The 53,771-nt window shown below is 39.2% G+C and carries 45 protein-coding genes and 3 pseudogenes; 22 read left to right on the top strand and 26 right to left on the bottom strand.

Translation table 11 applies throughout. From position 1 onward, the window contains the following. Positions 1-205 (bottom strand): annotated as a pseudogene (locus C4E06_RS02410) (glycogen debranching enzyme N-terminal domain-containing protein); the annotation flags it as partial. Between the two features lie 631 nt (positions 206-836). Here C4E06_RS02410 and C4E06_RS02405 point away from each other — a divergent pair. The 3 genes from C4E06_RS02405 (at position 837) to hemF (ending at position 4,909) form a co-directional block, all read left to right on the top strand. Beyond that, positions 837-2,390: a pitrilysin family protein gene (locus C4E06_RS02405; RefSeq protein WP_107666634.1), complete on the top strand. Its 1,554-nt coding sequence runs from the start codon at positions 837-839 to the stop codon at positions 2,388-2,390. A 199-nt stretch (positions 2,391-2,589) separates the two neighbouring features. Beyond that, positions 2,590-3,594 carry a DNA cytosine methyltransferase gene (locus C4E06_RS02400; RefSeq protein WP_107666633.1) on the top strand — a complete coding sequence of 335 codons (1,005 nt, stop codon included), beginning with the start codon at positions 2,590-2,592 and terminating at the stop codon, positions 3,592-3,594. 283 nt (positions 3,595-3,877) lie between these two features. Further along, complete coding sequence (gene hemF / locus C4E06_RS02395; RefSeq protein WP_107666632.1) at positions 3,878-4,909, top strand: oxygen-dependent coproporphyrinogen oxidase; 1,032 nt, start codon at positions 3,878-3,880, stop codon at positions 4,907-4,909. Between the two features lie 34 nt (positions 4,910-4,943). Here the strand turns inward: hemF and C4E06_RS02390 are convergent, their stop codons facing one another. The 7 genes from C4E06_RS02390 to C4E06_RS02360 form a co-directional block, all read right to left on the bottom strand. Beyond that, a complete protein-coding gene (locus C4E06_RS02390) occupies positions 4,944-6,062 on the bottom strand; it encodes a hypothetical protein (RefSeq protein ID WP_107666630.1) in 1,119 nt (372 codons plus the stop codon). A gap of 95 nt (positions 6,063-6,157) precedes the next feature. After that, the gene (locus C4E06_RS02385) at positions 6,158-7,093 is read right to left on the bottom strand and encodes an NAD-dependent epimerase/dehydratase family protein (protein ID WP_107666628.1); all 936 of its coding nucleotides are present in this window, start codon (positions 7,091-7,093) and stop codon (positions 6,158-6,160) included. 37 nt (positions 7,094-7,130) lie between these two features. After that, the gene (locus C4E06_RS02380; protein WP_107666627.1) at positions 7,131-7,661 is read right to left on the bottom strand and encodes a phycobiliprotein lyase; all 531 of its coding nucleotides are present in this window, start codon (positions 7,659-7,661) and stop codon (positions 7,131-7,133) included. Between the two features lie 150 nt (positions 7,662-7,811). After that, entirely contained in the window at positions 7,812-8,483 is a 672-nt protein-coding gene (locus C4E06_RS02375) for a HEAT repeat domain-containing protein (protein WP_107666625.1), read from the bottom strand. Between the two features lie 195 nt (positions 8,484-8,678). Continuing rightward, positions 8,679-9,032, bottom strand: coding sequence for a hypothetical protein (locus C4E06_RS02370; RefSeq protein ID WP_107666623.1), 354 nt, complete (start codon positions 9,030-9,032; stop codon positions 8,679-8,681). A 354-nt stretch (positions 9,033-9,386) separates the two neighbouring features. Next, the gene (locus C4E06_RS02365) at positions 9,387-11,471 is read right to left on the bottom strand and encodes a M3 family metallopeptidase (RefSeq protein ID WP_107666620.1); all 2,085 of its coding nucleotides are present in this window, start codon (positions 11,469-11,471) and stop codon (positions 9,387-9,389) included. Between the two features lie 150 nt (positions 11,472-11,621). Next, entirely contained in the window at positions 11,622-11,804 is a 183-nt protein-coding gene (locus C4E06_RS02360) for a hypothetical protein (RefSeq protein WP_107666619.1), read from the bottom strand. Positions 11,805-11,836: 32 nt separating this feature from the next. On the opposite strand from C4E06_RS02360, the gene C4E06_RS02355 reads away from it, so the two are divergent. Further along, on the top strand, positions 11,837-12,139 hold the full coding sequence (locus C4E06_RS02355) for a type II toxin-antitoxin system HigB family toxin (RefSeq protein ID WP_107666617.1): 303 nt from the start codon (positions 11,837-11,839) through the stop codon (positions 12,137-12,139). Further along, positions 12,099-12,335 carry a hypothetical protein gene (locus C4E06_RS02350; protein WP_107666615.1) on the top strand — a complete coding sequence of 79 codons (237 nt, stop codon included), beginning with the start codon at positions 12,099-12,101 and terminating at the stop codon, positions 12,333-12,335. Before C4E06_RS02355 ends, C4E06_RS02350 begins: the two co-directional genes overlap by 41 nt. 27 nt (positions 12,336-12,362) lie before the next feature. On the opposite strand, the gene C4E06_RS02345 is transcribed toward C4E06_RS02350, so the two are convergent. The 6 genes from C4E06_RS02345 to C4E06_RS02320 form a co-directional block, all read right to left on the bottom strand. Further along, the gene (locus tag C4E06_RS02345) at positions 12,363-13,220 is read right to left on the bottom strand and encodes a HEAT repeat domain-containing protein (protein WP_107666614.1); all 858 of its coding nucleotides are present in this window, start codon (positions 13,218-13,220) and stop codon (positions 12,363-12,365) included. Positions 13,221-13,228: 8 nt separating this feature from the next. Then, positions 13,229-13,501 carry a phycobilisome linker polypeptide gene (locus C4E06_RS02340; RefSeq protein WP_107666613.1) on the bottom strand — a complete coding sequence of 91 codons (273 nt, stop codon included), beginning with the start codon at positions 13,499-13,501 and terminating at the stop codon, positions 13,229-13,231. 80 nt (positions 13,502-13,581) lie between these two features. Then, complete coding sequence (locus C4E06_RS02335) at positions 13,582-14,469, bottom strand: phycobilisome linker polypeptide (RefSeq protein WP_107666612.1); 888 nt, start codon at positions 14,467-14,469, stop codon at positions 13,582-13,584. A gap of 102 nt (positions 14,470-14,571) precedes the next feature. Further along, entirely contained in the window at positions 14,572-15,393 is an 822-nt protein-coding gene (locus tag C4E06_RS02330; RefSeq protein ID WP_107666611.1) for a phycobilisome linker polypeptide, read from the bottom strand. A gap of 124 nt (positions 15,394-15,517) precedes the next feature. Next, positions 15,518-16,006, bottom strand: a complete 489-nt coding sequence (cpcA, locus tag C4E06_RS02325) for a phycocyanin subunit alpha (RefSeq protein WP_107666610.1) — start codon at positions 16,004-16,006, stop codon at positions 15,518-15,520. A gap of 96 nt (positions 16,007-16,102) precedes the next feature. Then, positions 16,103-16,621, bottom strand: a complete 519-nt coding sequence (locus tag C4E06_RS02320) for a phycocyanin subunit beta (RefSeq protein WP_107666609.1) — start codon at positions 16,619-16,621, stop codon at positions 16,103-16,105. A gap of 341 nt (positions 16,622-16,962) precedes the next feature. Here C4E06_RS02320 and C4E06_RS27530 point away from each other — a divergent pair, with 341 nt between their 5' ends. Next, on the top strand, positions 16,963-17,127 hold the full coding sequence (locus tag C4E06_RS27530) for a hypothetical protein (protein ID WP_198648235.1): 165 nt from the start codon (positions 16,963-16,965) through the stop codon (positions 17,125-17,127). A 121-nt stretch (positions 17,128-17,248) separates the two neighbouring features. Here C4E06_RS27530 and C4E06_RS02315 read toward each other — a convergent pair whose 3' ends face one another. Continuing rightward, the gene (locus C4E06_RS02315) at positions 17,249-18,208 is read right to left on the bottom strand and encodes a succinylglutamate desuccinylase/aspartoacylase family protein (protein ID WP_107666608.1); all 960 of its coding nucleotides are present in this window, start codon (positions 18,206-18,208) and stop codon (positions 17,249-17,251) included. A 386-nt stretch (positions 18,209-18,594) separates the two neighbouring features. Here C4E06_RS02315 and C4E06_RS27525 point away from each other — a divergent pair, with 386 nt between their 5' ends. After that, positions 18,595-19,164 (top strand): RNA polymerase subunit sigma-24, encoded by a 570-nt coding sequence (locus tag C4E06_RS27525; protein ID WP_198648234.1) that lies wholly within the window; start codon positions 18,595-18,597, stop codon positions 19,162-19,164. A gap of 105 nt (positions 19,165-19,269) precedes the next feature. Here the strand turns inward: C4E06_RS27525 and rimK are convergent, their stop codons facing one another. Then, on the bottom strand, positions 19,270-20,175 hold the full coding sequence (gene rimK, locus C4E06_RS02300) for a 30S ribosomal protein S6--L-glutamate ligase (protein WP_107666607.1): 906 nt from the start codon (positions 20,173-20,175) through the stop codon (positions 19,270-19,272). Between the two features lie 217 nt (positions 20,176-20,392). On the opposite strand from rimK, the gene C4E06_RS02295 reads away from it, so the two are divergent. Together C4E06_RS02295 and C4E06_RS02290 are read left to right on the top strand one after the other, a co-directional pair. Continuing rightward, positions 20,393-20,830, top strand: coding sequence for a hypothetical protein (locus tag C4E06_RS02295; RefSeq protein ID WP_107666606.1), 438 nt, complete (start codon positions 20,393-20,395; stop codon positions 20,828-20,830). 72 nt (positions 20,831-20,902) lie between these two features. Then, the gene (locus C4E06_RS02290; RefSeq protein ID WP_107666605.1) at positions 20,903-21,265 is read left to right on the top strand and encodes a hypothetical protein; all 363 of its coding nucleotides are present in this window, start codon (positions 20,903-20,905) and stop codon (positions 21,263-21,265) included. 133 nt (positions 21,266-21,398) lie between these two features. Here C4E06_RS02290 and C4E06_RS02285 read toward each other — a convergent pair whose 3' ends face one another. Both C4E06_RS02285 and gcvH read right to left on the bottom strand, forming a co-directional pair. Further along, positions 21,399-21,710 (bottom strand): TIGR03792 family protein, encoded by a 312-nt coding sequence (locus C4E06_RS02285; protein WP_107666604.1) that lies wholly within the window; start codon positions 21,708-21,710, stop codon positions 21,399-21,401. A 317-nt stretch (positions 21,711-22,027) separates the two neighbouring features. Then, positions 22,028-22,429, bottom strand: coding sequence for a glycine cleavage system protein GcvH (gene gcvH, locus C4E06_RS02280; protein WP_107666603.1), 402 nt, complete (start codon positions 22,427-22,429; stop codon positions 22,028-22,030). 245 nt (positions 22,430-22,674) lie between these two features. On the opposite strand from gcvH, the gene C4E06_RS02275 reads away from it, so the two are divergent. From C4E06_RS02275 to C4E06_RS02265, 3 genes are all read left to right on the top strand, one after another. Beyond that, positions 22,675-23,625 carry a hypothetical protein gene (locus tag C4E06_RS02275; protein WP_107666602.1) on the top strand — a complete coding sequence of 317 codons (951 nt, stop codon included), beginning with the start codon at positions 22,675-22,677 and terminating at the stop codon, positions 23,623-23,625. 61 nt (positions 23,626-23,686) lie between these two features. Next, positions 23,687-24,889: a reverse transcriptase-like protein gene (locus C4E06_RS02270; RefSeq protein WP_107666601.1), complete on the top strand. Its 1,203-nt coding sequence runs from the start codon at positions 23,687-23,689 to the stop codon at positions 24,887-24,889. A 97-nt stretch (positions 24,890-24,986) separates the two neighbouring features. Further along, the gene (locus C4E06_RS02265; protein WP_107666638.1) at positions 24,987-26,489 is read left to right on the top strand and encodes a UDP-N-acetylmuramoyl-L-alanyl-D-glutamate--2,6-diaminopimelate ligase; all 1,503 of its coding nucleotides are present in this window, start codon (positions 24,987-24,989) and stop codon (positions 26,487-26,489) included. 87 nt (positions 26,490-26,576) lie between these two features. On the opposite strand, the gene C4E06_RS02260 is transcribed toward C4E06_RS02265, so the two are convergent. After that, positions 26,577-27,497: a DUF3365 domain-containing protein gene (locus C4E06_RS02260; RefSeq protein ID WP_107666600.1), complete on the bottom strand. Its 921-nt coding sequence runs from the start codon at positions 27,495-27,497 to the stop codon at positions 26,577-26,579. Positions 27,498-27,778: 281 nt separating this feature from the next. Here C4E06_RS02260 and C4E06_RS02255 point away from each other — a divergent pair, with 281 nt between their 5' ends. Continuing rightward, on the top strand, positions 27,779-28,669 hold the full coding sequence (locus C4E06_RS02255; RefSeq protein WP_198648233.1) for a phosphate/phosphite/phosphonate ABC transporter substrate-binding protein: 891 nt from the start codon (positions 27,779-27,781) through the stop codon (positions 28,667-28,669). A gap of 98 nt (positions 28,670-28,767) precedes the next feature. Here C4E06_RS02255 and psbC read toward each other — a convergent pair whose 3' ends face one another. From psbC to C4E06_RS02225, 6 genes are all read right to left on the bottom strand, one after another. Continuing rightward, complete coding sequence (gene psbC, locus C4E06_RS02250) at positions 28,768-30,144, bottom strand: photosystem II reaction center protein CP43 (RefSeq protein WP_107666599.1); 1,377 nt, start codon at positions 30,142-30,144, stop codon at positions 28,768-28,770. Further along, positions 30,128-31,183, bottom strand: a complete 1,056-nt coding sequence (gene psbD, locus C4E06_RS02245) for a photosystem II D2 protein (photosystem q(a) protein) (RefSeq protein WP_107666598.1) — start codon at positions 31,181-31,183, stop codon at positions 30,128-30,130. Before psbD ends, psbC begins: the two co-directional genes overlap by 17 nt. A 492-nt stretch (positions 31,184-31,675) precedes the next feature. Continuing rightward, positions 31,676-32,149 carry a GatB/YqeY domain-containing protein gene (locus tag C4E06_RS02240; RefSeq protein ID WP_107666597.1) on the bottom strand — a complete coding sequence of 158 codons (474 nt, stop codon included), beginning with the start codon at positions 32,147-32,149 and terminating at the stop codon, positions 31,676-31,678. Between the two features lie 172 nt (positions 32,150-32,321). After that, a complete protein-coding gene (locus C4E06_RS02235) occupies positions 32,322-33,377 on the bottom strand; it encodes a CHAD domain-containing protein (protein WP_107666596.1) in 1,056 nt (351 codons plus the stop codon). Positions 33,378-33,794: 417 nt separating this feature from the next. Then, positions 33,795-35,522, bottom strand: a complete 1,728-nt coding sequence (locus tag C4E06_RS02230; RefSeq protein ID WP_107666595.1) for a succinate dehydrogenase/fumarate reductase flavoprotein subunit — start codon at positions 35,520-35,522, stop codon at positions 33,795-33,797. Between the two features lie 112 nt (positions 35,523-35,634). Next, entirely contained in the window at positions 35,635-36,150 is a 516-nt protein-coding gene (locus C4E06_RS02225) for a hypothetical protein (RefSeq protein WP_198648232.1), read from the bottom strand. A gap of 505 nt (positions 36,151-36,655) precedes the next feature. On the opposite strand from C4E06_RS02225, the pseudogene C4E06_RS02220 reads away from it, so the two are divergent. From C4E06_RS02220 to C4E06_RS02210, 3 genes and pseudogenes are all read left to right on the top strand, one after another. After that, positions 36,656-38,237: pseudogene (locus C4E06_RS02220) on the top strand (glucose-6-phosphate isomerase). Positions 38,238-38,329: 92 nt separating this feature from the next. Continuing rightward, complete coding sequence (locus C4E06_RS02215; RefSeq protein ID WP_107666636.1) at positions 38,330-39,010, top strand: Uma2 family endonuclease; 681 nt, start codon at positions 38,330-38,332, stop codon at positions 39,008-39,010. 35 nt (positions 39,011-39,045) lie between these two features. Then, a complete protein-coding gene (locus tag C4E06_RS02210) occupies positions 39,046-39,630 on the top strand; it encodes a Uma2 family endonuclease (protein ID WP_107666594.1) in 585 nt (194 codons plus the stop codon). Positions 39,631-39,719: 89 nt separating this feature from the next. Here C4E06_RS02210 and C4E06_RS02205 read toward each other — a convergent pair whose 3' ends face one another. Continuing rightward, positions 39,720-42,086: an ATP-dependent Clp protease ATP-binding subunit gene (locus tag C4E06_RS02205; protein ID WP_107666593.1), complete on the bottom strand. Its 2,367-nt coding sequence runs from the start codon at positions 42,084-42,086 to the stop codon at positions 39,720-39,722. A 552-nt stretch (positions 42,087-42,638) separates the two neighbouring features. Here C4E06_RS02205 and C4E06_RS02200 point away from each other — a divergent pair. From C4E06_RS02200 to C4E06_RS02175, 6 genes and pseudogenes are all read left to right on the top strand, one after another. Beyond that, on the top strand, positions 42,639-46,622 hold the full coding sequence (locus C4E06_RS02200) for a hypothetical protein (RefSeq protein WP_107666592.1): 3,984 nt from the start codon (positions 42,639-42,641) through the stop codon (positions 46,620-46,622). Between the two features lie 144 nt (positions 46,623-46,766). Continuing rightward, complete coding sequence (locus tag C4E06_RS02195; RefSeq protein WP_107666591.1) at positions 46,767-47,783, top strand: hypothetical protein; 1,017 nt, start codon at positions 46,767-46,769, stop codon at positions 47,781-47,783. Positions 47,784-47,787: 4 nt separating this feature from the next. Then, the gene (locus C4E06_RS02190) at positions 47,788-49,914 is read left to right on the top strand and encodes a DUF6603 domain-containing protein (RefSeq protein WP_339377141.1); all 2,127 of its coding nucleotides are present in this window, start codon (positions 47,788-47,790) and stop codon (positions 49,912-49,914) included. A 265-nt stretch (positions 49,915-50,179) separates the two neighbouring features. After that, positions 50,180-50,446 carry a phage tail protein gene (locus tag C4E06_RS02185; protein WP_107666589.1) on the top strand — a complete coding sequence of 89 codons (267 nt, stop codon included), beginning with the start codon at positions 50,180-50,182 and terminating at the stop codon, positions 50,444-50,446. 170 nt (positions 50,447-50,616) lie between these two features. Then, a complete protein-coding gene (locus tag C4E06_RS02180; RefSeq protein WP_107666588.1) occupies positions 50,617-52,683 on the top strand; it encodes a hypothetical protein in 2,067 nt (688 codons plus the stop codon). A gap of 238 nt (positions 52,684-52,921) precedes the next feature. Then, a pseudogene (locus C4E06_RS02175) lies at positions 52,922-53,771 on the top strand (hypothetical protein); the annotation flags it as partial.

Raw genomic sequence — 53,771 nt, 5'->3', positions numbered from 1 at the left:
TGGATGGTTTCATCGAGTTTTGACAGTAGTAAGGTTCGTTTTAGAGGAGGGTTCAACGCAGCGATCAATAAGCCATGATAACAACGGGTTATGACCCCTGAAATGGTACCACAACCATAGCCCCAATACCGTTTGTAATTAACCATTCCCTTGATTGGGCTGTGCTTAAATTACCGCAAATTTCCCGTCCATAGTTTAAGGTCATGAATACTCAATGGGTTAACTCTCCTGACTAGGAAGATTGTATAAAGTTTTTTAGGGAATGTTCTATTATTTAATTATGTTTTCTTATTGTGTCAATCTGCCTCTTTAACTACCTGAGAACTCAAAGAGCAAAAGTGCCACGGCACCGGTCTAAGACTATTAAACAGAAATGCTTTTTGTAACCAGGATTTAAGCCGTATTTGAACAACTATTTCCCCTGAAAGGTAAGATTTTAGCCATAATTCTTCTGATCCCCATCCCTGGGTTGTGATTTGATGAAGCTTAACGGTACAATTTTTCTCTAGTCAAAGAATATATAGAAAATATTAATTTTTTAAAAATCTGTTTTTTGTTTTTTATAAGCAATATAATTAATATTTTTCCCTTGAAGTTGAATCATTTTCCTCTTAAACAAAAAAAATATATTGATCTATCAGTAGCTATATGTTTTTTAATTTCTTTTGACTAAAATTTGTTCTCAATAAGCATCAAAAAAGAATAAAAGACAAGGGCAACCCTACCGACTCATCCCAAAAAAAAGACGTGAGAAGGGACAAAAATAATTTATTTAGCTTCTAATTTTGATATGCTATAAAAGAATCTATTAATCTTTCAAGAGTTTTCTTATCTCTATGGTCATTAATGTTTTGAAATTGTCTCGCTTCATGGGTTACACGATTAGCCTTCTCTGTCTTATTTTATTTCTGGGGGGAAAGGCTCTAGCTGTCACACAAACCACCTCTTCTAATGAGTCTTCTTCTATTACTCCTTATTTAAATCGTGCCATTGAACGAGTGACAGAATTTACCTTAGATAATGGCATGAAATTTATTATTATGGAAAATCATGACGCTCCTGTGGTTTCTTTTGTCACTTACGCTGATGTGGGAGGGGCAAATGAACCCGATGGAAAAACAGGAGTTGCTCATTTTTTAGAACATTTAGCCTTTAAAGGAACCACAGAAATTGGTACCACTAACTATGAAAAAGAAAAAGAAACTTTAACTCGTTTAGATCAAGTTTTTGAACAACTCAAAGCTGCTAAAAAAGCAGGGGATGAAGAGAAAGTTAAACAATTAAGAGAAAGCTTTGACAAAGTACAAGCAGAAGCAGCCAGTTATGTCCAACAAAATGCTTTTGGCCGAATTGTAGAAACGGCTGGTGGCGTTAATATTAATGCTACAACCAGTGCAGATGCAACCCGTTACTTTTATAGTTTTCCCTCCAATAAATTAGAATTGTGGATGTCTCTAGAATCAGAACGATTTTTAGATCCTGTGTTTCGGGAATTTTATAAAGAACAAAATATCATCTTAGAAGAACGACGGTTACGGACAGAAAATAACCCCATTGGGACGATGGTAGAAGCGTTTTTAGATACTGCTTTTACAGAACATCCTTATAAGCGTCCTACCATTGGTTATAACGAAGATATTCGCAATTTAACCCGTGAAGATGTTCAAGACTTTTTCAATATTTATTATGGGCCGAGTAACCTAACCATTGCTCTTGTTGGGGATGTTCAACCGGAACAAGTTAAACAATTAGCTCAAGTTTATTTTGGTCGCTATGAGGAAAAACCTGCACCCCCTCAAGTGACAAAAGTCGAACCCAAACAAGAAGAAACCCGTGAAGTTACCTTAAAACTAGCGTCTCAACCTTGGTATTTAGAAGGGTATCATGTTCCTGCTTTAAGTCATCCAGATAGTGCCATTTATCAGGTGATTTCGACTTTATTAAGTTCGGGAAGAACCTCTCGTTTATATAAGTCTTTAGTTGAAGAAAAACAAGTGGCTTTAGTGGCTCAAGGATTTAATGGATTTCCGGCGGATAAATATCCCAATTTGATGTTATTTTATGCTCAAACCTCTCCTAATGCTTCCATAGAAGAGGTGGCGACAGCCTTATCCTTAGAAATTGAAAAATTGAAAACTGAACCGGTTTTTGAACAAGAATTACAACGGGTAAAAAATCAATTACGAGCCGGTTTATTACGTTCTCTAGACTCTAATTTAGGTATGGGTAAAGCGTTAGTTGAATATGAAGTAAAAACGGGAACTTGGCGCAATTTGTTTGACCAAATACAAGCTATTGACGCAGTCACCTCTGCCGATGTTCAACGAGTTGCAAGAGAGACTTTTGTCCCTGAAAATTTGACCATTGGAAAGATTTTACCGAAGTCTTAGAAACTGTTCCTAAAGAAAAAATAAAAACCAATTTTGTAAGGTGGGCAAGATTTTTAGGAATGGGGTTAGTTGAGATAAGTCTTTGACTTGCCCACCCTACCCTCTTAAGATTCTGTTTATAAACAGTCTCTTAGATACTTAACTCTTAGGTGGGTATTCCCCACCTTGATACATCTTAATTCATTATCTCAAACTTTCTATGCTATTTAAAGGTCAATTAACCCCTACAAATTCAACCTTAAAGTTAAAATATATTGATCTCTTTTGTGGAATTGGAGGCTTTCGGATTGCTTTAGAATCAGTTTGTTCTCAGTATAGATTTAAAGATAAAAAAATAGACCCTATTTGTGTTTTTTCTTCGGATATCGATGCCGATGCTCAAAAAAATTATGAAGCGAATTTTAAGGAAAAACCGCAAGGAGATATTACCAAAATTCCTATATCATCAATTCCTAAACATGATCTTTTATTAGCTGGTTTTCCTTGTCAACCTTTTAGTATTTGTGGTCAGCTTAAAGGCTTTGAAGATACAAGAGGCACTCTATTTTTTGAGATAGCTCGAATTCTTAAGTACCATAAACCCTATGCTTTTATCTTAGAAAATGTTAAACAATTAGTCGGACATAATAAAGGTAAAACCTTAAAAACTATTTTAGAAATTTTATCTAATTTAGGTTATTATGCAGACTATAAAGTTTTAAATGCTTTAGACTTTGGCTTACCCCAAAAACGAGAGCGAGTTTTTATTGTTGGTTTTCGAGACCCCCTTGCTTTTATTTGGAAAAAACCAAATATATCAATGAAACCCTTATCAGAAATAATCGAAAAATCTGTATCAGAATTTTACAATGCTTCTGAACAAATACAAAAAAATAGATTAGCTAAATATCAAGGAAATCATCAGCATAAAATTACAATTTGGCATGAAAATAAAGCAGGTCATATTAGTGCTTATCCTTACTCTTGTGCCATGAGAGCCGGAGCATCTTATAATTATCTTTTAGTCAATGGTAAACGTCGTTTAACCGAACGAGAAATGCTCCGTTTACAAGGTTTTCCTGACTGGTTTCAATTGATTGGTTCCTATTCATCAGCTAGAAAATTAGTGGGAAACTCCGTTGCAGTCCCTTGTGTTGTTTCTATTATCAACTCTATATTTGATGCAGTTGATAAAAATAAATTCAAGGTTAATAAAACGAAATAAAAATTGATTAAAACTACTCTATTTGATTGAATTATGAATTTAGATATTGAAAAAGCTAAAATGGGACTAGATAAAACTATTAATAAGTCTCGAATGTCAAGAACGTCAATATAGCGAGATTAAACTTCCTGAAATGTGGCAATAAATCAGACAACCAGAAGACTTTACTAAACTTAATGATACTTTTGACCCATCAAGCCTTAGATTGATCATAAGCGTAATTTTGTCAGTGTAATGGACAAGTTACTGTTGAACTTTTGATCAAAGTCTTAGTTAACGAGATATGACCCCTATAACAACAGACGTTACCAGTCCGCAACAAACTTCTTTACCTCCCGAAGATGCCCAGCAACGGGTCAGTCACTTCATGAAAACCCTTCAAGACGAAATTTGCCAAGGACTTGAAACAGCAGACGGTGGTGGCAAATTTCATGAGGACAGTTGGGAAAGAGAAGAGGGAGGCGGTGGCCGTTCTCGTGTCCTCAGAGACGGTAATCTATTAGAACAGGGTGGGGTAAACTTCTCCGAAGTGTGGGGAAAACAGTTACCCCCTTCCATCTTAAAACAGCGTCCTGAAGCAGAAGGACATGGTTTTTACGCCACGGGAACCTCTATGGTTCTCCACCCCCGTAACCCCTACGTTCCCACGGTTCACCTCAATTATCGCTATTTTGAAGCGGGTCCAGTTTGGTGGTTTGGAGGCGGTATTGACTTAACTCCCTATTACCCCTTTGCTGAAGATGCAGCCCAGTTTCATCGTACTTTAAAGGAAACTTGCGATAAACATCACCCTGAATATTATCCCGTGTTTAAACCGTGGTGTGATGAATATTTCTATCTCAAACACCGTCAAGAAACCCGTGGCGTTGGGGGTATTTTCTTTGATTATCAAGATGGAACTGACCCCTTATATCGCGGTCCCCATGCTGATAAAGCAGCAGCCAACTATAGTAATCAATTATCTCCTCAAAAAAACCGTACTTGGGAAGAGTTGTTTGCTTTTGTTAATGACTGTGGACGGACTTTTTTACCGGCTTATCTTCCCATTGTCGAAAAGCGTCGTAATACCGAATATGGGGACAGAGAAAGACAGTTTCAATTATATCGTCGGGGACGGTATGTGGAGTTTAATCTAGTATATGATCGCGGGACAATTTTTGGTCTACAAACCAATGGTCGTACCGAGTCTATTTTGATGTCTTTACCCCCTTTGGTTCGTTGGGAATACTGTTATGAACCGGAACCCAATACCCCAGAAGCTGAGTTATACAACACTTTCTTAAAGCCTCAAGATTGGGTTAACTGGAAAGCTTAAAAAAGTAGGGTGGGCATTGCCCACCTTATTAATATTACAAAGCCTTCAATATGCCATTTTCAACCTGATAAATGGATGACATAATGCTGTTTTCTAACAATATTTCTTTAACCTCTTGTAGATAAAGTTCAATTGTATTTCGTAATATGGGCTTTTCGACACTAACGGTATGATGATAGTCCCAAAGATCCCACATCATAATACCAAAAACGACAAGAGGATCAATCAACTGCGCCCCTATTTTAGTAGCAGCGATTCCTCCGGTTTTAGCCGCCATTTTTGCCCCAGATTTTCCAGCTAGAGATAACATCGCTATCCCTCCTTTACTAGCAAGAGGAATCATAGCTTTAGCAAATAAATAGGGACTTCCAACCACTAAAAGTTTCATCGATAAATTAGAGACATTACCTTCAGCATCCTTAATAGTTACAGCAAGACCATTAAGATATTTTTCCCATTCAGCTTGGGGAATATTATAATGACTTTGAAGGTTAGCGAGATTATTGGTTAGGGAATCAACATATACATTGGCTGTATTTCGGGTTATATTTTCTAGTTGAAGTTGTGATAATTTTGGCTGTAATACTCGTTTAGCAAACTCCCTTTGCATTTCTTCAGTTAATTGTTTAGCAACTGCTTGATTTGGAGAAGGATTTTTACGATTAACCCAATGAAATACGGCTGATTTTAAGTAAAGAAAAGGAGTACGAAGTTCTTGATATTTTTGATTGAAATAACCAAAATACCAAGGTAAAAAACTATCATCAACACGAGTCATTAATTGATTTACCCATTGATCTAATTCTTCTGAAGCAAAATTTTCTGCGTTTATTTTTGCTTGTTTAAGGGAAATTGCAATACCTTCATCAATATTTTTTTTTTCAGGAACAGTAATTGTAACCTCTGTATTTTCTCTGCTATTTAATTCAGATATCCCTTGAGACATGGAGTAATTCATCACAAATTTTCCAGCCCAACTCAAGACAATAAGGCAAAAAATAACCAAAAGAAAGGGCTTAATAGCATTTAAAACTGTAGCAATTCCAGTTAAAATCGTATTAAGTCTTTCAGTTTTTTCTGTATAACTTGGTTGTACTTCTACTGTTATAGATTCTTTGGGTACTAAGTTATTATCAATTGATTCTTGATTCATCAATATACCTTCAAAATATTTTTAAATGTAACTATTATTTTTATTCTAAATTTCAAAAAGTAGGGTGGGCAATGCCCACCTTAAAAATATAACAATTAGGAAGCTGATAAAATTTGTTCATCTAAAGTAAAATCAATGTCAGCTTGATCCCGTTTCGATGCTAAATAATCATTTTCAAATGAGTCTTTCAAACCGTTAATTAAATCATATTCGGGTTTCCAATCTAATTCTTGTAATGCTTTATGAATATCAGCAAAAAAGTGCTGCATTCTCAAAGGAAATGCTTTCTTTTTACCGAAGTCGAATTGTTTAGGATCATAATGAACAATATTAATGTCATCGGCAGATTTACCCGCAGCAACGGCGCAAGCTTTAGCTAACCCATCAAAGGTAACATAACGTTCCCCCGAAATGTTATAAATTTGTCCGATCGCTTGTTCATTTCCTAATACTGCAGCCATCCCTTTAGCTAAGTCTTCAATATGACCAAACTGGGTAAAATGTAAGCCATTACCAGGAATAGGAATGGGTCGATTTCTCACAATTCTATCAAAAAACCAAGCTTCTAAATCATTATAATTTTGAGGACCATAGATATAGGTGGGACGAATAGAAGTCCAGGGAATACCCGATTTTTCTAAGTAACTTTCGGTTTCAAATTTTCCTTTATGACGACTATTGGGATCGACTTCATCTCCTTCGATATGAGGCATTTGATCGGACTTTAAATAGACTCCTGCTGAACTCACATAGACAAAATGCTTAACTTTATTATTAAAGATTTCTACGAGGGGTTGAGTATCGCTTAATTCCCGACCATTGTTATCAAAAATCCCATCAAAACTTTCAGAAGCTAACTTTTCTTTTAACTGGTTAGCATCCTTGCGATCGCCGTGAATTTGTGTTACCCCTTCAATGGGTGCCGGTTTATTGCCTCGGTTAAATAAGACCACTTCATGACCTTGTTTAACTAATTCTTTGGTGAGATAAACTCCAATAAAACGGGTTCCACCCATAATTAAAATACGCATTTTTAATAGTTCTCCTAGGTAAAATTAATTGATTTAATTATGCGACTTCTTGGGGAGGAAGTCGGCGAATTTCTGAATAAAAAGCAGTGCGACTATAGCCATCTTTTCCTTTCATTAAACTGGTACGTAGTCGTAAGTTCGGACTGGCAAACCAGATCCTTTCTTCCATTAAAAAGTCGCCCATTTCAAGGGTCAATGTTAATGCTTCATCATCTCCTAAACTATAGTTTCCTTGGGATGAAGGGTTAGACTGAAAACTTTGTATAATTTTTCCTTTTTGTGGTGTATTACTATCAGGAATAACAATCATCGTTGCCGTTCCTGTTTGCTTTTGTTGGCTATAATAGTCACTAGAACTATTCCAACTAATTTCTTGACCACCGATCGCTTGGTTAGGATCAATACGATGTTGTTGACAAAGGGAAACCAGCAGAGAATGATCAGTGTTCAACCATTCTACGGTTAATTCCGATTTATGACTCTCTGCTTTTTCTGTGTCAAACTGATAGCTACTTCGCTGAGAAAACCATTGACCGATACATGATTCTAGAAAGGTTTGTATGTCCATGAACACTGTTGAGTTATCTGATAAAAATAGGGTGATGGGTTACTTTTATCCCTTTTATTTCTTAAGATTTAGAGGGTTAAATAAGGCTATTTGTGGCTATTTTTTAAGCAACCCCACAACCCTGATTGTATCATGACATCTCACCCTTTCTTAGTTGTCTTGTTCCAGAAGGTTAAGAGAAAATAAAGCAGCTTCTCTGACTTGGGGTTGACCATCTTTGGCTAAGAAGTTGAGAGCAGAAATACTCTTTTCTGTGTTAAAGTTACCTAAAGCCTGTGCCAAACGTTGCCGCACTAACCAATCTTCGGAGTTAGCAAAGCGCAAAATCTCATCGATAGCGTCGATGGCGTTGATCTCGCCAATGGCTGCGATCGCTGCTTGTTGCATGACGGTTTCTTTGCTGTCTAAGGCTTGTAACAAGAGGGTTTTGGCGCGAACATCCCCTAAGTTACCCAGGGACACAGCAGCACTAAACCTTACTAACCATTGTGTGTCTTCGTAGAATGCTCTGGATAAGGGTTCATAAGCGCGCGGATCTTGTAAATACCCTAATGCGCCAGCAGCATCAGCCCGAATGCCATAGTCTGGGTCTGTCTCTAATAGTTTAACTAAGATAGGGTAACATTCGTCAGTTTGTTTGACTCCTAGGGCAAACACTGCCATTGATCGCACTTGTAAGATTTCGTCGTCTAAGACTTTCTTAATTAAAGGGACTGCATCTTCTGCGGAAACTTGTCTTAAGGAAGCTAAGGCTAACAGGCGATCGCGGGAGTTTTCGCTTTCTAGTTGTAAGGATATTTGTTCGAGGTCGGTGCTAATCATTTTTGTAACATTTCTTTATAACTGGTTGCTTCTATTGTAACGATTTTTTACAGTTTGATCACAGATGGCTCATTTTGTGTAGTTTTTGATGGTTTGATGTTCATTGTTTTCTCTATTTTCGTTTATTGTTGATTATTATTGGCAAATTGTTCTAAAAAAGTTAAGATTGCGAGTTGAGATTTTTCGGGTAGTTGCTTAAATAAAGTCTTTTCTATTATAAAGAGCAATATTATCCCAATGTAAAGATTCCAAATAAAAAATAATTAAACAATAACCTTCTCCCATTGTACTAAGAGGATAATCTAACCAGGTAACCGTTAGCTGTTCATCACAAGATTTTTCAATTAATTCCAGTTGGTTTTGTAAATGATTAATACCTTGACATAAAGTGTTAATATCTGTCCATTGTCCTGACTCGACATTAAAAAGATTATTAAGAAACATCTTGTTTTTTTTATACTCAATTAAATCTGCTGTTAGACAAGAAAGCTGATCTTCTAAGTCCATTTCTTCTTGTTTTTCAATATTTCTATCAATATCTAATGTCATTTAAATAACTCCTTAAATTCAATAAATTCATTATCAGTAATGGGTCGTCTTTCATTTCGACGAATTTTCATTAAATGTGCTTGAGAAGAACGATTAATTGTTGTTACTAACTACCCATCTTTCTCAAAAATGTGTTCTCTTCCTCTCTTTCCCCTAACCACATATCTATCATCTTCTTGAAGAAAAACATCACTTTTTTTTGCATTCACTGCATCATTAAAAGCAGGACTAACCCTTCTTCCTTCTTTTCGTCTTTCTTCAGAGTGATCACTTCTTTTAGGATTAATGGTTTTTAACCCTCACGAATAAATAAGTAAGTGCGTTACTAGAATAATAACGCACTTAAATGATAGATTATGCAGTTTGTAATAAACCACTATGTCTTAACAAAGGTTCCGTTTGCGGTTCCCGTCCACGGAATGCTTTAAACACTTCCATCGGGTCCAAACTGCCCCCTAATGCTAACACCGTATCTCTGAACCGTTTTCCTGTTTCTGAAACCGCTTTTTCATCGTTTAAACCTGCTTCTTCAAAGGCCGAAAACGCATCCGCGCTTAATACTTCTGCCCATTTATAACTATAGTAACCGGCTGCATAACCGCCAGCAAAAATATGACCAAAAGAACATAAAAATGAGTCTTCTGGTAACGGTTTTATGACCGTAGTTTTCTCAGCAATACGGTTACGAACATCCCCAGGAGTTTCCTCCCCATTGGGTTGATAACGATGGTGTAATTCTAAGTCAAGGAAACTAAAATGTAACTGTCTTAACATCCCTGAACCACTCATATAATTACGAGCAGAAACTAACTTATCATAGTAATGTTCGGGTAACGTTTCTCCCGTTTCATAATGTTTGGCCATGTTAAACAAAGTGGTTTGATCGTAACACCAATTTTCCATAAATTGACTGGGTAATTCTACCGCGTCCCACTCTACATTGTTAATTCCAGCAGCCCCAGGATAGTCAACTTTTGTTAACATATGTTGTAACCCGTGGCCAAATTCATGAAATAAAGTAGTGACTTCATCAAAGGTCATTAAACTGGGTTTTCCATCCACGGGAGGGGTTTGATTACAGATTAAATAAGCGACAGGTAAACGGGTCATAAATTGCTCTTCTAGCTTGATTTTTGCCCGTCCAATACAATCATTCATCCAGGCCCCTCCCCGCTTCTCTGCGGGGCGACTATAGGGGTCTAAATAGAAGTGTGCGATCGCTTCTCCTGCTTCATTATTCACCTGAAAATATCTAACATCTTCGTTCCATACAGGTGCTTTTCCATCTGCAGACGTTATCTTTACCCCAAAAATTCTTTTTGCTAAGGTAAATAACCCATCTAATACTTGCGGTAATGGAAAATAAGGACGTAATTCTTCGGCAGTAAAATTGAATAAGGTTTCCCGTTGTTTTTCTGCCCAATAACTCACATCCCACTGTTTTAAGTCATCAGTTTTAGCGAATTCTTTTAGGGTTTCTAAGTCTTTAACCGCAGCGTCATAACTGACTTTTCTTAACTCTTCTAATAATGCCTCTACTGCTTCAACACTAGGGGCCATTTTCCGAGCTAAACTAACTTCTGCATAGGTATTGTAACCGAGAATTTCTGCTTGTTGTTTCCGCAGTTCTAAAATACGTTCGATGAGTGGATTATTGTCTAATTCCCCACTGGCTGCACGGGAAATAAACGCTTTATAAACTTTCTCCCTTAAGTCCCGTTGGGTGCTATATTTCATAAAAGGAATATAACTGGGATAATCTAAAGTAATCACCCAAGGTCCAGCTTCTGGGGTAGCGTTTTCTTCTCCGTCTGTGCGTGCTGTTTGTGCGGCTAAACTGAGTAAGCTAGGGGGTAAACCTTCCACTTCTTTTTCTGTGGTTAATTTCAGTTTAAAGGCTTTAGTTGCATCTAAAACGTGGTTAGAAAATTTAGTGGAAATTTCCGCTAATTCCAGTTGAATTTTATTGAATTGCTCACGGATTTCTCCTGTTAAAGCAACCCCTGATAATTCTGCTTCTCTGATAGCTGTTTCTACAATCCGTTTTTGAGCATTTTCTAATGTATTCCATAGCTCACTTTCTTGTAAGCTTTTAAACGCTTCATAAATGGGCTTACTTTGACTTAATTTGTTAACAAATTGGATAACTTGCGGTTGTACCGTTTCGTAAGCGTTGCGAAGTTCAGGACTATTTTTAACGCCCATTAAATGGCCAACAATTCCCCAACTCCAACTAAATTTTTCTTCTATTTCTGTTAGGGGTTCAACCAAACCTTCCCAAGTTGGTTTAACATTGGCTTCTAAATCACTTAATTTAGTGTCTAATTCTTGCAATAATTCTGTCATTCCAGGAACAACATGATCAGGGGTAATTTTATCAAATGGGGGTAATCCTTTTCCGATGAGTAAGGGGTTATTGGTTACAGTTGCGTTGGTCATACGTGAGTGATAATAAATCAAAATTTGATACTTTTTTCAAGTTAGTCGTCAAAACTTTAGCTGACAACTAACTCTTATTTTCACTCTAACGCAAAATTTACCATTCACCTTTAATTGAACCAATTGAGTCTAAAAGACTGTGTTACGATATCAATGGCGTTTTTTAGCTTTCCAGGTTCCACCATAAACGTAGTGGGGATTATTATCACTCACTTGTTGCCAACAGTTGGGACACATAAACTGCCACTGTTGCGAGGAATCAATTTGTACTCGATAGAGTAATTTTGAGGAGATATGGCAACTATCACATTCTTTCTGTCTAACTCGTCCCATAGTTGATAAAGAGGCGTTAATTTTAGAATATAATGCACATTATCACCCATAGACGACTTAAAGAATTTTGGGAAAAACATCCAAATGCTCAATCAAGCCTCCAAACATGGTATTCTCGCACCAGAGAAGCAAGATGGCAAAATTTTAACCAGCTACGTCAAATCTTTCCTCAAGCTGATCAAGTGGGTAATCTAACCGTCTTTAATATAAGTGGTAACAACTATCGCTTAATTACTCTGATAGACTATAAATATCAAAAAGTTTTTGTTCGTGCTGTCCTTACCCATGCAGAATATGACACAGATAACTGGAAAAACGACGCTTGGTTCTCCTAATCATCAAGCTTATCTTAAATTATTACAAGCTTTCCCTCCTCGTCCTATTGCATCAGAAGAAGCTTATCAAGCAACTCAAAAAGTTGTTGATCAATTAATTGATCAAGGAAGTTTAACCCCAGAAGAACAAGATTATCTGAATGTTTTAGGTTGTTTAATTCGAGATTATGAAGACCTTTATTATCCCTTCAACTAAATTGATTTTATTGAACAAATAGCCTAATTAAAGTAATGAATCCATTATATTCATCAAATGAATAAGATCATCATCTAATTCTCGTGTAACTGATTGCTGAGTTAAATGATGTTCTAAAATCCCTTTAAGGGAAATCAATTTTAAGCTATTTTCTGCTAAAGTTTTAGCGATCGCATCTACTGCGTCTAAATAACCGATCGCTCCTAAATCCATTAAAGCCGATCGACGCACCTGCAATGTTTTTTCTTGCAAGCCTTTAACCAATCTTTCCCCATACACAGGATTCTCAGTTAATTGATACAATGCCCTAGCTGCTGCAAATTGCACCTTCGGGACAAAATGCTCTAAAAACGGCTCTATCAAAGAAATGGCTTTTTTTGCCTGTAACGTGCCTAACGCCTCTAAAATCGCCTCGTAAGGTTCTTTTAGATGGGGTTTACCTTCTACCTGTTGGGCTGCTTCTACCCCACCCTCTAACAACTGAATTAATCCAGGGATAGCTCTGTGATCCCCCAACATTTCTAAGGATTGGGCTGCGGACTCTCTCACATAATAATCACTACAATTTAACGCATCTATCAAGGCCGGGACTACTGATACATCCCCTAATTTTCCTAAGGCTTTCGCTGCGTTGCGTCGGAGAGGATAACCCCCACCTGGAGAGCGATCGCTTTCGTCTTCTAATGCTGTTAATAAGGCTGTGATTGCCGTCGGTTCATTGACGCGAAATCTTCCGATCCACCAAGCTGCATAATAGCGGGCGCTGGGGTCTTCGGTTTGCTGTAAGTTAGATAAAGCTTGTTCAACCGTATAGGCGGGATCATCAGCAGATCCTTGACCTACCGATGATCCCACAACTTTATCATCCTGAGAATGATTCACCATTACAATGTTTACGATTCGCTGGATGATTCAGCCGATGATTCAGCCGATGACTCACTGGCTGATGAAATATTAACGATGGTGCCACCCATACGGGTAATACGCTGCATTTCCTCGTTCATGCGAGCGTAAGGCACTTTGATAAAAACGCTACCACTGCGACGTACAGGATAACTATTTTTATCGTTGGTGTCATTTTGACGAAGGCCAGTCACTTCGTAAACAAAAACGCGACTGGCGGAGGGGTTACTTGATGATCCTACTAATGCGGATTGACCTAACATGACAAAGAATTTCCTAAACGATTATTGACTCATTTTGGATCAAGTTATAGCATAAGAAGTTGCTAAAAAACTTCTTATTTCTAGTCAGCAGGAGTAATACTCGCTACTTTACCACCAGAACGGCTAATGCGTTGTAGGGTTGCTGATAATTCTTTGTAAGGAACAATCAACGCACGGCTACTACGACGAACGCTAGGATAGTTTTTCGCTCCCCTTGCGCCAATACCGGAAATTTCAACGCGATAGCTTCTGTTTTCCCCATTACCAAAGGCAAGGGTTCCACCGAAAACTTGTTGATTGGGGCTAGCAGTGGCTTTAGAGGGACGATAAGCCCAACCGTCGTTAGCACCAGAGGGTCCAACCACAGAAGAAGATCCATTTTGTCCTAATTCGGTCGCTAAACGAACGCTTCTCCCTTCTAATTGAGAGCGATCGCTATTGGCATAACCACGATAAAGACGGAACATCCGTGTAAAACCAACGGTTTTTTGTCCGGTTTGGTTATTAAATCCTCGATAATAAGGAACAATATTTTCCCCGAAGTTTTCTTGATATTCTGCTGAGTCGATGTAAGAATCGATGTCTGCGTCAAATCCTTCGGTTTGATACAAATCGAGGTGATAGGCAAACTCAGATTCGTCGTAGGGGGCGCGTCCTAACAGATGCTTATAATTGAGTTCGATGGTACGAGTTTGGAAATTGTTGTAGAAGAACTTCTCTTTATAAAGTTCTGATTTGGCTACAGCACGGACAAATTCTCTGACACTAATTGAACCATTACACAGTAATGATTCTGCGCTTTTGAGGCGTTGGGATTTCATGATGTAGTCATTACCAAAAATTTGGCGATAGACTGCACGAATGACCCCTTGAGCATCTTCTTTTCTCCAGTCGGGACGGAGTTCTACTGGGGAGGTTTCCTCAAAAGCAGATGTCCCAAGACGAGAAGCTGCTGTTGTCACTGGCATATTTTAGTTCTCCTTTGTCTGATTTACCATTGATCTTGATACAGGGACAATGAGGACAAGGGTTAACTTTTATTAACCCTCATCGTTATCTATCAGCATACTTTAAGCAGGGGTAATATCGATTACCTTGCCACCTTGACGGTTGATTTGCTGTAATTTATTGGATAGCTGTTCGTAGGGTACGAGATATTCTCGACAACTACGTCGTAGTTGGGTTTTTGTCCCTAAAACTGCTTTTTGCACTACTCTTAGGCGATAGACTTGATCTCGGTTGCCGCCGGACACACCGCATAATACTTCTGCTGTCTCACCAATGTACACAGGGGAAGCAGTATTGCGGGCGACTTCTCGAATCAATTTACCTTGATGACTATTGCCTTGAGCGCGATCGCTGTTGGCGTATCCTCGATAGAGTTGAAAGGTACGACTAAAGCCAACGGTTTTTTGATTCCGTTGACTAGAGAACCCTCGACAATAGGGTACGATCCCATCACCAAAGTTTTCTTGATATTCAAGAGAGTCGATATAAGAATTTATTTCTGCTTCGTATCCCTCTTGATGATATAGATCGCTGTGATAGGCGATTTCCGATTGATCGTAGGGAACCCTACCTAATAGATGTTTATAATTGAGTTCGATAAAGCGATTTTGGGGATTGCTATGGAAAAATTTATCGCGGTATAGCTCCGAAAGGGCGATCGCTCTGACAAAATCCTTGACGGAAATGGCTCCATTTCTTAGTAAAGATTCTGCACTTGAGAGTCGTTCGCAAGACATGAGATGATCGTTCCCGAGTACCTGACGATAGGCAGCACGAATGGCGATTTCTGCCTGCTCATCTGTCCAATTCCCTCGCAACTCCACTGGAGCCGTATTGACAAATGGCTCAAAACCTAACCGTTGCGCTGCTGTTAAACTGGTCATTTTCAACCTCCTAACAATGCTAATGGCAGATTAGATACAACAAGACCTGGAAAAACAGAGGATTGCTAACTGTGATTAGCCAACAACCTCCCGCTTTTCCAGGTCATTAGCACTTTCTAGATGACTAGCTTAGTGCGTTGATTGCGTAATCAATGTAGGAGTTAGCTTCTACAGCAGGATCTCCACTTAAACCGTGGTTAGCTTTGATGTGCTTGAGAGCTTCAACATACCAACTGGGGGATAAGTCGAAGGTGCGGTTGATTTCATCGATACCAGCGATGAGGTACTCATCCATAGGACCGGTTCCACCAGCCACTAAGCAATAAGTTACCATGCGGAGGTAGTAACCGATGTCACGAGAACACTTATCTTTACCACGTTTATCAGCAGCGAAGTTGGGCCCTTGCATTTGGGTGGTGTAAGGGAACTTCTGATAAACTGCGTTAGCAGCACCACTGATTAAGGATTCTGACTTTTCGGTTAGAGCTTTAGCTGCTTCTAAACTAGCAGAAGCTTGGCGAAAACGTCCAAAAGCAACTTGGATTTCGGTGCTGCTTAAGAAACGTCCTTGGGAATCAGCAGCGGCGACGGCTTCAGTCAAAGGGGTTTTCATTGTTTTTGTATCTCCCGATTGTTTTGCTAAGTTTTCCTAGAATACGGTGTTGAAATCGTGTACGAACTTGCTTATTAACCACTTAAAGGCTAATTTTTAAGCAACAGCAGCAGCAGCTTTATCAAAGTATCCAGAGATTTCGGATACGATAGCACTACAATCACCTTGGGTGATATTGTTGCGATCGTTAACGATTTCGAGGGCTGCTTCTTTCATTTTTTGAACGCCGTTAGCAACGGAAGCACCGGGAACACCTAACGCAACATAGGTTTCACGAAGGCCATTTAAGCAACGATCTTCGAGTACACTGCCGTCTCCACTGAAGGTGGCGTAGGTAACGTAGCGTAGGATGATTTCCATGTCCCGTAAGCAAGCAGCCATACGACGACTGGTGTAAGCGTTTCCACCGGGATTGATTAATTGGGGTTGCTCAGCAAATAAAGCACGAGCAGCATTGGTCACGATGGTGGAAGCATTGCTGGTGATGCGGTTCACTGAATCCATGCGCTTGTTGCTTTCGGCTACCATTTGGCTCAGAGCATCTAGCTGAGAGGTGGATAGGAACTCACCACGGGCATCAGCTTGAGAAACAACTCTGGTAAATGCGTCAAACATTGAATTAATCTCCTACTTGACTTAATAAGTTGAGTTGGGTAGAACTCAGGTCTTCCATCAGATTCTATTGTGCTGTAAATACAGGTCACAATGGCTGTGGTTTCCTAAGTTCTTTACAAAAGTTTTCTTAAGAAACCTGAGAAAACTGGATAGTCGTCTCAGAATTATTCAGAGGTTTTCAAGATGACTGTCATCTCTACTTGTGTCCCCTTCAAGTTAATTTTATACAATGCCTTTGTGTCATTATTTATTACATATTATTAAAAAAAATGCTGTTTTTCTGTAAAGTAATATTAAGCAATTGTCTTAAAACCTTTATATTCCTGAACTAGAGGGGGATCATGTTTCTGATCATTGTGGTCTTATTTTTTTTTGTGGTCAGTTGGGTTGCAGCGAATACACTGGTTATTTTTCCCATTCATCTATTTACCAGTTTAGGCTCTTTTGGACACTTAATTCTTTTAATCCTTGTTTTACTACTGTTTAGTTGGTTTTTTGGTGAATGATTTTGGAAAGGTAAAAGACTACCAAAGGTTAAGAAGTTTTAACGAGCCATCAGCTATCAGCTATATTTTTAAAATGCTGACTGACTACTAACTGCTTGTGTAAGGATATTCTGAAATCCCATCACCTCTTCACTAAAGCGAGATGAACCACTGCATCTCCTTGATTCACTAAAGGATTCTGCACTTGACCAATCACAACACCGTGATCAGGAGAACGAATTTTTGCTAGGATTTCGCCGAATGCGTCGGTAATAATGCCTAAAAATTGCTTTTTCTCGATTTTATCCCCTAAATTAACTTCTAAATGCAATAATCCCCCACGAGATGCCCTAATCCATTTGGTTTTCTCAATTTCTAGGGAAGGAGAGGGCAGATCCTCCGTTAGAGCATGGGTATACATTTCCAAGCGATCCATAACTTGTAAAATCCCTCTGACTCCGATCTCAATCCCTTTGGCATCAAAACGACAAGCTTCTCCTGCTTCGTATAACAACACAGGAATCCCCTGTTTACTGGCTGCTTGGCGTAGGGAACCATCACGGGTGGTGGCATGAATCATCAACGGTGCGCCAAAAGCTTCAGCGCATTGATAGGTCTCCGTATCCCGTAAATTTCCCCGAATTTGAGGTAAATTGATCCTTGGTTGGGCTGCTGTGTGTAAATCAATGCCGTGGGTACTATGATTAACAATTTCCGTCATGAATAAATGAGCCAGACGGGAAGCCAACGAGCCTTGAGGAGAACCGGGAAACGAGCGGTTTAAGTCACGGCGATCGGGTAAATAACGGGACTGTTCAATAAATCCAAAGACATTAACCACAGGAACAGCAATAATCGCTCCATATAGGTATTTAGCCTTAATTTTGCTTAAAATCTGGCGAATAATCTCAACGCCATTGATTTCGTCCCCATGAATGGCTGCACTTAACCACAATCTTGGACCACTGTATTGCCCATTGATCACCACAACAGGCAAAGAAATGGTGGTTCTGGTGGGCAGTTGAGCCACCGGAATCTCTAAACGTTGTCTTTGGCCAGGGGCGATCGCCACTCCACCAATTTCTAAGGTTGGGTTGGTCATGATTGAGTTAAGATTGGATTTTGAAAGACCCCAACTAATTGCTAAGGCAATGAAGTTGAGACTAACTTCCTGGCAATAACACCGTATAGTCTAGTTTAACCCAGTGCGGTCTCGCACTCTGCGAGTGTGGCTACACCGCTAATTCTGAAATGACCAAGATTGAAGTTGACAATATTAATAGAGACAATTGAGGAAAAAGGAAGAAAAAAAGCTAAATATTAAAGTCTAATCCTCCCCGTAATAATCTCTCCTGCAAATGTTAAGTGAGAGCTTTGATGTCGTTTACAGTTTTTAATAGTGAGTAAGATCACTGCATAAAGTGTATTTATAAAAATATTCTTAAAGTAAGTTCTTAGTTGTCAATTCAATCAAGAGGAAAATTACTTATGTATCAACACAAGAAACGTAATAACATCAACAAAGTTATTAATGAAGGAGTTAAAAGAGCAGGAAATGTCAGCAATGTCAAAGTAACAAAAGAAGTGATTAAAAGTGGAACAGCTGCTAGTGCGGCTGTTAGTGCCGCGACTGGATTAAGCGTTGCTGCAACTTCTGGAGCCGGTATTACTTCTGGTCTTGCAGCAGCAGGTAGTGTTGTTGGTGGTGGAATGGCAGCTGGTCCCGCCGTTTTAGCAGTCGGGCCTGCTTATGCAGGGGCTAAAATTTTTAACGAGACTCTATTCAAAGACAATAATAAATTATCAAGTAAAGAACGTGATGCACGTTCAGCAGCAAGAATTGCTACAAAAGTAGGTGCGGCTGCTGGTGTCGGTGGTGCCGCTACTATTACCGTTGCAGGAGGTGCTTCTGGTGCTGCTATTATGAGTACATTGGCAGGTATTGGTGGTGCTGTAGGTGGAGGTGCTATTGCTGGTACTGCAATAGTAGCTGCAAGTCCTGTCGTAGCTGCTGGAGCTATAGGTTATGGAATTTATAAGCTGTTTGGAGGAAAGTAATAATATCTTAAGTTTGAGTTCCCCGATTCTTTAATTTCCTAAGTTTAAAAGTGAACTACCAGACACCTCGACTTTGCTCGGTGTCTGGATTAATGGTAGTTTTAACTAAAATTGAATGCGATCGCGGGTATTCCCAGAGGGAGCATTTTTGGCTAAAAATTCAATGATTTTCTTGGCCACATCGATCCCGGATGCTCTTTCAATGCCTTCTATTCCAGGGGAAGAGTTCACTTCCATCACCACCGGGCCATGATTGGACCGTAACATATCCACCCCTGCCACTTTTAACCCCATGGATTTTGCAGCCCTAACGGCGGTGGTTCGTTCTTCTGGGGTCAATTTAACCATATCGGCTTTCCCCCCTCGATGGAGATTCGATCTAAAGTCCCCTTCGGCCCCTTGGCGTTTCATGGCGGCCACCACTTTGCCGTTAACCACGAAACAGCGTAAATCTACCCCTGCGGCCTCTTTAATAAACTCTTGTACCAAAATGTTCGCATCTAGCTGACGAAAGGCTTCTATCACTGATTTCGCTGCATTATTGGTATCTGCGAGAACCACCCCTATTCCTTGGGTTCCTTCTAAGAGTTTAATCACCACCGGCGCACCCCCTACAAACTCAAGTAACCCTTCGATGTCTTGGGTTGCGTGGGCAAATCCTGTGACGGGTAAACCAATGCCATCCCTGGCTAAAATTTGTAAGCAGCGCAGTTTATCACGCGATCGAGAAATGGCTTGTGATTCATTGGCACTAAACACGCCCATCACTTCAAATTGACGGACCACTGCGGTACCGTAAAAGGTCTTAGACGCAGCAATACGAGGAATAACTGCGTCAAAACTTTCTAAAGGGTTACCGTTGTAGTAAACGGCAGGTTTATGGGAGGTAATATTCATATAACAGCGAAGATAGTTAACGACACGCATTTCATGTCCTAATTCTTCTCCTGCTTCTTTGAGTCGTCTTGTTGAGTATAAGGACGCATCTTGAGACAAGATGGCAATTTTCATAAAAGTTCCTCTGTGTTCAACCAAATAGTTTGATGGGTTTTCTACTGGTTACATTTTATGGGACTTGGGGACTGTAGTAGAACTTCGGAGTTCGGAGTTCGGAGTTCGGAGAAATAAAATAACTTTAAATATTGAGCAGTAATTATTGATAACTTAGACAATTGATAACTGTTCACTGTTCACTGAACAACTGTTTTTTGATTTTATTAAAGAAAAAATGGTTTTTTTTAGATATTGGAATTTCACCACTTGTATAGACTTTAACAATTTAGATGTTCTCGAACAAAAGATAAATAAATTGTTGGAAGAGGAAGAAGATTGTTTTCGTCTTTCTCAGCTTCCTCAACTAGATTTTGAGCCAAAACAGCTAAGGCTTAATTATCCTGAAGAAAAATTACCAAATCTTTGGATTATCGCTTTGTTTAAAAGTAATAATGAATGGATAACCATTAAAACTTTTCCCACAGGAATACTTTGTGAACGAAGTTTTAATGCTACTCGTCCACGACTGTCGTATTTGACTGAAAGATTGAACTGTAATGCTTTTCACCTAGAAGTACATGAAGATGATTATGGATACCTTTTAGAAACCGATGCTTCTGGTCATATAGCTCTTTCTGGAAGTCCTGGTGCAGACTATCCCGACAATTTTTAATTTTACAATGAACCAAAAGTTAATCAACCTGATTTTATTCAACAATTTTCTTTAATCGAAGTACCAGAATCAATGCAAGCAGCTATTCGTATTAATGAATCACCAGAAGTGAAAAAACAAGAAGCTGAGATACAAAAACTCGAACAAAATGGTAGTCCTGAATATTACGAGTTAATACAAGATGTGCCAGGTTATACAGAGCGTATAGACCACGCAATGGCAGATTTATTCGATCCTCAAGGCAATTATTGGTTTATAAGAAGTACACTAGCTTACAAAGTTTATCAAGAACCACAAGAACTAGAATTAGTTGGTGCTAGACTATTATACTTTCATCCACCCTCGTCCTATCAACCACTCACTAAACCTAAAAGTAATTATTCGTATGTAGATCAAAATATTTCTCCTCAAAGTGAAGACGAACTTCCATTTTAATTAACTTATTTTTGAAGCAGAAAGTGCGCGTTTAAGATATTTTCAAGATGAGCGTCTTGTTAATAATTTTATAAATCAGTCATTCTAAATACGAGATGTGATCGCCCTGATTTTATCTATTTAACAAAACACTTTAAGAATTAGAAAATTTTCTCACTTGATATTCTTTACTTTCCGTCATTTCATAGGAATAATTTTGCATCCGTTGAGCAAATGTTTGTTCGGTTTCCTCTAAAATATCTAAAGGTATTGCTTTCCATTGTTCACGGGTTTGCCAACGAATAATGATAGTGATTTCTTCAGGAATATTCGGAGAGATCCAAACTTCTTTTCCTAGAAAACCTGGAAACTTTGCTAAAACGGGAGTCCAAATTTCATTATCTGATTGAATAAAAATATCTCTAGATTCGGGAGAAACCTGGAATGTAAGCCACTCGATTACCATATTGTAAATTTTTACTTAATTTGTGCAACAAAATCTAATGTTTACGAGATAATAGAAATAGGGAAAAGACTAAGCATCAGACTGTTTCCCTTGGAGAGAAATTATGATTCATCCATTTTTATATCCTGATAGCATTACCTACTTAATTGTTAAACTCTGTGTTCTGTTTTTAGCAATGTTGCTTTACTTAATGATTACAGCGACACCGGTCACTTAGAGAATTTTAGGGGTTCATTGCTGCCATTTCAAAGCCCTACCTTTGAGGGGAGAATCTCTGAAACGACAGCAACAAGGTGGACAGGTTAACTTTAGCTGTCTTAGATTGCCTCTTCCCCTTCAAGCAGCCCACGATAGTCGTGAGCAGACATCGTGTCTTCTAATTCATCATCGGGGTTTTCTACGCGAACTTTGAGTAACCATCCATCTCCATAAGGATCATCAGCAATCAACTCAGGGGTTTCGATCATGGCTTCATTGCGATCGGTAACCGTTCCTGACACAGGGGGATAGAGGTCTTCTGCTGCTTTAACCGATTCAATGGAACCGAAACTGGTTCCTCTTTCTAAAGCGTCTCCCACTTCAGGTAATTCCAAAAAGACAATATCTCCTAATTGGTCAATGGCATAAGCACTGATGCCAATGGTTGCAATTTCTCCATCTAAGCGAACATATTCGTGACTATCTAAATATCTTAAATCTTCAGGAAATTCTAGTTCCATAACCTATCCTCAAAGTAAGAATTACATTAACAGTCCCACAGCAATCTGCCTGTGGGATTTTTATTTCACTCGATTGGTTAAGCTATAGTTATCACTAACTAAAAGCCTTATTTTCTAAGTTTACACTGTCTTGGATCGAGCTATCAGTGTTAACTAAACTGAAATATTGTGACTAAGATTTAATGAGTGGGACTTCAATAATCTAAGATAGACTAAATGAAGAACCACTCAATCACCTTCTGGCCATGACTTATCCTAAACCCTCTAACTCATCATTTCGTTATTTGATTGCGGGACTCAAACCGTTGGCTAGTGTGAAAGTTTGGGGATCGGTGGCCATCATGGCACTGGTTGCTTTAGTTCTCTGGCAATATTCCCGTCATCCGGAATGGTTAGGCAGTGGTATGCCAAATTCCCAAATTGAGGGAGAATTTGAAGGAGAAGTGGGTAATAACGTTGATATTGGAGTAACGGTTCAAGATTTACAAGAAAATCGTCTCAATTCAGAAGGATTTCCCCCCCAACCCTCCCAACTCCCTATTGATGCTGCGGAGCAACCTTTCAACCCTTCCCCAGAACAACAACCCATCTTAGGAAACACGCCAAATAATTCTGTTTTGCCTCCCTCTGCCGATGGCAATAATTCAGATTTAAATCAGCCTAATCCCCCCATTGAGTTTCAACCCCTGATGCCCAATGTTAAGAATTTGGGGTCTTTGTTTCCTCCCCTGACTCCGTCTAAAGATGCAGCTAAACCCATTCAATTACCTGATAGCGCCCTTGATAGGAGTCAAACCCCTCAAGAAAATCCTCTCAAAGATGCGATCAACGATGTCTTTTCTCAAGAGTCTGCCGTAATCACTCCATCTCCTCAAGAAAACAAACAGCCTTCTTCTTCAAGAACAAGACCAACAAGAGCAAATTATCCCACTTCTGCAACGCCGTCGAGAAGTAATATGACCCCTAATCAACCTTATAATAATCCCTATACCTATTCTTCTCCTCAACCCTACAATCAACCCTATGGTAGTGGCAGAGGTCCGGACCCAATTCCCACCGCTCCTTCCTCGTCTCAATTTCCCAATGCTTATGGTAATGGCAATTTTAACGTCAATAATTCTGGTGCCACCAATCAAACCCCACCTCAACCCACTTATGGAATTCAAGCTCCTCAAGTGAATGAATATGGATACTAAGGGAAAATCCTCTTAAGGATCGTTGCCCTTGGCTTGATCTCCCCATTATTATAAATTGACGATGCTGACTCATCCCCAAAAACCTATCATTGCTAAGGATATACCAATCATGCTGTTTGATGGGGCATTTCAGGGTGATTTGCTACAAGGAGTGGCTGCCGCTATTCTGTTAATGCCTAATGGAAGACGCTACACAGTCAGTCAATTAGTATCGGTTAATTATAAAGATGAAGCAGAATATACAGCCCTGATCATTGGCTTAAAAAAAGCGCAAAAATTAGGTTTAAATAGCTTAGCGATTAAAGGAGATAGTGACCTCGTTTTTAATCAGGTCAATGGCTTAACCCCTGTGACTCAAGAAAGGTTAGTTAAACTCTATCGGATCGCTATTAAGTTAATGAGAAGTTTTGAAAAAATTTCTTTAGAATGGATTTCTCCTGATCAAAACAGACCAGCCAAATCAGCCCTGAAGCGGTGTATTAGAGATGCCTTAGGCAGAGAAAAAGCCCATCAACCTCCATTGACAACCATCGCCGTTTCCCAAGATTCTGCCCTCGTTCGTTTAATTAACAAGGGAGAAAAAGCCACAGAAGAAGATTATGGCCAACTGACTATAGAAGAAGATCAATGGACTCATAAATCTCTCTCAGAATTGAGAGCTTTAATTCCAGTGGAGGTTAGAGATGCGATCGCTTTACAATGGCAAGGGGATGAAGAGAATTTAGCCCAGATGTACCGTTGGCATTTACGGGGACTTCCGCCAAAAATGGCCTGTCGTAAAGTTAATCTCGATCACCAAACCGACTCAGAAGCTAAGACAAAACTGCCCTGGGAAGAAGCCCTAAATGTCCCTCAGTCAATGTTAAGAGACTCTGATGAAACGTCAGATCCCCTGCTTTCCTTATTGTCAGAGTTAGATAATCCTCAGGAGAATTTTGAGGAAAGTTTTTTGACCCCCCCACAGGGGAATCTCGAGGACAATGAATCGCTCAATTGGGAAGATTCATCTTTAAGGGATCAGCTTTCAGAAAACGAAGACGCTAATCTATCGTTCGCTCCAGAAAACATCGACGCCAATCAGGAGGGGAGGGAAGATACCCTGCCCTCAGAATCAACTATCGTCGATATTCTCAAACTAATTGAAAATCTGGCGCCTGAAGAACAAATAACCTTAGCTCAGGAGTTGGTGAAAATCCCCGAAATGGTTAATTTTATTCTCAAAGCGATCGCCGATAATGTCTCTAAAGGTAATGCTGAATCTTGAGATCGAGCTAGTTGACGAGTTCAGGGAAGGTCAAGTATAATCAACAAAAATTTATCCCATAGGATAAGCGTACCTATGGGTTATTTATATGGCTAATATGTTGACGACAGAGAAACTCCGCGACTTGTTAAATAACGTTCCAAGTATTGCTACTCTTCCTAACCATCACGCTTTAGAAAAGGACGTTAAGGGGATCTCGACCAACTCCCATTCTTGCCAACCAGGAGACATATTTATTGGGATGCCGGGGACGCGCGTTGATGGGGGCGAGTTTTGGCAAAGTGCCATGGAAGTGGGGGCAACGGCCGCTATTATTAGTCCCCAAGCTGCCAAGAAATTTCCTCCCACGGATGACCATTGTGTGATCATTGTCGATGATTTAATTACGGTGGCAGCGGAAGTGGCGGCCGCGTTTTATCATTATCCAGCACAACAATTAAACATGATTGGGGTAACCGGAACCAATGGCAAAACAACCACAACCCATTTAATTGAATATTTTCTCAGTCAATGTAACAAACCGACGGCCTTAATGGGGACGCTATATACTCGTTGGCCAGGGTTTCAACAAACGGCGGTCCATACCACCCCGTTTGCTCCTGAATTACAAGAACAACTGGCCCAGGCAGTGGCAGCCAATAATGAATATTGTGTCATGGAAGTGAGTTCTCATGCCTTAGCCCAAGGACGAGTTAAACAATGTCCGTTTAAAGTGAGTGTCTTTACTAATTTAACGCAAGATCATCTTGACTTTCATAAAGATATGGAAGATTATTTTGCGGCCAAACAGTTACTATTTACCCCAGATTATTTACAAGAAAAAGCCATTATTAACTTAGATGATCCCTACGGTAAACGATTAATTGAAAGTTTCAAACCTGAACAGGTTTGGAGTTATAGCGTGGGGAATAGGGAAGCAGATTTTTATACCAGTGATTTAACCTATCAGGGTAATGGGGTGACAGGAACCTTACACACGCCTTTAGGAAGCGTTAAATTTAGCTCCCCGTTAGTGGGACAATTCAATTTATCTAACGTTTTAGCTGCTGTTTCGGCAGTGTTACATTTAGGGTTAGACTTAACAGAAACCATAGAAAGTTTACCCCACTTTTTGGGAGTTCCTGGACGAATGGAACGGGTACAAATTAATGATAAACAAGATATTAGTGTCATTGTTGATTATGCCCATACTCCCGATAGTTTAGAAAATGCTTTAAAAGCCGCCCGTCCTTTTGTGAAAGGTCAACTCATTTGTGTGTTTGGTTGTGGGGGCGATCGCGATCGCACTAAACGCCCGTTAATGGGTCAAGCGTCTGCCCAATTAGCTGATCTTTCTGTGGTGACTTCCGATAACCCTAGAACTGAAGATCCCCAAAGAATTTTAGAGGATATTTTAACAGGAATTCCCCAAAGTGTAGAGCCTTTAGTGATTAGCGATCGCGCCGAAGCGATTAAAACAGCTATTTTACAAGCTAAGGCAGGGGATGGGGTTTTAATAGCAGGAAAAGGCCACGAAGATTATCAAATTTTAGGCACAGAGAAAATCCATTTTGATGATCGAGAAGAGGCTAGAAAAGCGTTAGAAAACCGATTTGAATAATCGAAAATGGATAATTGATGATTGAGGGTTAATTATCCATTGTTTTCTGATTATAAGCGAATGATAATTGTTCCCTATTCACGCTTTTTACTCGGTATCAGAATTTAACATTTCCATAGCAATATCTAAACTAACTTTCATGCGGTTTAAAGAAGCAGCTAACATTCCCATTTCATCGTCATAAGGATGGGCAAATTCTTTAGTTAAATCTCCTGTACTAATCCGTTGTGCTAACTGTGCCATTTTTTTCAAGGGAGTGGTTACCGTAAATCTCAAAAAGAAGTTAATTAAAATAATCGCTAAACCTAAACAAAATATCAAAATACTGGTAACCGAAACTTGTAGTCGTTTAGCACTTTCAAAGATGGCTGTAGCAGGCACTAAAATCATTTGCGCCCCAACAATTTCATGTAATTTCCAATTAAAACCATTTTCTCTGCCATAAGTGGTTAATAAACTTTTTGGAGCCACATCGGGGGTACTGTGACAGCGTAAACAACTTTCTTGAGAAACTTCTAAAGGACGGGCAATATAGAAAATATCTCCACTACTAAAAGAACGAAATCCAGAAGTTTGTTCAAGACTTCTATCATTACGGAACTTTTCGACAATGTTCGCTTCAAATTTATCAGCTTTGTCTCGTAAATTAGTTGGATTCAAGGTAGCTTCTTTATAGAAAAAGTCTTTGTAACCTCCTTGTTCTCTAAAATATTCAAACACTTCTCGTGCCGAAAAAGCGGGAACGGTTTGGGGTAAAAATTGAGTGTCAGTTTCTAGTCTGGCTGCTAATTCTGGGTTAACTTTTGTGCTAGTATAATTACGAACAGCACTCATGGTTTCCATCAAAACTAAGGCTTTATCAGTCACAACTCTTTCAGCATTGTGAGACAAAATCAAAGATAGAACCCCACCACTTAAAAAAACAGTAACAATAGCAATAACGGTTAACAAAATATTTAATTTTGTCGCAATGTTAAGATTCTTGAGCAGATGATTGTTTTTGAGCATTGTTTTAGTCTGAGAAGCGTAAAAAAATACGATAAAATATCGATAAACTAACCCGTAATCACAAAAGAGTCTGACCAGCAAGCCTCAATAGGACTGAAACTTTAGAGCTAATTACTATCAACAAACATTAAGAATATTGTTGAAAATCAAGCCATAGTCTTCTATAGAGTTAGTTCAGGGCTTATCATGATAGTAGTATGCCCATAAAATGACTAAAACTTTCATGGTTATGTTGAGCAGACTAAAAGAATTAATAAAGTTCTATCGTTTAAGTTTTGTTGATGATTAACATGAAAATTCGTTGTTTATACTTAATATTAATTGTCTTTACTTTTTGGGGTTGTCAGTCACGACAACAATTCCCGGCTCGCATCACGTTAGGGGTGGTTAGTTTTGGAGAAAATGAGCAACTCGAGGAAAAATACGGAGAACTCAAAGCATATCTCGAAAAAGAACTTAATAGTATCGTGGAGTTAGAACCCACCTACAATGAACGCCAAGCTGTTACTCAAATTAAGGGGAAAGCATGGGATCTCGTGTTTGCTTCGTCGGGGTTAGCAGCGATCGCCACTCAGCAATCTACCTATATCCCTATTTTACCCTTAGAAGGAGGACTCAATAACCGCTCTATCTTTGTTATAGCCCAAGACAGCCCCTTAAAAACCCTCTCAGAGTTAAATGGGAAAGCGGTTGCTCTTGGACAACCCGGTTCAGCAACGGGTTATTATTTTCCTCTTCTTAACCTTTATGGACTCAATGTCGCCAAAATTCGTTTAGCAGCCACTCCGAAACAAGCATTAGAATGGATTAGTCAAGGGGAAGTGGTAGCCGCAGCGATGTCTCTTGAGCAATATAATCGTTATCGGGCAACGGTTCGGCAAACAAGATTTCGTGTGTTACATCAGGATGACCATGAGGTTCCCAGTGGTTCTATTTTAGTCTCTAATAGTCTGCCCCAAATTGAACAAGAAGCTTTGTATAATGTGTTAACCACGGCTCCACCTATGATTCCTGCGTCGGTGGGTTATATTGCTAATGGAGAAGTCCCTAATTATCAGCAACTCGTTAAGGTAATCGAAAAAGTAACCCCTATTACTGATAATATTCAACAACAACCGGCTATGTTATATGAGAAAGGAGTAGAAGTTCCGTCGACAGAGGAGGACAAGTAAATTTTATCCTCATCTTGGCAGAATAGTTAACTTTCAGGGGACAAAAAAGAACCCCCACTAAACATAGTAGGAGTTCTTAAGTTGTCTAACCTTAAATCTTAGTCCAGATCAGGCATAGCGAGTACGGGTTCAGTCTCACGGTCGATTCCTTTTTCAAATCCAGCAGCTGCCGCCCGAGCACGTCCAGCGTGCCATAGGTGACCAACGAGGAAGAAGAAACCGAGGGTAAAGTGAGAGGTGGCTAACCACGCACGGGGAGACACATAGTTAAAGGAGTTAACGTCAGTGATAACCCCACCTACAGAGTTTAAAGACCCTAAAGGTGCATGGGTCATGTATTCAGCAGCACGACGAATTTGCCAGGGCTGAATGTCGTTTCTTAATTTATCTAAATCTAAACCGTTAGGCCCACGTAAAGGCTCTAACCAAGGACCACGGAAGTCCCAGAAACGCATGGTTTCACCACCGAAGATGATTTCACCAGTGGGAGAACGCATTAAGTATTTACCTAACCCGGTAGGACCTTGAGCCGAGCCGATGTTAGCGCCCATTCTTTGGTCACGCACCAAGAAGGTGAAGGCCTGAGACTGAGACGCTTCCATACCAGTCGGACCGTAGAATTCACTGGGATAAGCGGTGTTGTTGTACCAAACCATGACAGAAGCGATGAAACCCATTAAGGATAACGCGCCTAAACTGTAGGAAAGGTAGGCTTCACCAGACCAGATGAAAGCACGACGGGCCCAACCGAAAGGCTTGGTTAAGATGTGCCAAACACCACCGAAGATACAGATCAAGCCAACCCAGATGTGGCCACCGATAATATCTTCCATGTTGTCTACACCAACGATCCAACCTTCTCCCCCGAAAGGAGCTTTCAGCAGATAGCCGAAAATAATGGCGGGGTTTAAGGTGGGGTTAGTAATCACACGCACATCTCCGCCACCGGGTGCCCAAGTGTCATAGACACCGCCAAAGAACATGGCTTTGAACACCAACAGCAGCGCACCACATCCTAAGATAATGAGGTGATAACCAATAATATTGGTCATTTGGTTCTTATCTTTCCAGTCATAACCGAAGAAACTGGAATACTCTTCTAAGGTTTCCGGTCCTCTTAAGGCGTGGTAAATACCACCGAAACCGAGAACGGCAGAAGAGATCAGGTGTAATACTCCCACTACAAAGAAGGGAAATGTATCAATGACTTCACCACCAGGGCCAACACCCCAACCGAGGGTGGCAATGTGGGGAAGGAGAATTAAGCCCTGTTCATACATGGGCTTTTCAGGGATAAAGTGGGCGGTTTCAAACAGGGTCATAGCCCCTGCCCAGAATACGATTAAACCAGCATGAGCGACGTGAGCGCCTAAAAGCTTACCGGAGAGGTTGATCAGACGAGCATTGCCTGACCACCACGCGAAACCGGTAGATTCCAGGTCACGACCACTGGCAACATTAGAGAGCGTTACCACGGGGCAGTACCTCCTCAGGGAATACAAAGTTTTGGTGGGGTTGGTCTTGGGGAGCCATCCAAGCTCTGAGACCTTCGTTTAATAAAATGTTTTTGGTGTAGAATGTCTCAAATTCGGGGTCTTCTGCAGCCCGTAATTCTTGAGACACGAAGTCATAAGCTCGTAAGTTTAAGGCTAAACCTACAATACCAATTGCACTCATCCATAACCCGGTTACGGGTACGAATAACATGAAGAAGTGTAACCAACGTTTGTTGGAGAAAGCAATACCGAAAATCTGTGACCAGAAACGGTTGGCAGTCACCATTGAATAGGTTTCTTCTGCTTGGGTGGGTTCAAAAGCGCGGAAGGTGTTCGCTTGCTCACCATCTTCAAACAAGGTGTTTTCTACTGTTGCACCGTGAATGGCACAGAGTAAAGCACCACCGAGAACACCGGCTACTCCCATCATGTGGAAGGGGTTGAGGGTCCAGTTGTGGAAGCCTTGTAAGAAGAGAATGAAACGGAAGATTCCAGCCACTCCAAAGCTAGGACCGAAGAACCAGCTAGACTGTCCTAGAGGGTACATCAAGAACACACTGACGAACACCGCAATAGGCGCAGAGAAGGCGATGGCGTTGTAAGGACGGATACCCACTAGACGGGCGATTTCAAACTGACGTAACATAAAGCCAATCAGTCCAAATGCACCGTGTAGGGCAACAAATGTCCATAAACCACCGATTTGACACCAACGGGTGAAGTCTCCTTGTGCTTCTGGTCCCCAGAGGAACAGTATGGAGTGTCCGAAGGCGTTAGCGGGGGAAGAAACCGCTACGGTTAAAAAGTTACATCCTTCAAGGTAGGAACTGGCTAAGCCGTGGGTATACCAAGAAGTGACGAAGGTGGTTCCGGTTAACCAGCCCCCTAATGCTAGATAAGCACAGGGGAAGAGTAATAAACCAGACCAACCGACGAATACAAAGCGATCGCGTTTTAACCAGTCATCGAGGACATCGAACCATCCTCTTTCTGGTGCGCGTCCGACTGCAATAGTCATAGAATCCAATCCTCTTGCTTAACTGAAATCAACGGCAAGATTTCTTAACGTTTGTTTTATCTAGTTTAGGTCATATTGTCCCATTTTCTTATAGGGTGCGACCTAGAGAATGCCTATCAGTTTGACTGAGTTGGCTCTTTTGGTAAGCGATGTCAGATCCCTGTACTAACTTCAAGATTGAAGTGAGGGGATCATTAACATTTCTTAAACTAGCACAATTTTTGCCCAAACTTCGGGTAATTTCCTGGTTCAAGGTAAACTGTGCTGCTCGCTATCATTAGACTATTATTAGCAAAAAATTTACAATTTGACACATCTTATCTCATAATTTATCCAAAATTTTTCGGATGACCCCCATGAATTGATGTCTATCCATCCCATGAGGTAAGGGTTCAAAGGGCTATTTTATGGGGCTTTCGCGGATTTATCAAGGAAATCTTAAGAATTCGATTAGGATTCGATAACATTCGTCTAACCCTCCTTTGCTGACCCTTAGTTTAATTTAGCTTTCACTATTTCTTGGACTTGCTTCCCATCTGCTTTACCTTTTAACTCTTTCATCGCCGGTCCCATGACTTTTCCCATATCTTTCGGGGAGGTTGCCCCCACTGACTCGATAATGCTGTCAATAATGGCTTCAATTTCTTCGGTAGACAATTGACGGGGTAAATAGGTTTCAATAATGGCTAATTCTTGAGCTTCTTTATCAGCTAAATCATCCCTACCCCCTTGACTATATTGTTCAATGGAATCTCGGCGTTGTTTCGCTTGTTGGGCTAATACTTCTAATTCTTGTTCTGAGGTTAATTCTGTTTGTCCTTTTGGTCGTACTTCGACTTCTTTTTCTAGGATAACTTTTTTAAGACTTCTAATGGTCTCTAAACGAATTTTATCCTTAGCTTTCATCGCTTGTTTAATATCTTCGGTTAGTTTTTCTTTTAGTCTTTGTTCAGTAGATTCAGTCATAATTTTTTCCTTAATAATGCCTATCAATGATAACTTTTTTGATAGTAAAAATAGCACTACACAAGTTCTAGAATACCATATTTGAGGACAAGAGTAAGACATATTACCATTTTCAAATAGTCTAATCTATTTTTGTAGTGCTATAAATTATCTCTTGATTAAGATAATCTGGTTAAGAATTTGATGCAATATCGCTGGATGGTGCAGTTTCTACGGCTTTTTTAGAATTTTCTTGGCTTTCTTCAATTTCAGATTGAATGACAGAAGGTTGTAAAATTGCAATATGAAAATCTTTACGGGTTTTATTATCAAGGAATTTGTGCTGTAATTTTTCCCATTCTTGCCACTTCTCATAACGAGTTTCTTGCAAAATCTTGGCAAAACTTGGCATTTTATTGAGAATATTATCTTCAAAAACTTTATCAAGAAACTCAACTAAAACAAAGCTATCTTGTATGTCCCCTAAGATACTTTGTATATGTTTAATATCTTTTAGATAAGCTTCATAGACTTCTCCATAAAACTGAGTAAACAACTCCATATTATAACGGGTTCGTTTAGATGCTTTTCGTAAATCGTGTAACATCAATCCCTGTTTATCGAGTAAAGATTCTACTGCTTCTTTAGATAAACTCTCAGGAAAATTGATGGTTCCTGCTTCAAATTTAACCCCAATAACCCAACCAGGATGTAACATTAACTGACTCACTTCAGGTAACAAAAGATCAGCTAAAATGGTATGAATGGAAACTTGAGCAATATCATGATAACTTGGACTGTTTAACCAATCATCAAACCCTTGTTTAAGATCAACATATTTTTGACTATTTAAAGTCTTTTTTACTGTTTTAAAAACTTTTTTTCTTTGTTTTTTTAAACTAGATAAACCTTGTTTTAACTGTTTTTGCTCATCTTTGGGTAAATTAGGATAATATTTGTTTTTTAGACTATCTTCTAAAACATCTAAATCCCTTAGTTTACCTAAAGTTTTAGCAATTTTTCCTACTTTTTTTTCTTGGGCATTTTCTGGTAAATCTAAAGCTGCTGAAAATCCCTTAATGGTACTTCTTAAACGTCGCATCCCTACTCGCATTTGATGCAATTCTTCAGGATCTTTATCTTCTAGCACCCCATTTTCATGGGATAAGAATTTATTGTAATGGGTTGTAACAGCTATATAAGCCCAATCTCCAAAGGTTTTTGGTTCATGTCCTAAGTCATATTTCATATTATTACCTCCAACAAAAGATTAACAGGAGAGAGTCATTTATTTTAGACACACAAGGTTTTTGACCTTTTAGTTGATTGAAAAGCAAAAGTAGTTCTTTTCTATCACTTAATTTTCAATTCGATACAAATGCCTGTCAACTCTATCCTGTACTTATTTTAATCAATATAATTACTTTTGTTATCACAAGGTTAAGAAGTGTTAAAGGGTTATGCTTTAATATCAATTCCTCATATAAAGGTTAACAGTCAACCTGACAACCATGACTACAGCAAATTGTATGGTAGGGGCAGAATATATTCTGCCCCTACACCCTATTCTATTAAGTCGCAAACTGCTGTCAATTCATTCATATCATATTCATCAAAAAAAGGATAATGAATAATCAATCATTAATTACTCATTATCCCTTATTATTTAATATTTTCGTTCTTTCGGTTCAAACATATCAAGTACCACATCCATATATTGAATATCTAAACCAGCAGGAGAATAATAAGCTAAGGTATGTTTCAAAAAGTTGGGATCATCTCGTTTCGTATAATCTTCCCGTGAATGGGCCCCACGACTTTCTTTACGGTTTAAAGCAGAGGTTAAAATCATTTCACCCACTACCATAATATTGCGTAATTCCATCGCTTCAATTAACTCTGTATTCCAACAACTATCCTTATCATCGAGATAAATGTTGTCATATTGCGCCTTAAATTCTTGAATTTTATTAATACCTTCCTGCATTAATTCTTCAGTCCGAAATACCCCACAATGTTCAGCCATCGAGTCTTGAAACTGTTGACGTAATGCCCCAATACGAATGGTTCCTTCCTTATTTAACAAGCTAGAAATACGCTGTTTGGCTTCTGTCAAATAAGCCTCTTCATCAAACTCAGAAAACTTGCGATCCTTAACATAATGAGCGATATTTTCCCCTGTAATTTTGCCATACACCACACATTCTAATAAAGAATTACTGCCTAAACGGTTGGCCCCGTGAACCGAAACACAAGCACATTCACCGGCTGCAAAAAATCCTTCTGTGAGGCGATCGCCACTTAATCTGACTCTCCCTTGAGTATTAACGGGGATACCGCCCATGCAATAATGGGCTGTAGGCCGCACCGGCATGGGTTCATAAACCGCATCGACTCCTACTAAACGGTGTGCTTCTTCCCAACAAAAGGGAACCCGACTCATGATCTTTTCTTCTCCCATGTGGCGCAAGTCCAAATAGACACAGGGACCTCCTGGTTTACCATCTGGATAAACACCGCGCCCGGCCCGTATTTCTAGGGTAATGGCGCGAGAAGTGATGTCACGGGGGGCGAGTTCCATGCGTGAGGGGGCGTAATCTTCCATAAACCGCCGTCCTTCGCTATTAATAAGATAGGCCCCTTCTCCTCTAACTGCTTCAGAAATTAACACACCGACAGGATATAAACCTGTGGGGTGAAACTGGACAAACTCCATGTCTTCTAAGGGGACACCGGCTAACGCTGACATGGCTAACCCGTCCCCTGTTGAAGCAAAATCATTAGAGGTAGTGTTAAAGACTCGTCCATAACCCCCAGTGGCGAACATCACCACCTTACTGTGGATAATTTCAAGGGTTCCATCTTCGATATGATACATGACGAGGCCTTTGGCTTCTGCATCTTCGTAGATCAACTGCATCACATACCATTCATCGTAAATGGTGACTCCGTTGCGTCGGAGGTTATTAACTAACTCATGGAGAATAGCATGGCCGGTTTTATCGGCCGCGTAACAGGTCCGGTTATGGGTATGGCCCCCAAAGGCCCGTTGAGCAATTTTCCCATTGTCTAAACGGGAGAATAACACCCCTAAATGTTCCAAGTCGATAATAACATCGGGGGCCTGTTGGGTGAGTAAGGCCACCGCATCTTGATCGGCTAAATAGTCCGAACCTTTGACGGTATCAAAGGCGTGCGACTCCCAACTGTCTTCTGAGTCAACATTTTTGAGACTGGCAGCGATCCCTCCTTGGGCTGCCACGGAATGCGATCGAATGGGGTGAGTTTTGGCAACAACAGCCACATCAATACTAGGGTTAAGGCGTTTTATTTCTAGGGCAGCGCGAGATCCCGCTAAACCACCGCCCACAATGACCACATCATGTTGTAACATCTTTTACTAAGCTAGAGCTTTCCTATTTTTGACTCTTTTTTGACTCTAACTTATTGCAAGACAAAGGACTTCAAAAAAATATTAAAATTTTATAATATAAAAAAATATTCTTTTAAGAATAGTCCCATTGCGTTTCTGCCAATAAGAGAAGACTGAAAGCCATGATCACTGCGGTGGCTAAAAATTGCCATGCCATCACATAAGGTAAGATGACTATTCCCAATAAATGGGCTAACCCAACTAACAATAATGCACGGGAATTGAGTCCGACTCCTGTGATGATGTATCCTATACTACATAATCCTAACCAAAGGTGTGAGAGATGGATTAATAGCCAACCCCACCCTAAAAAAACACCACAGTCCGTTAAGATAAGACCACTCACCATCAAGATAACCCAAGTGTACAAGATCCAGTAAAGCTGTCGTTGCTTCACCCAAAAATGAGTTAAGATCATCATCGCTAAGGTTCCTGCTAAGGTTAAAATTGACCAGGCGATCGCCTGAGTTGTCCAGCTAATGGGTAAAAATTGTGCCGTCAGGAATATAGCAGCCGTAATGAGTCCCCAAATGATGAAAACCTGGTCTAAACAGCTATAGAGTCCAGTATAAATAGTTTTTTCCTGCAATTTTGAAGTAAAGGCTTATTAAAGATTGATATTCTTGATAATAAAGATTCCTCTGCTTTCGTCTTAAAATGGGTTTCCTTTGATCTAATAAATTCATTGAAAATGGACTGATATAAATATTAAATGTTAAATCTAACGTATTTTTATTAAACTTTACAATAATCTATCTTTTTTTTCAAGGTTGTGATATAAGCTGGAGATTAAGAGGATTGATAAAAAAAACATTATAAAATATATAATTTTGGGGTTTTTATGGTATAAGATTTTACTGAATTTAGATAAAATTCAAGTTACTATGAATAGTTAACAAAAAAGTAGAGAGTGGGAGCGGTTTGGAGATAAAAATATAACCGTCTAATTAAGATAAAAAAAGAATCAAAAAAGGTAATCATTGCTCAAAAAAATAACGAAATCTTAACCCCATTTTCTTAGCAGATATATCTATGATGAATTGAGGGAGTGCGAAAAAATTCCCCCTGCGTAAAGAACTTGTGCAAGATTTTGTATGGATAAACAACAATTGTGGCAACGTTATCAAGATTGGCTTTATTATCACGAAGGTTTAGGTGTTTACGTTGATATTAGCCGAATGCGCTTCGATGATGACTTGGTGAAACAACTCACGCCAAAATTCGAGAAAGCCTTTGCAGATATGGAAGCCTTAGAAAGTGGGGCGATCGCCAACCCTGACGAAGGCCGGATGGTGGGACATTATTGGTTGCGGGCCCCAGAATTAGCCCCCAATGAAGAGGCAAGAAAAGAAATCACCGAACCTTTGGCAAATATTGCTCAGTTCGTCCAGAAAGTCCACCAAGGAACCATTAAACCCCCCACAGCAGAGAAATTTACCGATATTCTTTCGGTGGGAATTGGCGGATCGGCCTTAGGTCCCCAGTTTGTGGCCGAGGCCTTACCCTCTGACGATCCGCCCATGATCATCCATTTTATCGATAACACCGATCCGGCTGGCATCGATAGTACCTTAAAGACTATCGGCGATCGCCTCAAAAGTACCCTTGTTCTTATCACCACCAAGTCAGGGGGAACCCCAGAAACCCGTAACGGGATGTTAGAAGTCAAACACGCATACGAAAGCAAAGGACTCAAGTTTGAACCCCACGCCGTTGCTGTTACCATGCCAGGCAGTAAAATGGACAAAATAGCCACCGACTGGTTAGCCAGGTTTCCCATGCAAGACTGGGTGGGTGGAAGAACATCTGAACTGTCGGCCGTCGGTTTATTACCGGCTGCCCTACAGGGGATCAATATTGATGGAATGTTGATCGGGGCCAAGGAAATGGACGAAGCCACCAGGGTGAAGGATATAAAAACCAACCCGGCCGCTTTATTAGCCTTAGCTTGGTATTATTCAGGCAATGGTAAGGGAGAAAAGGATATGGTGGTTCTTCCTTATAAAGATAGTTTGCTGTTGTTTAGTCGTTATTTACAACAGTTAGTCATGGAATCTTTGGGGAAAGAAAAGGATCTTGATGGCAATACCGTCTATCAAGGAATTGCCGTTTATGGTAACAAAGGATCGACGGATCAACACGCTTATGTACAGCAATTAAGGGAAGGGGTTCCTAACTTTTTTGTCACCTTTATCGAAGTCTTAGAAGACGGCAGAGAAACGCCTTTTGAAATTGAACCGGGTGTGACATCGGGTGACTTTTTTATCAGGGTTTTTACAAGGAACCAGACAAGCCTTATTTGAGAATAATAGAGACTCCATTACCATTACCATTCCTCAAGTTAATCCTCGCACGGTTGGGGCCTTAATTGCTTTGTATGAAAGGGCCGTTAGTTTCTATGCTTCTTTGGTCAATATTAACGCTTATCATCAGCCTGGAGTTGAAGCTGGAAAGAAAATGGCCGCCTCTATTTTGGATTTACAAACCCAGGTTCAAACCGTCATTAAAGAAACCTCTGAGGCGTTAGATATGGCTACTTTAGCAGCAAAAGCCGGTTCTCCTGACGAGGTAGAAGCTGTGTATAAAATTGTCCGTCACCTAGCGGCCAATGGCCGTGGTGTGGCCTTAGAAGGCAATTTAACTGACCTACAAAGCTTGAAAGTTTCTGCTAGTTAATTCCTTGGGTGGGCAATGCCCACCTTCCTTAAATTTTATCAATAAAATAACTACAATATTATTGATTGATTCGTTTAGTTTTAATCTTAATTATGAGTTCAAATTTAACAACATTTGATAAAAATATCCCTCCTTTAGAAAATGGCGATCGCTTAACTGCTTTTGAATTTGAAGATCGTTATCAGTTAATGTCTAATGTTAAAAAAGCTGAGTTAATTGAGGGGTTAGTGTATATGCCGGCTGCGTTAAGATTTAGACAACATGGCAAACCCCACGCTCATATTATTGGTTGGTTAGCGCAGTATGAAGCTGCAACATCAGGGGTAGAATTGGCTGATAATGCAACAGTAAGATTGGATGAAAAAAATGTGCCTCAACCTGATGCTTTACTCCGTATCGATAAAGGAGGAAAATCAATTATTAGTGAAGATGATTATGTCGAAGGTGCGCCAGAATTAATCATTGAAATTGCGGCTAGTACAGTTTCAATTGATTTACATGATAAACTTAAAGTCTATGAACGTCATCAAGTTCAAGAGTATTTAGTGTGGCGAGTTTATGATAATCAAATTGACTGGTTTTCTTTAAAAGAAGGACAATATACTAAATTAAAGATAGATAAAAATGGAGTTATAAAAAGTGAAGTTTATCGGGGTTTATGGCTAGATGTTCCAGCATTATTAACAGGGAATTTATTAGGGGTTCTAGAAGTATTACAACAAGGAATGAAAACAAAAGAGTATGAAGATTTTAGAAAAAAATTGTTAACCTAGGATAATAATTATTTGAAAGTTTGAGGAAAAAAATTATGACAATTGCATCAGACAAACAAACTTATACCCCAGAAGAATATTTAAAATTAGAAGAAGAATCAATCGAAAAACATGAATATCGTAACGGAGAAATTGTTTTAATGACTGGAGGAACGACTAATCACAACCGTCTTGTTCTTGATTTTTGTACCTACTTAAATTTTGCGTTAAGAGAACAAACTACAGAGGTATTTGTAGGAGATGTTCGTTTATGGATTCCTCGTTATCGTCAATATACTTATCCTGATATTATGGTAGTTGAAGGACAACCGGTTTATCACCCTCCAGGAACAACAACCATTACGAATCCTACTGTTATTGTAGAAGTTTTGTCTAAGTCAACTCAAGCAAGAGATAGAGGGGATAAATTTCGTTTTTATCGGTCTATTCCTGAGTTTAAAGAATATATTTTAATCGATCAATATAGTGTTTTGGTTGAGCATTTTGTGAAAACGGCTGATCATCAATGGATGTTAACGGAATCGGAAACAAAAGAAAGTCAATTATCTTTAGATTCTGTTGATTTTGAAATCAGTTTAGAAGAGTTATATAAACGAGTTAATTTTGATGAGAAAGTTTAAGCCTTAGTATGAATAGAAAAAAGCACCATATTATCGCTAAAAATATGGCACTTATTTTATCAATCATCTGAAATTGTTACTAAGACAACCTAACGATCAATATAAGCATAATTAGGTTGTAATGTAGCTTGAACAAGCACTTTATTTTCTTCAGAAACATCAACCCTTACGGTGTCTCCATCTTGGATATTACCCGCTAAAATTGATTCAGCTAAACTATCTTCTAACCGTCTCATAATAGCACGACGTAAGGGTCTTGCGCCGTAACTGGGATCATATCCTTCTTCAACCACTAACTCTTTAAATTGATCGCTAACGGTTAAAGTTATTTGACGTTGCTCATACAATTGTTGAGCCACTTCTCCTAATAAAATATCAGCGATTTCTGTGACTTCGGGTTTAGTGAGTTGACGGAAGACAATCATGTCATCTAAACGATTTAAAAATTCAGGGCGGAAATACTGTTTCAACTCATCATTAACCGCTTCTTTAATGCGCTTATACTGAAGATTATCATCATCGTTTTCGGTTTCAAAGCCGAAGTTATAACCGCCTTTTTCAATGACTTTTGACCCTAAATTAGAGGTCATAATAATCAAGGTGTTTCTAAAGTTAACAGTCCGTCCTTTACTATCCGTCAAACGTCCGTCTTCTAACAGTTGTAAGAGCAAATTAAAGACATCAGGATGGGCTTTTTCGATTTCATCAAAGAGAACCACACTATAGGGTTTACGGCGAACCGCTTCCGTTAATTGTCCTCCCTCTTCATAACCGATGAAGCCGGGGGCTGTTCCGATTAATTTAGAAACGGTATGACGTTCCATATATTCGGACATATCTAACCGAATCATGGCATCTTTTGACCCAAATAAAAATTGTGCTAATGCCTTGGTTAATTCCGTTTTACCCACTCCCGTAGGACCTGCAAAAATGAAACTAGCAATAGGACGTTTCGGATTTTGTAAGCCAATTCTAGAACGACGAATCGCCTTAGATACTGCTTTTACAGCGTCTTCTTGGCCGATAATCCTCTCATGTAAATTATCTTCTAAATACATCAAAGATTCTGACTCGGTTTCTGTCAGTTTGTTGACCGGGACACCCGTCCAAGACGTAACAATTTGGGCGATATCTTCTTCATCAACCACAGGAACTAAAGAGTCAGGATTAATGACAGGGGCTTCATTTTCCGCTTCAAAAGAAGGTTGCATTTTCTTCTGTAAAGAATGACGTAAATGAATGCGAGATCCCGCTTCATCAATGAGATCAATCGCCTTATCAGGTAAGAAGCGATCGCTAATATATCTCTCTCCTAAATTAGCAGCCGCTTCTAGGGCATCTTGAGAAAATTTCACTTGATGATGGGCTTCATATTCTTTACGTAATCCCTGTAAAATTTCGATGGTTTCTTCAACGGAAGGTTCTCCTACCATCACCGGTTGAAATCGTCTTTCTAAGGCTGCATCTTTTTCGATATGCTGACGATATTCATCTAGGGTGGTGGTTCCTAAACATTGTAATTCACCCCTCGCTAACGCCGGTTTTAAGAGGTTAGACGCATCCATGGCCCCTCCCATGCTTCCGGCACCCACTAAGGTATGAATTTCATCAATAACGAGGATAATATTGCCGTCTTCTTGAACTTGGTTGACAATGGATTTGAGTCTTTCTTCAAATTCACCTCGGAAGCGAGTCCCGGCTACTAATAACCCCATATCGAGGGCAATGACTCGCTTATCTTGCAGGAGTTCAGGGATATCCCCTTCTATAATACGCTGGGCTAATCCTTCAGCGATCGCGGTTTTCCCCACCCCAGGTTCTCCCACCAAGACAGGATTATTTTTAGTCCGACGACCTAAGACTTGGATGACTCTTTCGATTTCTCGCGTTCGCCCTACAACAGGGTCTAATTGCTCTTCTCTAGCTTTTTTTGTTAAATCTGTCCCAAACTGTTCTAAGGTGGGCTTAGGTTGGGAAAAACTATCGAATGGAGAGGTTTTTTGTCCTGCGGTTACAGGGACAGGTTCTTCTCCTAACCGTTTCACTAAGGTGGTGCGTAATTCCTGAATATTGATACCTTGAGCGATTAGAACCTTCACTGCTACGGTGTTGGGGTCTGATAGCAGTACCAGAAAGATGTATTCTGGGGTGACGTAACTATTATCTTTTCTAGCTAAATCAAAAGATTTTTCTAAAACTTGTTTAACTGTAGGGGTGAACGGTAAATTATTTGGACTAAATCCCGCCCCTTTCCCCCTTAAACGTTCAATGGCTTGTCTGGTTGTGCTTAAGTTTAGCCCCATTTCTTGTAAAATCTTAGCGGATAAAGAGTTTCCTTGACCCAGTAACCCGAGTAACAGGTGTTCTGTCCCCACTAAGTTCTGTCCCATGCGTTGCGCCTCTTCTTGGGCAAGCATAATGGTTTTGATGGCTTTATCTGTAAAATTCTCAAACATAAATTTCTGGGTTACGGCTTGTTACATTTCTTCATACTATATTCACACTTTATCGTTTTTTGGCAAGAGATGCAGTGAGGATAGCCGTAACTCATCTAGATACTGTATGAAAAAGTCGGTTTCTGTGACTCAATAATCCCCCGTGGAGAGCGACGAGAGGAGCGCGGGCGGTGGGAGTGTCAAATGAGCGCAACAGTTGACAACATTACTCGATAATTACGAATTTGACCAACTATTAAGTTGGCTCACAAAAACATTAAAAAATAGTTAATTATACTTTTTATGCTTTTTGTACTTTGGAAAAATTTGATCAATAAAGTTAATACTTTTTAGACTAAGGTTGGGTGACGATTTGTGGTAATAATTACTAGGTAAACTATTTTATTTAGCGAAGTGTCCAATACAAAAACCTTCGATTAAAGTAGAAACAACTGAGGTTACTTTATGTAAAAGATTGACCAAAAAGTTAATTATTTAGTCTTTCACAGACTGACAATAATTCTGCATAAAGTATTTTTTCATTCCTAAATAAAACTAATTCTTCACACAATAATGAGTAAAGCGTTACTGGTTCCTATTCATGTTGATGCCTTGTGTCTAGAAGCGCAACAACAAGCGGTTACAGCAATGGCTGACTATCGCTCCCTCCCTTTTATTTATATTGATAACAATGGGCAAAAAGAAACTTATGGATCAGGACACAACTTTTTAAGTGAAACTGCCCTCAGACCCTTATTTAACCAAGAATTTACCCTAAAAGCAGGTATTCATCTCCATTGGTCCTTACCCGATGCACTAACAGACGGGGATCATGACATCAATGGAACCACCTTTCCGAAAGTTCCGAATCGTTGGTTAATTCGGCGTAAAGGGGGAGATCAAGGGGAAAAAACTTGGATGGTTGAAAGTGATTATTTATATCCTAAGTTATCATCAGATAATAGTAGTAGTCCCCCTCCTAATGCGATTAATGTTCTGATTCAACCCCCTGATTTAGCGACGGTTGATCCCAATGATCCTCATACTTATTTATATCAACGGTTTCGGTATATGGGGAAATGTTGGGAGTTGAGTGAATGGCAAGCAGATATAGAAAATAAAGAGTATGCTGAGGAATTAACCGCGATTGGTAATCAGGCAACCGTAAAGGTATTTGATGAGGTTAAAGCGACGTTTGCGGCTTTTTATCCCAATTGTCATAGTGTGTTTGGCTTTCATGATCCTGATTATGTGACCGATACTCCCCCCAACGGCTTACAATATGATGTGATCGGTTGGTATAGTGAGGCCGAAGATGATTGTTTACAGCAGTTTTTAGCAGAAAATGGTGATAAAACCCCAGAAACATTATTAGAAGCCTTACAAGAGCAATTTGCTTGGACTATTGAAACAGGGGAAGAGATCCCCGATCGCAGTATTTATCATTCTCGTATTACGTTTACAGGACAAGGGGGTGCATTACAAACCTTTGATACACCTACCCTTGCCATTGCGAATTCCGATTCAGAGGCGATTTCCGCCTATTTAGCGCATGAATTTAACGGAGATACCAATGAAACGGGTAAAACCGTCCGCAAGAGTGTTCAAGATACCATAGAAGCGGTTCAATTAGTTGAACGCTTAGAAGGTAAAAAACTCGATCTCATTGCTAAATTCCGAGAAGGAAAACATGAAAGGGGTTTTGGCACGCAAAATGAGCGTTTTTTGTGGTTTTTAATGGCTCAATCTTCCCAAACGGAGACGACAAGGGGTTTAGGTCTTCCTCCTCATCTGGCTGATTTACTCAATGAATTGAATCGTCTGCAAGAGGAGTATAATCAGGCTTGGTTAGATATTGGCTCATGGCGCGATCGCTTATACAGTCAGTGGTGTTACTGTATGAAACAAGATCCCGATTTTTTCTATACGTTCATTGAAACCAGTCTTTTTCCCTTAAGAACAGCGATAACCCAAGCAGGAGAGTTAGAATTTAGCCAAGATACAGAAGAAAACACCAGAATCATGGCGAAAACCCTACCCTTTGGTATTGTATCTTGTCTTAATAACAATGACTATTTAAGCTATTATGTGGAACTGATGCGATTAGCGAGTAATGGCATTTTTGGGGCTGACGGGACTGATTATCCGTGGTCAGATATCAGTAACGAATTTGGCAACTGTGGGGTTATTTTATCTGATCCTGAAAGCTTAACAGTTACTACAATTACAGAAGGTGAATCTTGGGAAATACATGATAATGGGCAAAATTACCCCGTTAAAGTAGAAGGGGGCATTTTTACCATTTATATTCCCCCTACTGAGTCTCAAATCGCCTTTAAACTGGTAAATAAACTCAATGAGTTATCCCAAGCTTTAGAGACTCATAACGCTGATTCAACCATGCAATATAAACTAAGTCCCTTTCCCAGTCAAAGTTACTGGCGAGGGAATGATCCTGTTATCTTATTAGCAGGAGAGGCGACAAAATCACCCCTACGTTTTGGACAAGATGGACGGTTACGGGAGGATGATTTATTAGAATGTACTCCCTTAGAGTTTGATATTACCAAGATTATCGAGAATATTGACGGTTTACTGGGTCAAATTGAAGCGTTAAAACCCACTGATGGGGAAGAAAAGATTAATTTCCTCACATGGAGTCAACAACCTTGGAATCCCTTTGCTTTTCATTGGTCTGTCATGAATTATCCTTGTCGTAATATGGTCAATGGAGAAGTTCAAGACTATAACCCTAATCAAATTCTTGATAATTATGAATTACAAGAAAATGCCATTGATTTGAAGCTTAAAGAAGGAGCAGAAAGCAATTTTGTACCGAATGGCAATAGTTACCAAGGATTTAGCATTTTAACGCCTTCTGTGGGTATTGAATTAAGTTTACGACTCAATACTTACCTGACAGAAAAGTTACTCCCTAGTTACTATTTTTATAATAATATTCCCCAAGAGGAACAAACCCCAGAATATCTTGAGGAGCATTTTCAAGCTATCAAAGACTGGTACTTGTCTGAGCCAGAAAATCCCTTAGATACCCCAGAAGAACAGGCAAACGACCCTATTTTTGTGGCTTTATGGGCTTATGAACAGATGAAAACCCTAGACTGTCAAGCGCAAATGCTCGGCGGTTTCAATGATACCTTATTGCTGGCACAACCTACCCTACAACTTCAAGTAGATGATCCCCTTTCTAACAATTCTGTAGCGCAAATGGTTACAGAACAAGTGCGCTGGACATTAGGAGATCATTATCTGCAACATAAAATCCTCTCAGGTGATATTTTTAATCCGATTCGCAGTGGAGGCTTTTCCATTAATAAATTGTGGTTAATTGATAGTTTTGGACAATATCAAGAGGTAGTCGAAGATCGCTATAGCACGCAAGTTGTCACAACCTATCAAATGACTCCAGCTAATGTTGATGAGGTAAATTATCAAGCCATTTTACCCCCTCGTTTAGCTCAACCAGCCCGTCTTAATTTCCATTGGTTATCAGCCGATCAAATGCAGGAAATAGAACGCACGAAAAACCCGGTTAAATCTCCCGTTTGTGGTTGGATTGTTCCCAATAATCTTGATAGTAGCCTCGCCATTTATGATGGTCAAGGTTGCACATTAGGAGCAATTGATTTAGGGGGAAATTGGCGTAATGCGCCGGGGGTTCAACTCTCCCGTGATGGTAATGGTTATCCTTTATTGGATAATCCTCATTTACGGAAATTAGTTCATCATTTGTTAGGACAAGGAAAGACTTTTCAACAGCAATTTCTATCAACAGCGAATAATTGTTTAGAAACCATCGATCCTGAAGGTTTTGCGAGTCATAGCAGTTTAGCTTTATTAGTTAGTCGTCCGATCGCTATTGTCCGAGCTACCTTTAGTTTAGAGGTAAAAGGTTTACCTGTTTGTGATCCCACTGTTCCCATTGAGGATACTAATCAAGACTTTCCTACTCATGGGTTTACTGAGGTTAAAATCCCCATTCGTTTAGGAGATTATCAACAACTTAATGATGGTTTAGTGGGTTATTGGAAAGAAAAAACCATCGGAGAAAATGGCGATTATGAATATGAAGATAATCGTTTTTATGCTACCCAAAGCAATGTAGTTGAAGACAACAACATTACTACCAATGCAGAAGGTATTAATCATTTTCTACAAACGGTAGATGCACCATCTCAAGGGGTAACAATGTTAATAGATCCCAGAGGGTTAGTTCACGCTTCTTGCGGTGTTTTACCTAATCAAGAATTGCGTTTACCAGCCGAACATTATAACCAAGCGTTACAGACAATGGAAGTTAATTTCCTTTCAACGCCTATTCTTTCTAGTCGTGGGGAATTAGCAATGCCATTATCTCAACAAACGAATGCAACTTGGTCTTGGGTATCGTTAACAACATCAGATCAAGGGGTTGAAGAATGGACGGAAAAAGTAGCCATTAAACCCATTACTACCAAAGCGAATTTTGCTAAATCTCAACAAATTTCTGAAGGTTGGTTACAACTGAGTCGAGCCGATATTAACAGTAACACATGATCAGTCTGGTAGGTTGGGTTTCGTTCCTCAACCCAACCAAATAGCTTTATTTGACTTACATTTTTTTGGGTTTCACTCTCGTTCAACCCAACCTACGAAGTCTCTTTTTCATTCTTTAATTAACTATTTTTGGGATTCAAAAAAATGCCTAACATTACTGAAGATCAACTCGAGCAAATTACAGAAATTGCCGAATTTATTAAATTTATTGCTGAACAATTTGGGATTTTACCCGAAGATGCACAATTAAACAGTATTGGGATTTTTACCTTTAACAGTGTAAAGCTTACTGTCTCCGATGATAATAAGACCTATCTTTTTGATGTAAAAGTCACTATTGATATTGAACAAGGAGAAGTAGAAGAAAGCGAAGAAGGGGAAGAACCTAGCCGAAGTAGTGATGAAGAAGCGACTCAAGAACTTACGGGTAATTTGATTATTACAATGACCCAAACAGATGTCGATAAGTATGAAGGAAAATATGAAGGAACTTTACAAGTTCCTCTCGCTGATGGTGAAACTAAATTAACCTTTAATTTAGCTTATCAAACCCGAAAACAAGGCACAAAAGAACGCAATATTGTTGTTGGAGTATTTGATACAGATGCCAATCCTGATGTGGGAAATGTCAATCTTTCTGCTTTAATTGGCGGAATTTGTCCCCCCTTAGCAGAGTTATTTCCTGAAGAATTATTAGACACCTTTAATTTAGGGACTAATGTTCTTTTTGTCATTGATGAAATTATTCGCTCTAGTGTTAAAGCCGTTAAAAGAATGCTGTTTAGTATTGGGTTTGATGCGACTATTGCGTTTAATAAAATTCCTTTAGTTCAAGATTTCTTACCTGAAAACATTAGCAAAAGTCAGTTTATTTTTGAGTTTTTAGTGGCCTTACAAACCTTTAGTCAACAGGATTTAACCCTGATTAATGGTTTATTAGAAGAACTCGGCACAGACTTAAAAGTTAAACCTCCTTGCAGTAAGATTAATTATCTCAATCGAGGCTCAAATTTAGGAGCAAGGTTTGAAATTGGTCCGTTTATGCAAGCTTGGTCATTAACCTTAAAACCGACTAAGAATACCGCCTCTCGTAGCACCACTAATACTAATAACAATAGTGGCAGTGTTAAATCAGATGATCTCGTCACCATAAACGGATAATGGCATTTGGTTAAATGTACAGCAATCCTTTGGTCCTATTTACTTTGATAAAGTAGGATTAGTATTTAAAAAAGGAGAAATTCGTCTTACACCGAAATTTGTTATTGATGCGTCTCGCTTTATCTTGTCCTTAAATGGGCTTTATATTAGTACCCCCTTAGTGGATTTTAACCCAGATTTTAACCTCGATGGTTTTGGATTGGAATTGAAAACCCGCAGTTTAGAAATTGGGGGCGCATTCTTAGTAGTACAAGGAGAAGATGGAGAGAAGAATTACAATGAATATTTAGGAACTGCTACGATTGGTTTTCGTAAAAGAATTGGTCCTGCTTTAGCTCTTTCTGCCATTGGTTCTTTTACTAATTATGATGATAGTAAAAAATTTGCTTTATTTCTCTATGTAGCGGCTGATTATCCCTTTGGTGGTCCGCCTTTCTTCTTTGTGCTTGGACTTTCGGGAGGTTTTGGCTATAACCATGATTTAATTGTACCACCTCTAGAAGATATCAAAGAATTTCCCCTAGTTAAAGAAGCGATTGACGGACCCAAGAAAATTGATCCTAAAGACACAGGGACAATTATTACCGAAAAGTTAGAAGCGTTAGATGAGTACATTCCCCCCGCTATTGGCTCTGGTTTTGGCGCAATTGGGCTTAAATTTACCTGTTTTAAAATTGTTGATGGTTTTGGCTTAATGACTCTGGGAATGAGTCAGGGTGACTTTGAAATTAATTTACTGGGTATGGCAACTTTAATGCTACCCACCACCATTAACCTCGGAAGGTTTGAACCCATCGCTATGGCAGAATTAGCGATCGCAGCCCGTTTTAACCCGATGGAAGGGGTGATCCTTGTTCAAGGGCAATTAACAGAAAATTCCTACATTTTTAGCCGTAAATGTCGTTTAACGGGGGGCTATGCCTACGGATTATGGTTTTTACCCCCTCGCTTGGGTGATTTCGTCTTTACTCAAGGAGGTTATCATCCTCGCTTTAAATGTGCCGATCGCTATCCTAGCGTGCCAAGATTGGGCTTTGATTGGCAAATTGACGAAAATTCCTATACTACTGCTCAAGTTTATTTTGCCCTCTGTGGTCATGGCATTATGGCCGGAGGACTGATGCACATTCGCTATCAATTAGGATCAGTTTGGGCTGAATTTGACGCAGGGTTAGATTTACTCTTTGGTTGGGCCCCCTATCATTACGATGTGGAAGTTCACTGCTTTGTTAATGCGGGTATAGGTGCGCTCTCTGTGGGGTTAGGAATGGGGATTCATTTCTGGGGTCCTGATTTTGGTTGTAAGTTCAAAATTAAGATTGTTATTGTCAAAGTTACCATCAAAATCGGTGATCAAAGTTCAATTTATCCTTTACCAATTTCTTGGGATGAGTTTGAAGGAACATTTTTACCCGAACCTAAAGATGTTTGTAGTATCACTTCCATTGATGGTTTAGTTAAGCAAATTCTGGAAGAACAAGACGGGGTAGAAACAGAAATTTGGATTATTAATCCTACCGTTTTTGAAATGAGTACCGATAGTTTAATTCCTACCAAAAAAGCTTTGGTTGAGGAGACAGAGCAAACCATTGATACTAATACCAATTTTGGGATTAATTCAATGGGTGTCACTACGGGTGATTTAGACACTACCCATAAGGTGACTATTCGTAAAGAGCAAGCAGACAATATAAAAAACAAGTTTAAGTTTGAACCTATTACTAAACTAGCACCCACTTCGACATGGGGTGAACCGAAGATAAGCAAAGGTCATATTAAACCCCCTGAAGTCAATGGCGAACAATTCTTAGAAAATGTCTTTTTTGGCTTCCGAATTCTTCCGGCTGAACCGCCAAAAGCAGGTAAAACTCATGAAATTGGAGTCAAAGAGTTACAGTATGATACTGAAGCCATTGATGATGCTTATCTCTGGGAATATTTAACTCCTTTTATCCAAGATTCAACTTTAGAAACAGAAGAAGCTAAACGCGATCGCATTCAAAATACAGTAGCTAATAATGACCAACGTAACAGCATTTTAGAAGCGTTAGGCTGTGATCTCAGTGAGGTTAATTTAGAAGAAGCTGAGGCGATCGCTAAGAGTTTTGTTTTTGCTCCATTGGTTAAGTAAAACAGGCATCTTTCCTGTGGGAAATGGGTAAAATATCACAATCAAAATTTTGTAGGGGCGCAAGGCTTGCGCCCATAGGTTTTGTTTTAAAAAAACTATTTTTTTATGACCTTTTCCAAACAATAATTTGGATAAAATTATGATGACTTTTATTATTTTTGTAAAGGGATTTAAAGATTTTTATTTAATTCAAAAAAAGGTTGACCTCTAGGACTTTAAAAATTAGAATAAATTAGATTCATTTTTATAAACAAGGTAAACACTGATGAACGAAGGTACTATCGGAGAAATTCGACTCTTTGCTGGCGATTTTGCCCCTCGTAATTGGGCTTTTTGTAATGGACAAGTGTTAGAAATTAACTCTAATGTCGCCTTATTTTCAATACTAGGAAACAAATACGGAGGGGATGGTCGAACAACCTTTGCTTTACCCAAGATTCAACCTGTTTTAGGGGCAGAAACTGGGGCTACTTACGATGACCTGAATTATATTATTTGTTGTAACGGTTGGTATCCAGAAAGACCCTATTAGATTCTAGTAATAATTTGTAGGGTGGGTAATGCTCACCCACACAGCTAACTTATAAAGGAAAAATCAAAACCATGAAATTAAGCTGAATCCCGAATTTTATTGATTATCAAAACACAGTAAAATCCGATTTTCGATTCTCCCAATTAACCCATAAATAGGACTCAAATCTTATGGCACAAAAAATGCCCTTTAACTTTCTCTGGTGTTATGAACCAGAAGACGATGAAGAAGCAGAAGATTGTGGGTGTTTACTGTTAGGAACACCCGAAACTGTGACTCCGCTTCACATCGATATCAGCAACAATCTTGCTGATAAAACGATTACTTTTAATTCCATCGAAGGGGTAACGGAAGCCGATACTACCAATTATCATTTTAAATTAGCTTTTTCGGCAGGGATCTTAGTTAACCCCGAACAAATTGCCGTAGAAGGCACAAATTGGTCACTTTATCAGGATGATGATCATCTTTATTTGCTGTGGATAGGTGAAGAAATTTCCCTCAATTATGAGGGAGCAACCGAAGTTATTTTAACAGGAGTTGCTGCTCAATCGGCAACGAGAAGCACCACCACAAATGTCACCATCACTTGGAAATTTAAACAGGGAACAATGGATATTATTAATATCAGCAGAATTCCCGGACAAAATAACGAATATGCAAACACCACTACCCTAGAATTAGAAATGATTAAAACTTCTGGTAAATCAAACATCCCTCTCTATGTCGGTTTCGTAGGTTCTAATAAAGTCTTCAATGTCAAAGATGAAACAAGCGATCTGCAATTGCGAATTACTAACACAAATCTTCCGAATATAAAGGATACTGATATTACTTTTCAGTATGATTCTAATGTGGCGAACTGTTCTCAATTAGTGATTGTTTTAGAAGTAGGAGACGCTACTAATGTTCCTTGGGCGTTAGGAACAGAAGATAACATTAAAGATGTTGGTATTTCCATAGTAGGAAATCAATGGCAACCAAAAGGAGACCCCGAAGAAATAAAAGTCGGAGATGTAACTAAAGCATTGCAATGGACATTTACTCCCAAGTCTGCTGATGTGGTATTAGCGGCACAAGAAACCCTTTTAATTAACTTGGAGAATATTGTTACAACGCACCCTACAGGAGAAGCAAATCTCTATTTACGCTATCAATATATTGATGGGTACAAAGATGGTCAATTTATCTGTCAAATTGAAAAAGCTCCCTTAATTTTTGATCATAAAGTTCGAGTGGGAACAAGCAAAGAATTAGACGGACTGCTCACAGTTAAAAATGGCATTAGTCTTGATTCTCCGGGAGAAATTCAACACACAGGACCTTTTATTTTTCGGTCTGATGTAGATAATACTAATGATGATTCATCTGTCAAATTTTTCAAAAAAGATGAGTCTCAGCCTTTGATGGAGTTAACATCAAGTGGTAATTTGGGAATTGGTACAACAGAAGCACCAACAGGAGAAATTAAATTACATATCTATAGCGATGGGACTCAGGGTAATGGTAATGCTGATTTAGTATTACAGCGAAAGAATGGAAATATTCTGAAGTTGAAAGCACAAGATAAGCAATCAAGAATTACTTTTAGTGATAATTTATTGTTAGAAAAAGGTGATCAAGGAGATACGAAATTAGCGATCAATCCTAATGGCAATGTAGGAATTGGTACAAACTCTCCTTCTGCTAAATTAGAAGTCAGTGGTAAGAGCAAAAGTAGCGAGTTGGAAGTAACAGATAAAGCTATTTTTGATGGCAATGTAGGGATTGGTACAGACTCTCCATCTGCTAAATTAGATGTCAGTGGTAAGAGCAAAAGTAGCGAGTTAGAAGTAACAGGTAAAGCTATTTTTAATAGCAATGTAGGAATTGGGACGACTTCTCCCTCTGCTAAATTAGATGTTAGTGGTGAAACCAAAACTAAGGGTATAAACATTGTTAACGGGAAAATACGGATTAATGGGGGTCCTGTTATGAAGTATGAAAGATTTTATTCTAACAACAGTGGTTGGACATCTTATCAATGTTCTGAATGGTTTGCAGCAGTAGTGGGTTTTTATTTCAAGTCAGAAGACGGTAACAGACATAACGTTGGTGGTGTGACAGCAGAATTCTATGAAAATAAAAACAGTGATAATATCGACTATTGGTGTTTGCGAGTGTATTTGGATGATGGGGAGTATGATAATAGACACTATGTAGATGCGTTATTTATCAGAAAAGAATTGTTTGACTAATGTTTACTGTTAAGTTTGTAGGTTGGGTTGAGGCACGAAACCCAACATCAATTAACCTTTTGTTGGAAACAATGAGCAAAATTAAACAGGCTAGAAGCCTATTCTACACCTAACATCAATTAACCTTGTGTTGGGTTACAAATCAAGCTAACCCAACCTACAAATTACTCACCCTATTAAACAGGCTAAAAGCCCGTTCTACATTTCCCTTACCAACTAATAAAAAGGAGTCATTCTAATGGTTACTCAAGAAAAAGAAAAAGGAAAAGTTCAATTTATCCAATTTCACCAGCCTGCTTTAGAAAGTGGAACATATCACTTAAAAGTCGAACAAAATATCAAAGCAGGGAGTCAAATTGTTAATGAGTATGGTAAAACCTACAGTCGTGAACTCACCTTTGTCGTCCAAGGTGAACGCTTTGGCCCCATTTCTCCTAATGATATATATGCTGTTTTTCCTCCCCTTGATAGCTTAGGTGAACATTCCAACGTTTTACCCCATATCACCTTTAAACGGAGTACCTTGCCTTGGGAACGTTTCCCCGGCAAGGTAGATGAAAACCTACCTTGGTTAGTCTTATTATTATTTCGAGAAAGTGACTTTGAGGATAACAAAGAAGATAAACCCAAACTAAAAAATATTACCCTACAAGACTTACTAGAAACTACAGGGAAAAATTCTAATATTAAATTTCCCACAGATATGAAACTAGAATTAGGACAAATCCCCGAACAACAAGTAACTGTTATTGATGTTAAAAAGAAATATGTTCAAGATATTTTACCCACTCACGCAGACTTACCTTATCTTGCTCATGTTCGCCGAGGAATCCCACCTTATCAAACCTTACAAATAAGCCTAGATCCCGAACAAAATCCAATTCCTCAAGGAGATGAATATTCTACCGTAATTTGTAACCGTCTCCCCGAACCTAATGGCACAAGTACGGTTTATTTAGTCTCTGTAGAAGGACGCTATATTAATAATAATGAATTTGATTTTATGGGAGCAGAAGATGAAGATTTAATCCGCTTTGTTAGTTTAGGAAATTGGGAATTTTCTTGTCTAGATCCCGCTCAAAGTTTCA

Source organism: Cyanothece sp. BG0011 (assembly GCF_003013815.1).
GTDB lineage: Bacteria > Cyanobacteriota > Cyanobacteriia > Cyanobacteriales > Microcystaceae > Crocosphaera.
This window is presented reverse-complemented; position numbering and strand designations above follow the sequence as displayed.

Excerpts from the sequence above, each read along its gene's own strand:
- C4E06_RS02405 (WP_107666634.1), top strand. The coding sequence starts at position 837 with ATGGTCATTAATGTTTTGAAATTGTCTCGCTTCATGGGTTACACGATT.
- C4E06_RS02400 (WP_107666633.1), top strand. The coding sequence starts at position 2,590 with ATGCTATTTAAAGGTCAATTAACCCCTACAAATTCAACCTTAAAGTTA.
- hemF (WP_107666632.1), top strand. The coding sequence starts at position 3,878 with ATGACCCCTATAACAACAGACGTTACCAGTCCGCAACAAACTTCTTTA.
- C4E06_RS02390 (WP_107666630.1), bottom strand. The coding sequence starts at position 6,062 with ATGAATCAAGAATCAATTGATAATAACTTAGTACCCAAAGAATCTATA.
- C4E06_RS02385 (WP_107666628.1), bottom strand. The coding sequence starts at position 7,093 with ATGCGTATTTTAATTATGGGTGGAACCCGTTTTATTGGAGTTTATCTC.
- C4E06_RS02380 (WP_107666627.1), bottom strand. The coding sequence starts at position 7,661 with ATGGACATACAAACCTTTCTAGAATCATGTATCGGTCAATGGTTTTCT.
- C4E06_RS02375 (WP_107666625.1), bottom strand. The coding sequence starts at position 8,483 with ATGATTAGCACCGACCTCGAACAAATATCCTTACAACTAGAAAGCGAA.
- C4E06_RS02370 (WP_107666623.1), bottom strand. The coding sequence starts at position 9,032 with ATGACATTAGATATTGATAGAAATATTGAAAAACAAGAAGAAATGGAC.
- C4E06_RS02365 (WP_107666620.1), bottom strand. The coding sequence starts at position 11,471 with ATGACCAACGCAACTGTAACCAATAACCCCTTACTCATCGGAAAAGGA.
- C4E06_RS02360 (WP_107666619.1), bottom strand. The coding sequence starts at position 11,804 with ATGGGACGAGTTAGACAGAAAGAATGTGATAGTTGCCATATCTCCTCA.
- C4E06_RS02355 (WP_107666617.1), top strand. The coding sequence starts at position 11,837 with ATGCACATTATCACCCATAGACGACTTAAAGAATTTTGGGAAAAACAT.
- C4E06_RS02350 (WP_107666615.1), top strand. The coding sequence starts at position 12,099 with ATGACACAGATAACTGGAAAAACGACGCTTGGTTCTCCTAATCATCAA.
- C4E06_RS02345 (WP_107666614.1), bottom strand. The coding sequence starts at position 13,220 with ATGGTGAATCATTCTCAGGATGATAAAGTTGTGGGATCATCGGTAGGT.
- C4E06_RS02340 (WP_107666613.1), bottom strand. The coding sequence starts at position 13,501 with ATGTTAGGTCAATCCGCATTAGTAGGATCATCAAGTAACCCCTCCGCC.
- C4E06_RS02335 (WP_107666612.1), bottom strand. The coding sequence starts at position 14,469 with ATGCCAGTGACAACAGCAGCTTCTCGTCTTGGGACATCTGCTTTTGAG.
- C4E06_RS02330 (WP_107666611.1), bottom strand. The coding sequence starts at position 15,393 with ATGACCAGTTTAACAGCAGCGCAACGGTTAGGTTTTGAGCCATTTGTC.
- cpcA (WP_107666610.1), bottom strand. The coding sequence starts at position 16,006 with ATGAAAACCCCTTTGACTGAAGCCGTCGCCGCTGCTGATTCCCAAGGA.
- C4E06_RS02320 (WP_107666609.1), bottom strand. The coding sequence starts at position 16,621 with ATGTTTGACGCATTTACCAGAGTTGTTTCTCAAGCTGATGCCCGTGGT.
- C4E06_RS27530 (WP_198648235.1), top strand. The coding sequence starts at position 16,963 with ATGTTTCTGATCATTGTGGTCTTATTTTTTTTTGTGGTCAGTTGGGTT.
- C4E06_RS02315 (WP_107666608.1), bottom strand. The coding sequence starts at position 18,208 with ATGACCAACCCAACCTTAGAAATTGGTGGAGTGGCGATCGCCCCTGGC.
- C4E06_RS27525 (WP_198648234.1), top strand. The coding sequence starts at position 18,595 with ATGTATCAACACAAGAAACGTAATAACATCAACAAAGTTATTAATGAA.
- rimK (WP_107666607.1), bottom strand. The coding sequence starts at position 20,175 with ATGAAAATTGCCATCTTGTCTCAAGATGCGTCCTTATACTCAACAAGA.
- C4E06_RS02295 (WP_107666606.1), top strand. The coding sequence starts at position 20,393 with ATGGTTTTTTTTAGATATTGGAATTTCACCACTTGTATAGACTTTAAC.
- C4E06_RS02290 (WP_107666605.1), top strand. The coding sequence starts at position 20,903 with ATGCAAGCAGCTATTCGTATTAATGAATCACCAGAAGTGAAAAAACAA.
- C4E06_RS02285 (WP_107666604.1), bottom strand. The coding sequence starts at position 21,710 with ATGGTAATCGAGTGGCTTACATTCCAGGTTTCTCCCGAATCTAGAGAT.
- gcvH (WP_107666603.1), bottom strand. The coding sequence starts at position 22,429 with ATGGAACTAGAATTTCCTGAAGATTTAAGATATTTAGATAGTCACGAA.
- C4E06_RS02275 (WP_107666602.1), top strand. The coding sequence starts at position 22,675 with ATGACTTATCCTAAACCCTCTAACTCATCATTTCGTTATTTGATTGCG.
- C4E06_RS02270 (WP_107666601.1), top strand. The coding sequence starts at position 23,687 with ATGCTGACTCATCCCCAAAAACCTATCATTGCTAAGGATATACCAATC.
- C4E06_RS02265 (WP_107666638.1), top strand. The coding sequence starts at position 24,987 with ATGTTGACGACAGAGAAACTCCGCGACTTGTTAAATAACGTTCCAAGT.
- C4E06_RS02260 (WP_107666600.1), bottom strand. The coding sequence starts at position 27,497 with ATGCTCAAAAACAATCATCTGCTCAAGAATCTTAACATTGCGACAAAA.
- C4E06_RS02255 (WP_198648233.1), top strand. The coding sequence starts at position 27,779 with ATGATTAACATGAAAATTCGTTGTTTATACTTAATATTAATTGTCTTT.
- psbD (WP_107666598.1), bottom strand. The coding sequence starts at position 31,183 with ATGACTATTGCAGTCGGACGCGCACCAGAAAGAGGATGGTTCGATGTC.
- C4E06_RS02240 (WP_107666597.1), bottom strand. The coding sequence starts at position 32,149 with ATGACTGAATCTACTGAACAAAGACTAAAAGAAAAACTAACCGAAGAT.
- C4E06_RS02235 (WP_107666596.1), bottom strand. The coding sequence starts at position 33,377 with ATGAAATATGACTTAGGACATGAACCAAAAACCTTTGGAGATTGGGCT.
- C4E06_RS02230 (WP_107666595.1), bottom strand. The coding sequence starts at position 35,522 with ATGTTACAACATGATGTGGTCATTGTGGGCGGTGGTTTAGCGGGATCT.
- C4E06_RS02215 (WP_107666636.1), top strand. The coding sequence starts at position 38,330 with ATGAGTTCAAATTTAACAACATTTGATAAAAATATCCCTCCTTTAGAA.
- C4E06_RS02210 (WP_107666594.1), top strand. The coding sequence starts at position 39,046 with ATGACAATTGCATCAGACAAACAAACTTATACCCCAGAAGAATATTTA.
- C4E06_RS02205 (WP_107666593.1), bottom strand. The coding sequence starts at position 42,086 with ATGTTTGAGAATTTTACAGATAAAGCCATCAAAACCATTATGCTTGCC.
- C4E06_RS02200 (WP_107666592.1), top strand. The coding sequence starts at position 42,639 with ATGAGTAAAGCGTTACTGGTTCCTATTCATGTTGATGCCTTGTGTCTA.
- C4E06_RS02195 (WP_107666591.1), top strand. The coding sequence starts at position 46,767 with ATGCCTAACATTACTGAAGATCAACTCGAGCAAATTACAGAAATTGCC.
- C4E06_RS02185 (WP_107666589.1), top strand. The coding sequence starts at position 50,180 with ATGAACGAAGGTACTATCGGAGAAATTCGACTCTTTGCTGGCGATTTT.
- C4E06_RS02180 (WP_107666588.1), top strand. The coding sequence starts at position 50,617 with ATGGCACAAAAAATGCCCTTTAACTTTCTCTGGTGTTATGAACCAGAA.